Raw genomic sequence first — 57671 nt, 5'->3', positions numbered from 1 at the left:
GATCGCCGCCATGCGGCAGGCGATGACGATGGCCGGGGTCTCCCCGACCGACGTCGGCCACGTCAACGCGCACGCGACCTCGACGGTCGTCGGCGACGTCGGCGAGGCCGCGGCGATCCGCAACGCCATCGGCGAGCACGTCGTGGTGACCGCTCCCAAGGGCGCGCTCGGCCACCTGGTCGGCGGCGCGGGCGCGGTCGAGGGCATCGCCACGATCCTGGCGATCTACCACGGGCTCATCCCGGCGACGCTGAACCTGGAGAACCTGGACCCGAAGGTGCAGCTCGACGTCGTCTCCGGTGAGGCTCGCAAGGTGGAGCTGAGCGCGGCGATCAGCAACTCGTTCGGCTTCGGCGGGCACAACACGGCGCTGTTGTTCACCCCGGCGGCCTGATTTCAGTACGTGAAGGCCCCCTTCACCGCGTCTAGCGCGGTGAAGGGGGCCTTCACGTATTTCGGGGCGCTGCGGTGCCGGATGTCATGAAAGGGTCGTTCAGGACGAAAGATGTCCTGAACGACCCTTTCATGACACTTGCGGGAGCGGCGGTCAGGCGTCCTGGCGCTTGACCAGATACCGCCCGGCCCACCAGGCGATCTCCACCAGCACGATCCCCACCCCGGCGCAGGCGAAGGCCGACAGCGTGTACGCGCTCACGCTCGGGTCCAGCGCGAAGAACTTCTGCGTGAACGGGATCAGGAACAGCGCGAGGGTCAGCACGACCATCCCGCCGATCAGCAGGATCTTCCACCACCGGTACGGCCGCGCGACGATCCCGAGCACCCACAGCGCGATCGTGATCAGCGTGATCAGCGCGGTCGTCCCCGCCTGGATCTTGTCCAGTTCGGACTGACCGGATCCCTTGTACACCAGCAGATAGCTCACGAAGGTCGCGGTGGCGATGACCAGCCCGGCCGGCACGGCCATCCGCATCACCCGGCCGACGAAACCGGTGCGGGCGCGTTCGTTGTTCGGCGCCAGCGAGAGCACGAAGGCGGGCAGGCCGATCGTGAACCACGCGGTGATCGTGATGTGCCTCGGCAGGAACGGGAACGGCACCTGCGCGATGCCGACCATCAGCGCCAGCAGTACCGAGTAGACCGTCTTGGTGAGGAACAGGTTCGAGACGCGCTCGATGTTGCCGATCACCCGCCGCCCCTCGGCGACGACATGCGGCAGGGTGGCGAACTTGTCGTCCAGCAGCACGATCTGCGCGACCGCGCGGGTGGCCGGGCTGCCGGCGCCCATCGCGACGCCGATGTCCGCGTCCTTCAGCGCGAGGACGTCGTTCACGCCGTCACCGGTCATCGCGACGGTGTGCCCCTTCGACTGCAGCGCACCGACCATCGCGCGTTTCTGCAGCGGCGTCACGCGGCCGAAGACGGCACGATCCTCCACGGTGTCGGCCAGCTTCTCGGCGTCCTCCGGCAGCTTTCGCGCGTCGACGGGCTTGTCCGCGCCCGGCAGGTCAAGGGTGCCCGCGACGGCGCCCACCGAGATGGCGTTGTCGCCGGAGATGACCTTGACCGCGACGTCCTGGTGCGCGAAGAAGTCCAAAGTGTCCTTCGCGTCGGGGCGGACCTTCTGTTCCAGCACCACGAGCGCGACCGGTTCGATGTCGCCGGGGCCCTCGGCCGCGTCGACGGCCCGTTCGGCACGGCCCAGCAACAGGACACGCAGGCCGCGCGAGCCGATCTTCTCGGCCTCCGCCCGGTGTTCCCCCTCGGGCAGCAGGACGTCGGCCGCGCCGAGCACCCAGTCGCCGTCGCCGCCGAACGACGCACCGCTCCACTTACGCGCCGAGGAGAACGGCATCGTCGTGGAAACGCGCCAGCCCGGATCGGTCCGGTACGCCTCGGCGATCGCCTGCAGGCTCGCGTTCGGGCGAGGATCCGCGGCGGCGAGCGCGGCCAGCGCGTCGTCTACCGGGTGGCCGGGGGTGATCTCGCGGACCTCGGAAAGCCGCATCGCGTTCTCGGTGAGCGTGCCGGTCTTGTCCGCGCACACCACGTCGACCCGGGCGAGACCTTCGATGGCCGGGAGTTCCTGCACCAGGCACTGGCGCTTGCCCAGCCGGATGACGCCGACCGCCAGCGCGACACTGGTCATCAGCACCAGCCCCTCGGGCACCATCGGCACGAGCGCCGCGACCATGCCGCGCAGCGCGTCCGGCCACGCCTGGTCGCCCGCGAGCTGGTTGTAGATGGTCAGCGCGCCCGCCGGGATCAGCAGGTACGTGATGAACTTGAGGATCTTGTCGATGCCTTGGCGCAGCTCCGACTTCACCAGGGTGAACTTGCTGGCCTCCGCGGCCAGTTTCGCCGCGTAGGACTCGTCGCCGATGATGTCCGCGCGGTAGGTGCCGCTGCCCGCGACGACGAAGCTGCCGGAGAGCACCTTGTCGCCGGGCTGCTTGACCACTGGATCGGATTCACCGGTCAGCAGCGACTCGTCGACCTCCAGCGCGTCGGCCGTGAGCGCGGGACCGTCGACGACGATCTTGTCGCCGGGCCCCAGTTCGACGAGGTCCCCGAGCACGACGTCCTCCGGGGCGATCTCGGCGCTCTGGCCGTCACGGCGGACGGTCGGCTTCGCCTGTCCGACGATCGCGAGCCGTTCCAGGGTCCGTTTCGCCCGGAGCTCCTGGATGATGCCGACCGCGCTGTTGACGATGATCAGTCCACCGAACAGCCCGTCGATGAAATACCCCGTCGACAGGATGAGCACGAAGAGCACACCGTAGATCCCGTTGATCCGGGTGAAGACGTTCGCACGGATGATCTCGCCGGTGGTCCGGCTGGTCTTCGTCGAGACCGTGTTGGTCTGGCCCGCGGCCACCCGCTGGGCGACCTCTTCGCTGGTGAGCCCCCTCGAGGCGTCGGTCAGCAGGGCCGGCTGATCTATTGCCATGCCCGCGACTCTATTCCGCCCGGCCCACTCCCGCGTCAGCCTCGGGGACCATGTCGTCCCTTACTTCAGCATCTTTCGTGTTCGGGGTTGGTGCCGCCGTCGGTCGTGTCGACGCGCCACGACCCGCTCTCCAGCCGCAGCGGCAGGACCAGCCGCCATCGGATGCATCCCTCGGGCAGGTACACCGGCGCGTCTTCGACGTCCTGCGTACTGGTGAAGGCGACGAGCACCCGCAGCGTGGTCGGCGCGCCCGGCTCGATGCGATAGACGAGGATGCTGCCATCCTTAGTGGACTGGAAGTCCTTCTTCCACTCCGCCGGCGTCTTGCTCTTGGCCCGGTCACGGCTGACCACCGAAGTCCACTTCGGATAGTCACGCTCGTTGATGGAATCGAAATACCCCTGCAGCACCTGGCGGACGCTCTGGTACTGCGGATGCGCGAAGACGTCGGGCGTCACCTCGACGACAGGTGAACCGGGCTGTTGCTCCGGGGCGACCGATGTCGGCGACTCGCTGACGACCGGCTGGGTGGGCTCGGCCTCCGGGCGTTTGTAGAGATCGCGTGCCAGCAATCCGACGCCGACGGTCAAGGAGATCACGACCACGAGGACGGGGATCAGCCACCGCTGGCGAGAGAGGGGGCGAGGCTGGGCGGTCACCCTGAAAGGTTAGCCGCCCGCCTCTTCCGTCTTCACCGGCGTCTACCCGACTTGATGCAGCCAGGTGACCGGCGCACCGTCACCGGCGTGCCGGTACGGTTCGAGCGCTTCGTCCCAATTGGCGGCGAGGAGCTCGTCCAGTTTGTGCGCCAGCGATTCGCCGGAGCGGACCTTGCTCACCAAGGCGCGCAACTGGTCCTCGCCCACGACGATGTCGCCGTTGGCACTGGTCCTGCCGTGCCACAGGCCGAGGCCCGGAGCGAAACAGAACCTCTCCCCGTCGACCCCCGCACTGGGCTCTTCGGTGACTTCGAACCGGATCATCGGCCACGCCTTGAGCGCGGACGCCAGCTTTCCGCCGGTGCCCGAAGGCGCACGCCAACCACATTCGGCGCGGAGCTGTCCTGGACTGGCGGGCTGCGCCGTCCACTTCAACTCGACTCGGGCACCCAGGGTGCCCGAAATGGCCCACTCGACGTGCGGACACACCGCAGACGGCGACGAGTGGACGTACACCACGCCACGGGTGTTGCCACGGGTGCTCACTGCTGACCTCCGCTACTCGACGAGGGGCGTCTTCCCCTACGACCTCGCGAGCTGCGCTGGTCAGGTGGCTCGTGCCGCCTCCCGGTACGCGTGAGCACATTGTGCACCCCAACTGTGCTGTTTGGCCACATGAACACCACAAGTCGCACCTGATTGGGACGCGGGACTCCTGCGAAGGCCCCCTTCTTTCGGCTGAGCCGAAGAAAAGATCCCTTCACGCGGGTTAACCCGGGGACGGCAATTGTGCCCCCATGCCGTGAAGGCCTCCTTCCCTACGTTGAGGGTAGGGAAGGAGGCCTTCACGGACTTGGCTCAGCCCTGGGCGCCGAGGGACTTCGCCGCGGCGAAGGTGTCCACGAGACCCGTGCCCTTGTCGAAGCTCGACGTGTACGGCCCGGCCGCGACGTACGGCGAACCATCGGCGAACTTGTACGCGGTGCCCTTGATCGCGGCCTCGATGTCGGCGGGGCTCGCGTTCGGCGCGACCTGGAACAGCTGCGCGACGATCCCGGTGATCTGCGGCGCCGCCATCGAGGTCCCGCTGATCACGTTGTAGGTGGCGAGATCCAGGAGCCCCGGGCCGTTCTTGGGCTGCAGGCCTTGCGTGCAGATCGGCTGCGTCGGCCGGCACGACGAGAGGATGTTCTCCCCCGGCGCGGAAACATCGGGCCAGCTCGCCTGGCTGCTCTTGAGACCACGCGAGGAGAAGTCGGAGACCGTGCCGTCACGGGTTTCGGTCCCCTGGTCGTTGAACGACGCCACCGAAAGCACACCCGGCGTCTGGTCCTGCCCCGGCGGGTTGGAGAGGTTCGCCGAACCGTCGCCACCGTCGTTCCCGTTCGCCCACACCGTGACGACGCCTTCCGCGGCGAGCGCGCGCTGCAGCTTCACCGTCGCCGAGTTCGGGTCGAAGGCGCCGCCGCCGCTGGGACCGTAGGAGTTGTTGGTCACCTTGATCGGCGGGCACACCGACGCCGCGACGCCCGCACCGCACGGAGCCTTGTGGTTCTCCAGCACCCAGTTCAGCGCGGCGTCCGTGCCCAGGACGAGCAGCGCGGCCCCCGTCGAGACCGAGACGATCTTCGAGCCCGGCGCCGAGCCGCCGACCTTGGTGCCGTCGGTCAGCGTCAGCCGGTTGCCCGCGGCGATGCCGGTGACGTGCGTGCCGTGGCCGCCCAGGGAAAGGGTGTCGGTGTCGACGGAGGTGGGGACGTCGACGATGCAGTTCGTCGCCGTGCCGTCGAGGCAGAGGCTCTTGAGGCTGCGCACCACCCGCGTCTTGCCGTCGGCGCCTTTGAACGCCGGATGCGTCGGGTCGACCCCGGTGTCGATGATCGCGACGGAGACGCCCTTGCCGTCCACGGGAGCGCCACCGGCGTCCTTGAGCTGTGTCTGCGTCTGCAGGCTCCGCGTCGCCGTGGTGCCGGCGCTGCCGTGCGCCTTGAGCTTCTCGTTGCCTTCGACGTAGGTGACCCCGGCGGCCTTGCGCACCGCGCGCACCTGGTCGGCGGTGCCCCGGACGGCGACGACGCCGATCTTCGAGAACGAGGTGATCTTCGTGAGCCCGGCCGAGCGGGCGGCGCGTTCGGCGGTGGCCACGTCGTCGGCGTGCACGAGCGCGGTCACCCCCGCGGTACCGGTGGCGGCCGAGAGCAGGCGGGCGAGTCCGGGGGCGACGGGTGCCGACGGTCCGGCGGCCTGCGCGGGGACCATCCCCGCGGCCGGGACGGCGAGCAGGGCGACGACGAGCGCGGCGCGTCGACGCCAGGGTCGAGATACGGCCATTGCGTTTCTCCTGGTGACAGGGGGCAAGGAACTGTCACCTACCAACGAGTACCACCCGGACGGGTGACGGTGCTCACGTGCATTACAACTTTTCGGAGCAACGTCACGGCGCCTACCTGGGACGTGTCGCTCCTCGAATCGGCACAGCGGCGCGAAGCGCCACCTTTGAGGGAGGTGGCGGGGGCATGGATGGACGGATGGAGGCGCTAGTTTGTGCAGCGAGACCGACGAGATGGGGAGGGGTTCGGTGCGACTCGTTCGCCTCGCTCAACAGCCGTCCCGGGTGGCCGAGGACGTCCGCGCCGCGCTGGCTTCACTCGGCCGGGGCAGCAACGTCGTCGGCGGGGTCGCCCTGATCGGCGCCAGCCCGGTCGAGGGACGGCCCGTCGAAGCCGTCGTGGTCATGCCGAAGGGTGTCCTCATCGTCATCGGTGTCGACCTGCCGGACCCGGCACTGAAACTCGAAGCCCCGCTCGGCGGACCATGGAAGGCCGACGGCTGGCCGCTGGTCCACGGCGACACCTCGATCAACCCGGCCACGGACGCGCTCTCGCTGTCCGCCGCGTGCACGCACAAGATCGCGGACGTCGCCCCCGGCGCCGGGCCGATCGGCACGATCATCGCCGTCGGCCCCTACGTGGAGACGGTCGACCAGCCTGCCGCGGATCTCGCCGGTTCGGTCCGCGTCCTTTATCCGACCGCGACGACGATGCTCGCCGCGACGGTCTCGCTGGCCACCGCGCCCCGCCCCCGCTCGGTGCAGCAGGCACGGGACCTGATCGCCGCGCTCGCCCCGGACGCGCCGCCGATGCCCGAGGAGATGCTGCTCGGGGAGGGGTTCAGCGCCTACTCCGACGACGAGCCCACGGTGATCCGCGAGAACCCGCTCGTCGCCATCGCGCCGACGGTTCCGGTCCAGCATCCGGGGAAGGGGAAGAGACCGGCGAAACCGGCCGTGCCGCCCGTTCCTCCCGCCAAACCCGTACCGCCGGTCAAGGCCGCTCCTCCCGTTCAGCAGGCCACACCCGCGAAGCCCGTTCCCCCGGTTCGGCAGACCCCGCCGCCGGCGGCCGCCGCTCCCGCACCCGCCGAGTCCGCCCCGAAGTCGCCGCGGCAGTCCAAGACCGTGAAATGGCTCCCGGTCGCCGCGATCGGTCTGCTCATCGTGTTGCTGGTCGCGGCCATCAGCGTGGCTTCCGGCGGCGACGACACCGCGTCCACCCAGACTCCCCCACCGCCGACCGCGGCGACCAGTCCCCCGCCGCCGAGCAGCAGCGCGGTGGAGAACATCCAGTTCACCTCGCGCGCGTCGGCCGCGGACCAGAAATGCGCGTCCCACGCCTACGGCGACGTCCAGTCGAGTCTTCAGCAGACGAGTTGCTCGACGGTGAAAAGGGCCAGCTTCGCCAGTTCCATCGACGGCCGTGCCGCGGCGGTGACGATCGCCGTCGTGGAATTCCCGAACACGGAGCAGGCGAACGCGTTCAAGGCCATCGCCGACAACCCGGGCGGTGGCGGCATCCTCGATCTCGCCACCGAGACCAACCAGTGGCAGGGCGAAGTGCCGGTGTTCGAAGGTGCCGCCTACCAGAGCAGCCTGGACGGGAAATCGGTCCGGTTGATCCAGGTGGTGTGGCTGCCGGGACCGTCCACTCCGGACGATCCCGGCCTCGTGCGCGGTGCGAAGGCCGCGCTCGAACTGCCCGTCAACGGCTAGAGGCCGTACGCCTCCAGCAGGCGCAACCACACTTCGCTGATCGTGGGGAACGACGGGACCGCGTGCCACAGCCTCGGCAGCGGGACCTCCCCGACGATCGCGATCGTCGCCGAATGCAGGAGTTCGGCGACGTCCTGCCCGACGAAGGTCGCGCCGACCAGGACGTCGCGTTCGGTGTCGACGACGAGGCGCGCCTTGCCCGCGTAACCGTCCGCGTGCAGTGACGAACCCGCCACCGCGATGTCGATGTCGACGACGCGATGCGGTTTGCCCTCCTCGGGTCCGGCGAGCCCGACCGAAGCGACCTCCGGGTCGGTGAAGACGACCTGCGGGATGGCGTGGTGATCGGCCGTGGCGCTGTGCGCGCTCCACGGGGTGGAGTCGACCGGCTTGCCCGCCGCCTGCGCGGCCACCGAGTCGCCCGCGGCCCTGGCCGCGTACTTGCCCTGATGGGTCAGCGGCGCGCGGCCGGTGACGTCCCCGACGGCGAACAGCCAGTCACCGTCCACAGCGGACACACGGCCGTTGTCGTCGGTCGTGAGCGGCGCGCCCGCTTCGAGCCCGAGCGTCTCCACGCCGAGCCCGTCGGTCGCCGGACGGCGGCCGGTGGCGACGAGCAGCTCGTCGACGACCAACCGGTCGCCGCCCTTCAACGCCAGTTCCTTACCACCGTCCACAGCGGACACGGAGTCGAGACCAGAGCCGGTGTGCACGGTGACGCCGGCTTCGCGGAGCCCCGCGATCACGGCGTCGCCCGCGAATTCCGGCAGCCGCGGCAAGGGACGCGCCCCCGAGATGATCAAGTGGACTTCGGCGCCGAGCGTGGCGAAGGCCTGCGCCATTTCGACTCCGACGACACCGCCGCCCAGTACGCCGAGGCGGCGCGGGACAGCTTCCGCCGAGGTCGCCTCACGCGAACCCCACGGCGAAATCGTGTCCAGCCCGGGGATCGACGGTGTCCGCGGGACACTGCCCGTGGCGACGATCACGGCGTGCCGCGCGGTCAGCTCGTCACCTCCGTCGACCGTGACCTTCCGCTCACCGGTGATCCGGCCGTGCCCGCGGATCGGGACGATCCCCACGCCTTCGGCCCACTTGACCTGTCCGGTGTCGTCTCCCTTGCCGGTGAACCAGTCCCGCCGCGCGAACACCGCCGCCGGGTCGACCGCGTCGCCAACCGGGACACCGGGGACCCGTTTGGCGGCGGCGAGGAGGTTCCCCGGCCGCAGCAGCGCCTTGCTCGGAATGCAGGCCCAGTAAGAACATTCGCCGCCGAAGCGTTCGTGTTCGACGAGCGCGACCTGAAGGCCGCCTCGTGCCGCCCGTTCGGCGGCGACCTCGCCGACCGGGCCGCCTCCGATCACGATCACGTCAAAAGTCTGTGCTGACATGCATTCAGCGCACACCACCGCGCAGCTTCGCGCAACCTGCCGCTATCCTCGTGTCGCTGCGTGAGTCATCAGCCGCGGGTTCAGGTTTCACCGTGCCGGTTACGCAGTAGAACGATCGAGCGCGGGAGGTTTTTCATGGCCAGGAACACTGCTGTGCATTTGCTGGATGATCTGACCGGCGAGGCGGCCGAGGAAACGGTCGCTTTCGGTTTGGACGGAATCGCTTACGACATCGACCTTTCGGCCGACAACGCCACCGCACTCCGGGAAATCCTGCGTGCCTATGTGGAGAACGGCCGCCGGATCGGCGGACGCAAACTGCGGCCGCGGGTCGTGCAGCGCCCCAAGGGCGCGCGGGTGTCGAAGTCGACCCCGAAGACCGCGGCCACCGCGGCGAAGGCCGAGGCGAAGACGGCCGCGAAGCCGGGCCGCAAGCCCGCCGCCAAGGGTGTCGCCGGCCGCAAGCCCGCCGCCGCCAAGAAGGCCGCCGCCCCCAAGGCGGAGGCGAAGGCTTCCGCCAAGACCACGGCGAAAGCCACCGCGGCCAAGGCGAAGACGACTCGCGGCGCGGCGGCGAAGACCACGGCGGCCAAGGCTCCGGCCGGCCGCGCGAAGGCAGCGGCCGCGGCGAAGACTCCGGCCAAGACGGCAGCGAAGACAACCGCCAAGACGACGGCCGCGAAGGCCGCTCCGAAGGCCGCCGCCGCGAAGACGACCGCCACCAAGGCGGCGCCGAAGGCCGCGGCCAAGGCTCCGGCGAAGAAGGCCGCCGAGCCGAAGAAGACCACGCGCGCCGCCCGCAAGGTGCCCGCCGTCACTTTCTCGGCCACCGAAAAGTAATTCATCGAAAAGGCCCTTTCGCGATATTCGCGAAAGGGCCTTTTTCGTTTTCAGTTCAGTTTCGCTGAGCGCCCTCGGCATGCCATTCCGGGTAGTGGTACCGCGTGTGCTGGAGCGAGCGGTGCCACTGCAGCTCCTCGTCCGAGGGCTTCCGGGTGGCGAGTTCACCCAGTTGCGCGGCCGCCGCCACGCGGACGGCGGCCGTGACGTCGGCAACACCTTTACGCAGGCCATGTTCGGCGAGCGACGCGACCCGGCTCCGGTGGGAGTCGAGCGGACGGGGATCCGCGGGTGCCGAAGTGAGGTACCGGCCGACCCGTTCGGCGGCGGTCGAAACGAGCAGGGTGGAGTGCGCGAGCAAGCCCGTTCTCGTCCGGAAGACGGCGAAACCGCACAGCTTCGCGTCACCGACGAACAGACCTCGATCACCGAGCCGCGACGGCAGCCCGAGTTCGGCCACCGTCGCGGTCATCAGTTCCCCGAGTGCTTCGAGCGGTCTGTGCGACGGCCCCGGCAGGACCAACGTGATGTTGAGGTTGCCGGGATCGTGGAACACAGTGCCGCCACCGCTGGCCCGGCGCAGCACCGGGACGCCGTCGCTCGCGCAGACGTCGGCCTTGACCTCGCGTTCGATCTTCTGCCCCCGCCCCACGACCACACAGTCGGTGTTGCGCCAGATCCACAGGACCGGCGCCTCCGGTGCGGCGCGCAGGAGGGCTTCGTCGAACGCGAGGTTGTCGGCCGGGTCGTCGAACGAGGCGACGACTTCCGAAGGACCGATCACAGTGCTTTGAGTTCCTCCACGATCTCGCCCACCGACGATTTGGCGTCGCCGAAGAGCATGCTTGTCTTCGCATCGTAGAAGAGCTCGTTGTCGATGCCGGCGAAGCCCGAGCTCATCCCGCGTTTGAGCACGATCACCGACCGGCTGTGGTTCACCTTGAGGATCGGCATCCCGTAGATGGGCGAGCCCGGATCGGTCTCCGCGGCCGGGTTCGTGACGTCGTTCGCGCCGATCACCAGCGCGACGTCGGTCTGGGCGAACTCGGAGTTGATCTCGTCCATTTCCTTGAGCTGCTCGTACGGGACGTCGGCCTCGGCGAGGAGCACGTTCATATGCCCTGGCATCCGGCCCGCCACCGGATGGATGGCGTACGCGACCGTGATCCCCTTGGCCTCCAGCAATTTCGCCATCTCGCGGACGACGTGCTGCGCCTGCGCGACGGCCATGCCGTATCCGGGCACGACCACGACCTTGTTGGCGTACGCCATCTGGATCGCGGTGTCGGACGCGCTGGTGCTGCGGACCGGCCGGACCTCGCCGGAGCCACCGCTCGCGACCGCCGTGCCGCCGCCGAACCCGCCGGCGACGATGGCCGGGATCGACCGGTTCATCGCCTTCGCCATCAGGTTCGTCAGGATGGAACCCGAGGCGCCGACGATCATGCCCGCCACGATCAGCGCGGTGTTGTCGAGCGCGAGCCCCATGGCCGCCGCCGACAAACCGGTGAGCGCGTTGAGCAACGAGATGACGACCGGCATGTCCGCGCCGCCGATCGGCAGCACGACCACCACACCGAGAATGCCGGCTGCGACCAGCAGGCCGATCATCAGCAGTTCGGCGTCGCCGCCGCTCGCGATGACGACCGCGAGCACGATCGCGGCGATCAGCACCAGCGCGTTCACCGGCTGCTGCAGTTTGCCCAGGGTGATCGGGCGGCCGGAGATGAGCTCCTGCAGTTTCCCGAACGCGATGTTCGAACCCCAGAAGGACACCGACCCGACGATCGCGGCGAACAACGACGCGATCGCGACGTACGCCGGCTCGTGCGCGTAGCCCTCGGTGGTGCGGAACTCGACCCACGCGATGAGCGCGACCGCTCCGCCGCCGACGCCGTTGAACAGCGCCACCATCTGCGGCATCGCGGTCATCTTCACCTTGCGCGCGGACGGGACGCCGACGACGACACCGATCGCCACACCGAGCGCGATGAGCAGCCAGTTGCTCATGCCCGGCGTCAGCAGCGTCGCGATCACCGCGATGCCCATGCCGACGGCGGCGATCCAGTTGCCGCGTACCGCGGTGCGCGGACCGGTCAGGCCCATGAGGCCGTAGATGAACAGTGCGAAGGAAATGATGTAGAGGACGGCGATGAAGGTCGTCACTTGTCACCACCGTCTTCCGGCTTCTTCGCCTTGAACATCGAAAGCATCCGGTCGGTGACGAGGAAGCCGCCGACCACGTTGATCGTGCCGAAGGCGATCGCGATCACCAGCAGGACCTTGTTCAGCACGCCGTCCACCCCGAGGCCGAGCACGATCAGCCCGCCGAGCAGGACGATGCCGTGGATGGCGTTGGTCCCCGACATGAGCGGGGTGTGCAGCGTGTTGGGCACCTTGGAAATGACCGTGAAGCCCACGAATCCGGCGAGTACGAGGATCGCCAAACTGCCGACGAGCATCACTCGCCTCCTTCTTCTTTTCCGGCGACACAGGCCCCGGCGACGATCTCGTCGGAGAAGTCGAGCGCGAGCTTGCCTTCGGAGTCGACGAGCAGTTCCAGCAACTCGGTGACGTTGCGCGCGTAGAGCTCGCTGGAATGCGCGGGCATCTCCGCGGCGAGGTTGAGCGGCGAGCAGATGGTGACGTCGTGCTCGACGACCTCCTCACCCGGTTTCGTCAGCTCGCAGTTGCCGCCGGATTCGCCCGCGAGGTCGACCACGACACCACCGGCGGGCATCCCCTTCACCGCGTCGGCGGTGACGAGGACCGGTGCCTTGCGGCCGGGGACGAGCGCGGTGGTGATCACGACGTCGAATTTCGTGATCGCCTCGGTGAGCCTGCGTTGCTGCTCGGCTTTTTCCTCGTCGGTCAGCTCGCGGGCGTACCCGCCTTCGCCGACCGCCTCGATGCCGAGGTCGAGGAATTTCGCGCCGAGCGACTTCACCTGCTCGCCGACCTCGGGCCGGACGTCGTACCCGGTGGTCTGCGCGCCAAGCCGTTTCGCCGTCGCCAAGGCCTGCAACCCCGCGACACCGGCGCCGAGAACGAGCACCTTGGCCGGCGGCACCGTTCCGGCGGCGGTGGTGAGCATCGGGAAGAAGCGGGTGAGCTTCTCCGCGGCGAGGAGGACGGCGCGATAGCCCGCGACACTGCTCTGCGACGACAACGCGTCCATCGCCTGCGCGCGGGAGATCCGCGGGATCGCCTCGACGGCGAAGGCACGGACGCCCGCCGCTTCGAGCGCCGCTATCCCGTCGGGATCACCCCTCGGATTCAGGAAGCCGATGAGGATGGTGCCCTGTTTGAGCTTCGCGACTTCGGCCGCGCTCGGAGGCGCCACCTTCACCACGATGTCGGCATCCCACGGATCGCCGATCACCGCGCCCGCCTGCTCGAAGGTCTCGTCGGCGAGCAGCGCGCCGGCGCCCGCGCCGGGCTCGACCACCACCCGCAGTCCGCGTCCTGAGACGCGCTCGATGAGTTTCGGTACCAGCGCGATGCGGCGTTCACCTTGTCCGGTTTCCCGGACCACGCCGACCGTGAGCTGCTCGTTCTCTGCCGCCACAGGCGACCTCCTCGCTGGAGAGGACCACACGAACCCGCACTTCTTACCACGCCCGGCCGACAACTTTCCTGGCTGAACGTATCCGGACGGCATCTTTCCGTGACATCACTCATCACGATCGATCCAGCCATCGATCCAGGTGCGCGACGTCATATGCGCGCTACGGCAACGATTTCCGCATCACGGAACGCTGCGCCAGTTCGGCACGCCCAGGAAGATCAGCCGCAGCCGCCGTTCGGCCGTGCGGACGATCTCGTCGTCACGCGAAGGTGTTTCGAGCAGCTCCAGCACCGTCGTGAGCATGGTCGTCACGATCAGGTCGGCGAGCAGGTGCAGATCTTCGGTGCTCCAGTCGCGGAGGAAATCGAAACGCGCGAGGTCGACGGCGAGTTCGCTGACGAAGAGCTTGAGCTCGAAGCCGATCGCCTGCCGGACCGGGCCGGTGCCGCCGTAGCGCTCCCTGGTCAGGAAGTGGAAATGGTCCTCGTGCGCCCGTACGTGCTCACGCAGGATGCGCACCGATGAGCGGATCATGTCGTTGTACGCCGACGGTCTCGTGCGCGCGGAGCGGATCATCGTGCGCAAGGTGCGCATCGACTCCTCGACCAGCGCCACGCCGAGTTCGTCCATCGACGCGAAATGGCGGTAGAACGCCGTCGGCACGATGCCTGCCTGTTTCGCGACCTCCCGCAGGCTGAGCCCGGAGAACCCGCGTTCCGCCACCAGGTCCAGGGCGGCGTCCAGTAGCGCCTGCCGTGTGCGCTGCTTGCGCTCCTGCCGGGAAACGGGCTCGGTTGTCACGACGGACAGCGTAATCGCCTCCGCGCTATCACCCACGTCACATCGCCGTCCTCTCGCGTTGACAAGCGGGATCTTCACCACTTCACTATTCAGTGTACAAGCGTTCACTGAATTTGGGAGAAGTGATGACGGCACTGGTACCGCGCAGGGCCAGGCGGCTGGCCTCGCTGGCCGAGGCCCTGCTCACGCCCCACGGCATGGACCGCTACCTCGAACTCGTCGACCCGATGCTGGTCCGCCGCGAGATCCGCGGCCAGGTCACCGGCGTCCGGCGGCAGACGCCCGACACGGTCACGCTGACCATCCGGCCGAGCCGGGCCTGGCGCGGCCACCTCGCCGGCCAGTACGTGCGCGTGACCGTCGAGATCGACGGCGTCCGCCGCACCCGCTGCTACTCGCCCGCCGGTTCGGAGCACGACGGGACACTGGAACTGACCATCAAGGCCGACCCCCAAGGCCTGGTCTCGCGGCACCTGAACCGCACGGTCACCGTCGGTTCGGTGCTCGGACTGTCCACTGCGGACGGTGAGTTCACCCTGCCTTCGCCGCGACCGCGGCGGATCCTGCTGCTGAGCGGCGGAAGCGGGATCACGCCCGTCCTGTCGATGCTGCGCACGCTGGCCGACGAGAAGTACGAGGGCGATCTCGTCTTCCTGCACTACTCCAACGGCGCCGAAGACGCCCTCTACCGCACCGAACTCGCCGACCTCGTCCGCCGTCTTCCCGGCCTGCGGGTGGTACACGCGTTCACTCACGCCAAGACCGGCGGCGACCTGCACGGCTTTTTCTCGAAGGAGCACCTCGCGGAGGCCGCTCCGTGGTACCCCGACGCCGAAACGTTCCTGTGCGGTCCGAAGCCGCTGATGGACTCGGTTCGCGAGGTCTTCGAGGCCGACGGCCTGGGTGCACATCTGCACACCGAGGAGTTCACCCCGCCCGCGCTCACCTTCGACACCGAGAACGCCGAAGGTCAGGTGCGCTTCGCGCGCAGCGGCCGCGAGTTCGCCAACTCCGGGAAACCGTTGCTGGAGCAGGCGGAAGAAGCCGGACTGAGCCCGGAACACGGCTGCCGCATGGGCATCTGCTTCTCGTGCACGCAGATCAAGACCTCCGGTTGCGTGCGCAACGCCAAGACCGGCGAGACCTCCAGCGAAGAGAACGAAGAGATCCAGCTCTGCATCTCCGTCCCGGTCGGGGACGTCGAGATCAACGCTTAGAAAGGAGCGGGCCATGACCGGCTTGCAGGACAAGCTGACCCCTCAGCAGGTCGAGGACTTCGGCCGCGAACTGGACGAGATCCGGCAGCGGATCGTCGCCGACCTCGGCCAGGTGGACGTCGACTACATCCACAACGTCATCAAGACCCAGCGCGCGCTCGAGGTCGCCGGCCGCGGGCTGCTGTTCGCCGGCTTCTTCCCGCCCGCCTGGGTCGCCGGCGTCGCCGCGCTTTCGGTGGCGAAGATCCTCGACAACATGGAGATCGGCCACAACGTCATGCACGGCCAGTACGACTGGACGCGCGACCCGGCGCTGAGCTCCCAGAAGTTCGAGTGGGACACCGTCGCGCCTTCGGAGAACTGGCGCCATTCCCACAACTACATCCACCACACCTACACCAACATCCTCGACAAGGACCGCGACATCGGTTACGGCATCCTGCGGATGGACCCGGCACAGAAGTGGAACCCGTACTACCTGGGCAACCCGGTGTACGCGACGCTGCTCGCGCTGTTCTTCCAGTGGGGTGTCATGCTGCACGACCTCGAGGTCGACCGGGTCGCCAAGGGCGAACGCACCTGGGCCGAGAACAAGCCGGTGCTGCGGAAGATCGTGCGTAAGGCGGGACGTCAGGTCGGCAAGGACTACGTGCTCTTCCCACTGCTGACCGGTCCGCTCGCGCCGCTGACCTTCCTCGGCAACGCCACCGCGAACCTGACGCGCAACCTGTGGGCGTTCTCGATCATCTTCTGCGGGCACTTCCCCGCCGACGTCGAGAGCTTCACCGAGGAGGAGACCGAGAACGAGTCGCGCGGCCAGTGGTACCTGCGGCAGATCCTCGGCTCGGCGAACATCACCGGCGGCAAGCTGTTCCACGTCATGACCGGGAACCTCTCGCACCAGATCGAGCACCACCTGTTCCCGGACATCCCGGCGCGCCGCTACCCGGAGATCGCGGGCGAGGTGCGGGCGATCTGCGAGAAGTACGGCCTGCCGTACAACACCGGTCCCCTGCACAAGCAGCTGTTCTCGGTGGCCAAGAAGATCGTGAAATTGGCCCTTCCGTGGAACGGTGAGCCCCGCACCCCGGCTACCGTGGAGAGCGACAAGACCCTCCGAGCGGCTTAAGGTGTCTGACATGGTCGGTCAGTTCGAAAGCACCAAGGACGTGGTCCAAGAGGTCACCGAGTCCGCGGCCACCCATATCGGCAACATCGCGACGATCATCACCGGCGCGATCCGGGACATCGCCCGCGAGACCGGCGACTGGCTGACGGACGTCATCGAGATGCGCGAGGCGTCCCAGCGGGCGCAGGCGGACGAGAGCCGCGAGTGAGTTAACAGCAGGGGTGCCCGAGGCACCCGCCTTCCCGAGTACATGAAGGCCCCCTTCCTTGCGCCTGGCGCAAGGAAGGGGGCCTTCATGTACTCGGGTGGCAAGGGGTATCGGGCCACGAAGACTAGGGAAACCTGGATGGCCACGAGGCGGATGGCCACGGCAAGCTGAAGCCGTGATCACCCGCCTCGCCCTGCCTGGACGCGTCCTCGGCGCACAGCTGAGCCGCGCGTACTGGGGCGAGCTGGCCTGGGTGATCATCGGCGCGCCGCTGACCCTGGCGTTCGTGGTGCTCGTGGTCCTCGGGCTGATCCTCGGGGCGGGTCTGAGCCTGCTGACCATCGGGGTTCCGGTGCTCATCGGCGTCCTGGCGGGCGCGAGGCTGATCGGCATCGCCCACATCGGCCTGGCACGCGCCCTGCTCGGGACGACGGTGACCCCGCCCGCCCGGCCCGAACTGCGGCCAGGTCTCTGGAACGCCGTCAAAGGCAGGCTCGGGGATCCGCTCGGCTGGCGGTCGATCGCCTATCTGGTGATCCGGCTGCCGTTGTCGTTGATCGAGTTCTTCCTGGTCGCGACCCTGTTCGTGTACGCGGTGAGCACGCTGAGCTATCCGCTGTTCTGGTTCACCCTGCACGGCGACGCGATGCCGACGTTCGACCTGCGCGTCGACACGTGGCCCCTCACCCTGCCGCTCGCCGCCACCGGGCTGGCCGTCCTGCTGGCGATGCCGTGGGTGGTGCGCGGTCTCACCGAATTCGACCGGCTGCTGGTGCGCGGCGTCCTCGGTGCCGAAGACCTTTCGAAGCGGGTGCGCGACCTCGAACGCAGCCGCGCGACCGCGGTCGACGACGCGACCCGGCGGCTGCGCCGGATCGAACGCGACCTGCACGACGGCGCGCAGGCGCAACTGGTCGCGCTGGCGATGAAGCTCGGCATCGCGAAGGACGAGCTCGCGGGCGACGGCGACATCGAGCAGGTCACCGCCCTGGTCACCGCCGCGCACGCCAACGCGAAACAAGCACTCGTCGAACTTCGCGACCTCGCCCGCGGCATCCATCCCGCCGCGCTCGACGCCGGACTCGACGTCGCGCTGTCCACTTTGGCCGCGGGCTCGGGCATCGACGCGCGGATCACCGTGGACCTGCCGAGCAGGCCGTCCCCGTCGATCGAGACGATCGCCTACTTCACCGTCGCGGAACTGCTGACGAATGCCGCCAAACACACTTCCTCCGCGATCGAGGTCGACGTGGGTATCGTCGGCGAAGACCTGCGGCTCGTGGTGCGCGACGGTGGTGAAGGCGGGGCCCGGCCGGTACGCGGCGGAGGGCTCGCCGGGATCGCCGAACGGCTCGCGACGGTGGACGGCGGGCTCGACATCGACAGCCCTCCTGGAGGGCCTACGGTGATCAGCGCGGAAATACCATTACGGAAATAGGGGGCGGCGTGCGCGTCGTGATCGCGGAGGATTCGGCCATCCTCCGGGCGGGGCTCGTCGAACTGCTGAACCTTCGGGGGCACGAGGTCGTCGCGGCCGTCGCCGACGGCGACAGCCTGTGCGCGGCGGTACGCGAACACCGGCCGGACGTGTCCATTGTGGATATCCGGATGCCGCCGACGCACACGGACGAAGGACTGCGCGCGTCCATCGCGTTGCGCGCGGAACTGCCGGGGTGCGCGATCCTGCTGTTCTCGCAGTACGTCGAGACGCAGTACGCGACGGAGCTCCTCGCCGACCGCGCGGGCGGCGTCGGCTATCTGCTGAAGGACCGCGTCGCGGAGGTGTCGGACTTCCTGGACGCGCTTCGCCGGGTGGCCGAGGGCGAGACGGTGCTCGACCCGGAAGTGGTCAGCCAGCTGTTCACCGCCACCCGGAAGACGGACGCGCTCGCGGGGCTGACGCCGCGGGAGCGTGAGGTGCTGGGCCTGATGGCCGAAGGCCGGTCGAACTCGGCCATCGCGGCGGCATTGTTCCTCTCGGCGGGCTCGGTCGAGAAGTACGTGTCGAGCATCTTCGGGAAGCTGGCGCTGCCTCAGTCCGAAGGGGACAACCGGCGGGTCCTCGCCGTGCTGCGGTATCTGGAGTCCTAGGACGGCTCCACCGGTACGCCGTCCAGCTCAGGCAGGCAAAGCTGCACCCAGGCGACATCCCGCCAAGCCCCGTGCTTGTACCCGATGCGCCGGTACGTCCCCACCGGCTCGAAGCCGAGCGCGCGGTGCAGCCCGGCGCTCGCGTCGTTCGGCAGCACCATCCCCGCGCAGAAGTTCCGGAAACCGCGTGACGCCAGCTCGTCCAGCAGCGCCTGATAGAGCGCGCGCCCGCCGCCGGTCCTCCGGCGGCCGAGCTCCAGATAGATACTGACCTCGCAAGACCAGCGATACGACGGCCGGCCGCTGAAGGGGCCTCCGTAGGCGTAGCCGACGACGCGGCCTTCGTCGTCTTCGAGCACGAGCCAGGCATGTGATCGCTGCGCCTTGGCGATGCGTCCGGCCATCTCGTCCGGCTTGGGCGGCTCGGTTTCGAACGAGATCACCGTGTCGATGACATACGGCGCGTAGATCTCCGCGCACGCCGTCGCGTCGGCTTCCGTCGCTTCCCTGATCACCATGTCGACCATAGTAACCGAGGCTGCCACTATAGTGAGCAGCATGTCGGATCCCTTGTCCGCGTCGCTCGCCGCGACGCTCCAGGCCGCGAGGCTCGATCAGAACCTTTCGGCCAACGCCCTCGCCGAATCCTCGGGCGTGTCCAGGGCGATGATCGGCAAGATCGAGCGGGGCGAGGCGCAGCCGACGGCGGTCCTGCTCAGCAGGCTTTCCGCCGCGCTCGGCATGACGTTGTCCGAGCTGATCGCGCGCGCCGAACACGGCGACCGGCGGCTGGTGCGCGCCGCCGATCAGCCGACCTGGACCGACCCCGACACCGGATACGTGCGCCGCGCGGTCTCGCCTTCACTCGGCGGGCCGCTGGAGCTGGTCGAGGTCGTGCTCCCCGCGGGCGCCGAGGTCGCCTTCCCCGCCCACACCTACGTGCTGACCCATCACCAGATCTGGGTGCTCGACGGGCATCTGCGGTTCCGCGAGGGCGACGTCGAGCACGAACTCGACGCAGGCGATTGCCTGCAGCTCGGCACTCCGCAGCCCTGCGCCTACGTCAACCCGACCGGGGAACCGGTGCGATATCTGGTCGCGCTCGCCCGGCGGCACGCCTGATACTCGGCTGGTGGCGAGCACGAGACCGGATTGCCGGTGGCGCCGCACTTCCGCCCCGATAGATCTACAGTGGACGGACGTCCGCTGCTCGAAGCGATGGCCGAAGACGGGTACTACCGCAACCGCTTCGGCGGCACCGACGACAACGCGCCCGCGGCCGAACGGGCGAAGTGCGGGCGTTGAACCTCCGCATGGCCGCGCACACCCTCGGCAGGACGACATTCTGCTATCCCGACAGCGTGCTGAATCCGGCGGATTTCGGCTGCGGCACCAGGGTTTCCGCACTGATCGAGCTGGCGGCCCGTGACGACGCCGACCTTCTCGACGACTACATCGAGGCGCACGTCCACGGTCCCGTCGACCTCGCGAAGGACGTCGAGGCCCTGGTTCTCGACCCGAGGTCACTTCGACCCGCGCATCCTCGGCGAAGCCCGGCACCTCGACCCGCAAGCCCTCAAACGCGTCTGGCACTACATCGCGCGCTTCGGGGCACTACCGTGAACAGCATGTACTCCACGGAGATCGAGGTGCGCACCGGCAGCGTGGCCGTGGTGCACGACCTGACCAAGGACGCCGAGGCCTTCCTGCGCGACGCGGACGCCGAGGACGGGATCCTGCACGTCTTCGTCCCGCACGCGACGTCCGGGCTGGCGATCCTCGAGACCGGCGCCGGCAGCGACGAAGACCTGCTCACGGCGCTCGACGAGCTGCTCCCCCGCGACGGCCGCTGGCGGCACCAGCACGGCAGTCCCGGTCACGGCCGTGACCACGTCCTGCCCGCGCTGGTGCCGCCGTTCGCGACGATCCCCGTGATCGGCGGGGTGATGACGCTGGGCACCTGGCAGTCGGTCTGCCTAGTGGACACCAACCTCGACAACCCGGTCCGGCGCGTCCGCTTCAGCCTGCTGGAGGGCTGACCGGCCCGGCCACAGCGCGAGCACCAGTCCCACCACGAGCAGTCCGGAGAGCACCCACACCCCGGTCGCGACGTCCGGCGCGCCGGGAACGCCCTGCAACAGGCTCCGGAGCCCTTCCGCCGAGAACCGGAACGGCGTCCAGGACCACAGCACGGCGCGGTACGCGGGGTTCAGCAGTTCCGGCACCTGACCCGCGACGGCGGGCGCGACCAGGTACAACGGGCCGAGGATCGCCATCGCCCGCACGCCCAGCAGCCTCAGCAGCCCGGTCTGCAGGGCGGCGAATCCGGTGGCGGCCAGGAAAAGGAAGCCGAGGACGTCCCAGCCGAGCGGGAGCGCGGAGTCCCACAGTTTCAGGAACCCGGTCAGCACGGCGGTGACCAGCACACCCGCCGAAACGATCTGGGTGAGACGCGCGACGGCTCCCGCGTCCCGGCCGATCCGCCGTCCGGCCAGGACCAGCACGGCGCCCGCGATCAGGCAGCCGACCCATGCCAGCGCGCTCAGCGCGAGCGGGGCGACCCGGCCCGCCGCGCTCGCCGGATGCAGTGTTTCGATCTTCGGCGTACCGCCGAGCGCCTGCGCGGCGCCGGTCAGCGCCTGCTGCGCGATCTGCGTCCCGGACGGGTTCACCGCCCCGGAGAGCACGACCGTCGACGGAAGTTCGAGAACGCCGTAGACCTCCTTGTCCTCCAGCAGTTTCCGGCCCTCCCCGGGGGTGGTCACCCGCCACGAGACCTGACCTTCGCCATGGGAGGCGATCCCGTTCGCGGCCACTTGAAGCGGCCCCGGAGGCGCTGCCACGGCGAGAGGGAGACCGTCGGGCGCGACGGTGGCCTGCGCGCCGAAGGTGAGAAAGCCGAGTACGGCGGCGACCAGCGCACCGGCCACAGCGGCTAGCAAGGCGAAGGCCCCGGCGGGGCGACGGTTCGACATGACCGTCCTCCATTTATTCGTCACTTGTTGAATTAGCTGCCAAGGTAGGCCTCGGCCGCAAAGAAGTCAACAGACGTTGAATAAGCTCACCGGTACCGTCGATCGCGTGACTACTCCGCATCGGCTCGTGCTGTGGGACATCGACCAGACCCTCGTGGACCTGCGCGGCGTGGGCGCCGCCTGGTACACGACCGCGCTCGCCGAGGTCGCCGGCGTCGAACTGCGGGCCTTGCCGAATTTCGGCGGCCGCACCGAACGCGCCATCAGCGCGGACATCCTGACCTCGCACGGCGTCGAGCCCACCGAGGAGAACGTGCGCAAGCTGTGGCTCGCGCTGATCGCGGTCTCCGAAAGCCACGCCCCGACCCTGTCTTCGAGCGGCAGGGCGCTCCCCGGCGCCAAAGACGCGCTGAACGCCTTCGCCACGCACGGCGGCATCGTCCAGACACTGGTCACCGGGAATCTGCCGGAGATCTCGGTGCACAAGCTGACCGCGTTCGATCTGCACGAGCACGTCGACTTCGAGATCGGCGGCTACGGCTCGCTCTCGGCGCACCGGCCCGATCTGGTGCCCGCCGCCGTCGGCCACGCTTCGGCGAAACACGGCACCGAGTTCGCGCCCGAGTCGGTCGTCGTCATCGGCGACACCCCGGACGACGTCCGTGCCGCGCTCGACAACGGCGCCGTCGCGGTGGCCGTGGCGACCGGGCAGTTCAGCGCGGAGGAACTGGCCGACGCGGGCGCGCACACCGTGCTCGGCGACCTGTCCGACCTGGTAGCGGTACGTGCGGCCGTGCTCGGGGGCGCCAACTAAGCTCGGTCCATGGCATACCCAGGCGGCGGCAACGGCTGGCCGGAGCAGCAACCGCAGCAGCCCTATCCGCAGTACCCCCCGCAGCCGGGATATCCGCAGGATCCCCAGCAGCAGTACCAGGGTTACCAGCAGCAGGGCTTCCCGCAGTTCCCGCAGCAGTCGTACCAGGGTTTCGCGCCCGAGCCGCCGAAGGGCGGCAAGAAGGCCTTGTGGATCGGCCTCGGCGCGCTCGTGCTGGTCGTCGCCGTCGGTGCCACGCTCTTCTTCGTCCTGCGCGACGGCGACGAGCCGCAGCCCCAGGCGGCACCGCCGTCGTCTTCCGCGCCCGCGCCGCCGTCGTCCTCGGCGACGAAACCGCCGTCTTCGAGCAGCGGCGCACCGAAGGACAACAAAGTGCCCTCGACGACGCCCGGCTGGCAGGGGATCCTGTCGGTCAAGGACAAAACCGCCTACGACCTGCCCGCGTCGGGCTGGGAGACCGAGCCGGGCCAGATCGTCGGCTACAACGAGGGCGAATTCAAGATGGTCATCCACGAGGCGTCGACGTACAAACTCGGCGCCTGCCCGGAGGTCCGCGGTTCGAACCGCGGTGTCGTCGGCTTCGCCACCGCGGACCAGATCCCGGTCGAGAACGCCGCCCGTGGTGCCGTCCGGCTCTGGACCCAGGCCGCCACCGGCAAACCCGACGTCCCCCTGCCCGACATCACGCAGGTGGCTATCGCGGGCGGCTCGATCCAGGCGGTCAGCTCGACCGGCACCTTCACCCCGGCCGAAACCGAGGAATGCCGCGCCCCAAGCGTGAAGGTCACCTCGGCCGCGTTCAAATCCGGCGACCAGACCATCTGCTTCGTCATGGCCATGGACCAGGGCACCCCGGACGCGCTGACCGAGGCGGACGCCCAGAAGATCCTCGCGAGTCTGAGGCCTCAGCAATGACCGGCCCCGGTGGGCGCATCGACGAACCTCGGCAGTGGTTCGTCGATCCGCTCACCGGGCAACCGCTCGAAACCGAGGCCGAACGGACGAGTCCGCTCCCGGTCATCCGGGACACCGTTCCCTCGCGCCGTCGCCCGCGCCTCAGGCCGACACTGGGGATCCTCGGGCTGATCCTCGTCCTCGCCGTCGGCACGACGGCCACCTATCAGGCCAAGACCGCGCCCCCGCCGCCGTCCGCCCACGATCTCGTCCTGCCCGATCCGGTGCCCGCCACCCGCGTCGAGCCCGTGATCGCGGGCTGGCAGCCGGTGCTGTCCGACGATCACCCGCTCGTCTACGACGTCCCGCCGGACTGGAAACTCGAAGAGCCCGACGTCGCCATCGGCTACGAGACGCCGTCCGGTGACCTCGTCACCCTGCAGGGTGTCGCGCGCTACCGGCGCGCCTTCTGCCCCGGCTCCGATCTCTCGGCCCGCGCGATGGCGGGGTTCACCACCATCGACGAGGGCGAGGTCGGCGGACTCGCCCAGGCCGCCGAGGAAACGACGATCCGCTGGGCCGAAGCGGCGTACGGACACGGCCCGAAGACGGAGATCGGCAAGGCCGGATCGGTGCCCGTGCTGGACGGCGGGACGACCGCGACCGCCGTGACCACCACCGTCGTCCCCGCCCCGGACGGACCGTGCCCGGCGCCTTCCGTCGCGATCACCGCGATCGCCCTCCCGCTGCGCGCACTGCCCGGATCCGGCCGCTACCACGTCCTCCTGGTACTGGCGGACCAGGGGATCCCCGGTGCGATAGCCAGCGGCGTCGTCCTCAAGATGGGTGAGAGCATCCGTCGCGAGTAGCACTCCCCTAAGGGAAATATGGGTCCCGTGCCGGATGTGTCCGGGCACCTCCCGCCCCTAATTTGAGTTCCATGCCAAAAGGGGGAAGCGGGACGGCCGCGCCGGGCCGGACGCACAAGATCGCCACGGTGCTGAGGCACCGGCTGCCTTTCACCAGCCTCGTCACGCTGACCATGCTCGCGCTCGCCTTGGCCACGGGCGCGCTCTGGTCGGCCGCCGAGGACCGCGCGGTGTACCCGTACATCGCGTATGGGCTGCCGTCGCTCGAATCAGGCCGGTGGTGGACCTTGTTCACCGGACCGCTGTTCGCGGTCGTCCCGCTGTACTACCTGCCGATGGTGCTCAGCTTCGCGTTGTTCGCCGGATTCGCGGAATGGCGGCTCGGCACGCGCCGGGCGATGGCCGTCGCCATCGGCGGCCAGTTCGTCAGCGTGCTGGTCGCGGTCCAGTTCCTGGCATTGAGCCGCAATTCCGGCTGGGAATGGGCGGAACGCGTCGCGGGCAGCCTCGACGTCGGATTCTCCGGCGGCGCGCTCGCCGCGGTCGCGGTCGCCAGCGCCACCCTGCGCCCGCCGTGGCGTTTGCGCCTGCGCGCCGGGCTCTGCGTCTACGCCGGGGTCGCCATCATCTTCGTCGGCACACTCGCCGATCTCGTGCACTTCTTCGCCCTCGTCCTCGCGCTGCCGTTCGGGCGGAAGTTCGTCGGTGCCAAGGAATCCTCGCGCGAACGGCGGCCGAGCCTGCGCGAGTGGCGGTTCTACGTGATGGCCGGCCTGCTGGTGCTGACGGTCGCCGAACTGGTGATGTCCTTCGTGCCGGGCAACGGTCCCTTCGGCTCCTCCGAAGAGCTTTCGCTGTCCACCTGGGAAGTCGTCGTCCTGTGCCTGATCGTGGTGCCGATCATGAACGGCCTGCGCAAGGGCAGCCAGGTCGCCTGGTGGTGCGCGATGATCCTGACCTCGTTCGTCATCCTGCAGGTGATGGTCTACGGCGGGGTGCTCACGCTCGCGGAGATCTTCGGCGAGGACGCCGACCTGATGGATCCGCCGCTGTTCTTCGTGGACAACCTGCTGTGGACGGTCGAATTCGCGCTGCTGGTCTCCTCGCGCGGCGCTTTCCGCGTGCCGTCGCGGCGGAAGCGCCGCCGTCTCGGCCGGATGGGCAACCCCGCGCTGGCGCGCACCCTGCTCAGCCGTCACGGCGGAAGCACGCTTTCGTGGATGACGACCTGGCCGCAGAACTCGTACTTCGTCGCCGCGGACGGCAAGTCCTACCTCGCCTACCGGCGCCACGCCGGGGTGGCCATCGCCCTCGGCGACCCGATCGCCCCGGACGGCGCCGCCGACCGGACGATCGCCGAGTTCATCACGATGTGCGAGAACACCGGCCTCGTCCCGTGCCTGTTCTCCGCCACCGGCGACACCATCGCCAAAACCGGGGAACTCGGCTGGAAGCAGGTCCAGGTCGCCGAGGACACCCTGATCGAACTGGACACGCTGGAATTCCGCGGCAAGCGCTGGCAGGACGTGCGGACCGCGCTCAACCGCGCCAAGAAGGACGGCATCGAGTTCCGGCTCGTCCGGCTCGCCGACCAGCCGCGCGCGGTGATCTCGCAGGTCCGCGCGATCTCCGAGGAGTGGATCGGCGACAAGGGCATGCCGGAAATGGGCTTCACCCTCGGCGGGGTCGACGAAGCGATGGATCCCGAGACCCGCGTGGGGCTCGCGGTCGACGCCGACGGCGTGGTGCACGGCGTGACGTCGTGGCTGCCGGTGTACACCGGCGCGGGCGCGATCGGCGGCTGGACGCTCGACGTCATGCGCAAACGCGCCGACGGGTTCCGTCCGTCGATGGAGTTCTTGATCGCGTCGTCTTGCCTGGCCTTCCGCGAAGAAGGCGCGAAGTTCGTTTCGCTGTCCGGCGCTCCCCTGGCGAGCTCCGGCGAACCCGCGCACGCCGTCGAGCGGGTGCTCGACGCGCTCGGCACGATGATGGAGCCGTTCTACGGTTTCCGTTCGCTGCACGCGTTCAAGGCGAAGTTCCAGCCGCGTCACGTGCCGCTGTACCTCGCGTTCCGCGACGAGGCGGATCTGCCGCGAATCGGGATCGCGCTCGGCCGGGCCTACCTGCCGAACACCGGGCTGCTGCGGCTGGCGAAGCTCGCGCGGTCGGGCAAGAAGCCTCAGCGCAGGGTCGAAGGCGGCGGCGTGATGGTCTTGCGGTCGGCCTCCGGGACACCGCGGTAGGTCTTGAGGATCTTCAGGATCAGCTCGCGATCCGCTCCGCCCGGCGCGTCCTGGCCCGAATAGACGGCCAGGGCCGCCGAGGCTTCGCCCAGCTGGGGCGCGATCACGCCGACCAAGGCACGGTGCGCGCCGCACGCTCCCGGCGGGGTGACGACCTCCGCGAGGACGATGCTCGCGGGGACCTTCTTGCCGGTACCGAGCGTGAACTCGGTGGTCTGGGGCGGTTCCGCGGTGATCTTGGCCGTCAGCGGGCCGTCTTCGGGGTTGTAGGCGCTGACGGCGAGGTCGTCGACCGCCTTCTTCGCCGCGGCGGCGGGGTCGGCGAGCTTGATGTTCGCCACCCCGCTGCCGCCGAGCCTGCTTCGCTTCTCCTGCGGGCAATAGCCTTCCCCGACGAAAGCGCTGGCGACCATGGTGATGCCCGGGACCTGGGTGCCCTTCTCCCAGCCGTGGATCGTGCCGGGTTTCGGCGTCCAGTTCGGCGGGACGTCGTAGGCGTACACGCCGTCCTTGCCGGCCACCGACTGCCAGCCTTCGGTCACCGGCGGCGCGACGACCTGAGGCGAAGGCGTATAGACGATCGGAGCCCTGGGCGTGGGCGCGCTGCTCTCCGACGACCTGTCACCGTTGTTCGCGAGCGCGGCGACCGCGATGACGCCAAGCGTCGCGAAGAAGCCGTACATGGCCCTTCGCCCGCTCCGCGACATCGGCTGCTTCGAGGGCTTCTCCGGCTCTGGCTCAGGGGCCGGGGTCTCGGAGGCGGGCGTGTAGCCGGACGAGTCCGAGGGCTGATAGCCCCCGAACCCGTCCAGCGCCGCGTTGTCCTCGTAGCCCGGGGACTCCCCGCGCTTCTTGCCGAACATTACGAACGAACGAGCTTGACCAAGTGCTCGACGACCGCGTCGACGGCGATCTCTTCGCGGTCGCCGGTGCGGCGGTCCTTGACCTCGACGACACCGTTCGCCAGGCCGCGCCCGACGACGAGGATCGTCGGCACACCGACGAGTTCGGCGTCCGCGAACTTCACGCCAGGGGTGGCCTTGCGGTCGTCGAGGACGACCTCGATCCCGGCGGCGTCCAGTTCGGCGGCGAGCTTCTCGGCGCCCGCGGCGACCGTCTCGTCCTTGCCCGCGATGACGACGTGCACGTCGAACGGCGAGACCTCGCGCGGCCAGACGATGCCGAGGTCGTCGTGGTTCTGCTCGGCGAGCACGCCGACCAGCCGCGAGACGCCGACACCGTACGAACCCATGGTGATGCGGATGGGCTTGGAGTCCGGGCCCAGCGCGTCGAGTTCGAACGCGTCCGCGTATTTGCGGCCCAGCTGGAAGATGTGCCCGATCTCGATACCGCGCGCGGCGACCAGGGTGCCCTTGCCGTCGGGCGACGCGTCACCCTCGCGGACCTCGGCGGCCTCGATCGTGCCGTCACCGGTGAAGTCGCGGCCCGCGACCAGGTCGACCACGTGGTGGTCGCGCTCGTCGGCGCCGGTGACCCAGGCGGTGCCGTCGACGACGCGCGGGTCGAGCAGGTAGCGGACGCCGTTGTCCTTCAGCGCCTTCGGGCCGATGTAGCCCTTGACGAGGAAGGGGTTCTTCGCGAAGTCGGCCTCTTCGAGCAGCTCGAACTCGGCGGGCTCGAGCGACGCTTCGAGGCGCTTCGGGTCGACCTCGCGGTCGCCGGGGAGGCCGATGGCCAGCAGCTCCCACTCCTTCGCGCCCGGCTGGCGGGTCTTCACCAGGACGTTCTTGAGCGTGTCCGCGGCGGTGAAGGTGCGGCCGAGATCGGCGTTGTTCAGGAAGTTCACCAGCGACTCGATGGTCGGAGTGTCCGGCGTGTGGTGGACCTTCGCCTCGGGAAGGCCCTCGATCGGCTTCGCCTCGGGAGCGGGCGTGGTGACCGCTTCGACGTTGGCCGCGTAACCCGATTCGGTGCTGCGGACGTAGGTGTCCTCACCCGTCTCGGCGACGGCGAGGAACTCCTCGGAGGCCGAACCGCCCATCGCGCCGGAGGTCGCCTTCACGACGACGTACTCGATGCCGAGGCGGTCGAACAGCTTGGTGTAGGCCTGGCGGTGCAGCTCGTACGACTTGCTCAGGCCCTCGTCGTCGAGGTCGAAGGAGTAGGAGTCCTTCATGACGAACTCGCGGCCGCGCAGGATTCCGGCGCGGGGACGCGCCTCGTCGCGGTACTTCGTCTGGATTTGGTACAGGACGACCGGGTAGTCCTTGTACGAGCTGTATTCACCCTTCACGGTGAGCGCGAAGAGCTCTTCGTGCGTCGGGCCGAGGAGGTAATCGGCGCCCTTGCGGTCCTTGAGGCGGAACAGGGCGTCGCCGTACTCGGTCCAACGGCCGGTGGCCTCGTAAGGCTCCTTCGGCAGCAGCGCGGGGAACTGGATCTCCTGCGCGCCGATCGCGTTCATCTCTTCGCGGACGACGTTCTCGATCCGGCGCAGCACCCGCAGGCCCAGCGGCAGCCAGGAATAGCCACCCGGGGCCACCCGGCGGACGTAGCCGGCGCGTACCAGGAGCCGGTGGCTCGGTACCTCGGCGTCCGCCGGATCCTCACGCAGGGTGCGAAGGAACAACGACGACATCCTGGTGATCACTTCTGGGCTCCTCGCTGGAATTACGTGCTTAGACGTTCTGCGCAGCGTAGTCACCCCGCCCCGGGCCGGTTCAACCGGTTATCGCGGGCGCCCGGTTTTGTCGGTGGGCGCCGCTAGCGTGCCGCCATGGGTATCGAACTGGGCATGATCACGATCGACTGCGCGGATCCGCGCGCGCTCGCGGCGTTCTGGACGAAGGCGCTGGAGGTCGAGGTGGATCAGGACCACGGCGGCGAGTTCCTGATCCTGCACGCCAAGAAGGAGAACGGGCCGGTGTTCGCGTTCCAGCGCGTGCCGGAGGAGCGGGTGGGCAAGAACCGGGTCCACGTGGACTTCGGGGCCGAAGACATGGAGAAGGAGGTGGAGCGTTTGATCGGACTGGGCGCGAAGAAGCTGGACGAGCACGAGATGCCGGGTTTCGCCTGGACGGTGCTGGCCGATCCCGTCGGCAACGAATTCTGCGTCGCGACCCACGAGGGCTGACGCCGGTCACGATGGCCAGAATGGCGGCATGACGGAGCGAGCCATCCTGCCCTGGTCCGACATCGAGCTGCCCGAAGGGCTGAGCGCGCGGCTCTACGACGGCTTGGGCCCGCTGCCCGACACCGGCCTCGATGACGTCGAGGTCTACGTGCTGCCGTACGACACCGGCACCGAGCCGATGAAGCTGATCGACCGGCTTCCTTCCCTGAAGCTCGTGCAGTCGTTGTCCGCCGGAGTGGAGAAGCTGATCCCGCTGGTGCCCGCGGGAGTGAAGCTGGCCAACGGCCGCGGCCTGCACGACCTCAGCGTGGCCGAGCACGCGCTGGCGCTGATCCACGCCTCGCAGCGGGATCTGCCGCGCTGGTTCGCGCAGCAGGCGACGGCGTCGTGGGAGCGCGAGCACACGCGCTCCCTGGCCGACAGCCGGGTGCTGCTGGTCGGCCACGGCTCGATCGGCCAGGCCATCGAGCGGCAACTGGTCGCGGCCGAGGCGATCGTGACCAGGGTGGCGAGCACGGCCCGGCCCGCGGAGCGGGTGCACGGCGTCGGCGAGCTGGCCGAGCTGCTGCCGTCCGCCGACATCGTGGTGCTGATCCTGCCCGAAACGCCCGCGACCATGGGCCTGTTCGGCGCCGCGGAGCTCGCCGCGCTGCCGGACGGCGCCCTGGTGGTGAACGTCGGGCGCGGCTCGGCGATCGACACCGGCGCGCTCACGGCCGAGACCGTCTCCGGGCGGTTGCGCGCCGCGCTGGACGTCGTCGATCCGGAACCGCTGCCCGCCGGGCATCCGCTGTGGAGTTCGCCGGGCGTGATCATCACGCCGCATATCGCGGGCGGGTCGGCGTCGTTCTACCCGCGCGCGAAACGGCTGGTCGCCGAGCAGCTGCGGCGGTACGTCGCCGGGGACGAGCCACTGAACCTCGTGAGTGGCTAGTTCCGCCCCGCGGTGCCGCCGCCGCGACCGAGGCGTTGCGAAAGCCACTTTCGCAACGTTGAAGGTTGCGAAAGTGGCTTTCGCAACGTGATCGGGCCCCGATGCCTCGCCAAATCTGGGGCGGTAAGGCGAACAGAGCGCCACCAACAAGACGCGAAGGTGCCCTTCGCCGCATCGGACGCAGCGAAAGCTCCCTTCAGCCCAGCTGACGACCACGCCACCTCTCGTGAGTGGTGAGGACGGTTAGAGCCGTCCTGGCCACTCAGGAGCCGAGCGGCTACTGCCAGTGGGTCCGGTAAGCGAGCCACTCCCGCATCGCCCCGGCAAGACGACGTTGCGCCGCGCGCACCCCCGTCGTCGCGGGCGGTTCCGGCAACCGGCAAGCGCGTTCGGCGTGCCCGGCCAGTGCGACGCCGAACGCGGTGACCGCCCAGACCGGCACACCGGCCAGCACGGGGCGGCGCCGGAGCAGCCGGTCGACGTCGGCGGGCTCGTGCCCCGCGTCGAGCAAGTACGGCACGAGCGCGACCAGATCGAGCCAGCCCGCACCCCTCGCCGGGTAGCGCCAGTTGGTGACGAGCACCCGGCCCGGCCCGGTCCGCACCAGGTATTCGGGCTGGATGTCGTTGTGCAGCAACGTGTCCCCGGCCGACCAGGGATGCCACGACGTCTCCAGCTGGACGAGCCGGTCGAGGTTGCGGACGGCCCACGCGTCGAGGTCGTCGGGGCGTTCCTTCGCGAGTTCGTGCCAGCCGCGCAGGAGCGGGCCGAGATCGTCGAGCGCGTCCGGCACGTCGGGCAGCGGGCATGGCGTGAGTGTGCGCCCGAGCGCGCCGAAGGTGGCCAGCACCGCCGAGAGGTCCGGCGATCCCGGGCGCAGATTCGGCCTGGTGCCGTCGAAGTCGGCGAACACGAGCACCAGCCATTCACCGTCCACAAAGGACAGCAGCTTCGGTGTGGGTGCCTCCGGGGGAAGCCGTCGCGCGATGTCGGCCTCCGTCCGGTAGCCGCCCGCGCGCGGGCTGCCCGCCGGGATCGCCTTGAGGAAGACCCAGCGATGACCGCGTTCGAGTTCGAGACGCGCCGAGACACCGCCGTCGAATTCCGGGGTCTGCCACAACGAACGACGGACCATCGACCCGAGCTCACGCTCGACGGCGTCACGCGTCGCCGAAGGGAGGTCGTGCCAGCCGAGGCGTGCGGAAACCGGCAACGCCCTACCACCCCCAGCGATCTCTCCGAGAAGATCGACTGTACCGAAATCCACCCTTTCAGGTGACAACCGGTCAGGTCGGAACAGGTTTCACGTACCCGGCCCAGCGCTGGAACTCGCTGAACCCGACCCGCTCGTAAACCCCGAGAGCACGGTGACTGTTGTCCTGGTCGACGTTGAGCGAAGCCCGCTGGAAACCCTTGGCCTCGGCCTGGACGAGCGTGTGCCCGAGCAGCGCGCCCGCGATCCCGCGCCCGCGAAGGCTCGCGTCGGTCGCGACGTGGCTGACGTACAGCTCCTTCACGCCCGTGGCCGCCTCGTCGGAGGCGAAGTACGCGCTCAGCACCATCGCGACCACCCTGTCCCGCTCCGGGCTCAGCAGCAGGAACGACAGGTCCGGCTGGAAGTCCTTCCCGCCGACCACCAGATGCCGCCACGCTTCCGGCGACTGCTCGGTGCTCCCCCAGTGATCCGCGAAGGTCTCGTTGCGGGATCGCAGCGTGAGTGCCTCGTACTTCTCCTCGTACGCGACGAGCGGGAACTCTTCCGGCAGCGGTTTCGCCGGCGGGATCGAGCCGAGGTCGGCTCGCATGTCGACGAACCAGCGGGCGTGCTCGTACCCGGCGTCCACGAGTACCTCGGAGAGCCAGCGCTGCTTGGTGTTGGCCGCCGCGTGCAGCTCCAGCGGCACGTCCGGATGGGACTTCGCGTGGAGCTTCTTGCCCGCCTCCTCGAACCAGCCGGTGAGATGCGCGGCGATCGCTTCGTCGCGATAAGCGGGATGGACGAGCGTCTCCACCCGCATCATGTGCACCGGATCCGCCGCGTCGCGTTTGCGGAGCAGACCGTAGGCGACCAGCGTGTCGCCGTCCCAAGCGCTGGTCGACGCGGTCGGCAGGTCGACGGTCGGCGTACCGATCTCTTCGGCGAGATCCTCCGCGCTGTAGTGCTCCTCGATCGGCTCGGCACGCTCCGCCTCGGCGAAGGTCTCGGCCAGTCGCGGCATGTCGTCCATGGTCAGCGGGCGCCAGGTCAGGCTCATGCGGACGAGGCTAAGCCCGCGCCTCGGGGTGACGCACTCCATTTAGTTACGCTTCCGTGGTGCTCGTGCTGCTCCCCCCTTCCGAAACCAAGGCCGCCGGCGGCACCGGCGCGCCACTGGACCTCGGCGCGCTGTCGTTCCCGGAACTGAACCCGGCCCGCGCGAAGCTGGCCGACGCGCTGGTCGAACTCGCGGGTGACGTCCCGGCCAGTGTCGCCGCGCTCGGCATCACGCCGCGGCAGGCCGACGAGGTCGTCCGCAACGCCGAACTGTGGACCTCGCCCACGATGCCCGCGCTGCGCCGCTACACCGGGGTCCTCTACGACGCGCTCGACGTGAAGTCCTTCACCAAGGCGACGCTCGCGAAGGCCGAGAAGCGCCTCGCCGTGGCTTCGGCGCTGTTCGGAGTGGTCGCGGCGACCGACCCGATCCCCGCGTATCGGCTGTCCGGCGGCAACGCGCTCCCGTCGCTGGGGACCGTCCGCAGCGTGTGGAAGCCGGTCCTCGAACCGGTGCTCCAGGGCATCGACGGTCTCGTCGTCGATCTGCGTTCCGGAACCTATTCGGCACTGGCGAAGCTCCGCCCGGACGCGGTGACCGTCCGCGTCGTGACCGAGGACGCGAAGGGCAACCGGACCACGGTGAGTCACTTCAACAAGGCGTACAAGGGACGGCTGGCCGCGGAGCTGGTCAAGTCCCGCAGCGAACCGTCCACTGTGGAGCAGCTGATGCGCGTGCTGTCCAAGGCGGGCCTCGACGTCGAACGGACCGGTGACCACAGTATCGAGCTCTTGACCGGCGACGGAGCGCATTAGTTCCGTACCCCTACGGGCTTCTTCCTCGGTTGTTCCACCAGGCGCGGATGCGGAAAGTGATTTCCAGCCACCTGGAAAGGAACCACCGTGAACAGAAGAAAACGGCTACTGGGGATCGCCACCGCCACCCTCGGTTGCCTCTCGGTCCTCCTGCCCGCGCCGGCGGCCGCCGCGGACCTGACCGCGGTCACCCCGACAGACCAAGCGGTCGTCCCCTCCGGACCGCATACGAACTCCATCGGCGGCACGCCCGCCTCGGTCACGGACTATCCGTTCATCATCGCGGGCCTGCGCGAAGGCGGGACGCGACCGCAGGGGCAGACCTGCACCGGGTCGGTCGTCGCGCCGCGCAAGATCCTGATCGCCGCGCACTGCAAGGACGCGGCCGGGGAGAAGTCGTTCCTCTACGGGCTCGACGACCTGAACGCCGGTGGCGGAACGCGGATCGGCGTCGTCAGCTATGAAAAGCACCCGAAGTACGTCAACTTCGACCAGGGCTACGACGTCGCGGTGGTCACCACGGACGCCGACATCCCGGTGCCCGGCGGCCAGTACGCGAAGGTCGCGACGTCGGCCGACACGGACTTGAACAAGCCGGGCAAGTCCGGGCTGGGGCTCGGCTACGGCAAGAAGGACTTCAACGACGACACCCGCAACGTCGAACTGCACAAGTTCACCCTGCCGATCGTGCAGGGCAGCAACTGCAACGGTGTCGGTGCCGGCTTCAAGGAAGCCACGATGATCTGCAGCGGCTACAGCGACGGCCACGTCACCATCCTGCCGGGCGACAGCGGTGGGCCGCTCGTGGTGGACGGCAAGATCGTCGGCGTCGCGTCGTGGAGCCGCAGCGACTTCAAGTGGTACAGCGTCTACGGCAGGCTCAACAACGACATGGGCGACTGGGTCAAGCAGCAGATCGGCGAGCCGCAGAACCCGGAGACGTTCTCGCTCGCGGTGACGCCGTCCTCGCTCAAGGTCGAGCCGGGCAAGTACGTTTCGGCCACGGTGACCAGCAAACCGGGCAAGAACGGCGCGGAGAAGGTCGATCTCAGCGCTTCGGGGCTGCCGCAAGGCGCGACGGCGACGTTCCAGCCCGCGTCGATCACCTCGGGTGAGTCCGCGAAGGTGAGCATCGAGGTTCCCGCCGGGACGGCCGAAAAGGATTACGCGGTCACGATCTCGGGCAAGGGCACCACCGACACCGCGACCACGAACCTGACACTGACCGTCGGCGCGGGCGGGCCGCAGCCCGGCGACCTCAAGGTGGGCCTGAGCCCGGCCAGCGGGACAGCGCAACCCGGTTTCTTCAGCAACGTCACGGTTTCCGCCACCGGGGGCGCGGGCACGATCACGCTGTCGGCGTCCGGGCAAGGGCTGCCGTTCGCCCCGTTCTTCAACCCGCAGACGATCTCGAGCGGCGGCAGTTCGACCATGCAGGTGGTCGCGCCCTTCCAGCGGGGCACGTATCCGGTGACCGTCACCGCGAAGGACTCGGCCGGCAAGACCGCCACCGCCACCTACACCCTCACCGTCCAGTAGCGAGTGTCATGAAAGGGCCGTTCAGGACATATTTCGTCCTGAACGGCCCTTTCATGACGTTTCAGGATCGGGCCAGCACCGCCATGGCCGCGTTGTGCCCGGGGATACCGGAGACGCCACCACCCCGCACGGCACCGGCGCCACACACCAACACCCGCTCGTGCGCCGTCTCGACGCCCCAAAGCCCGACCTGATCGACATCCGCGGCATAAGGCCACGAAAGATCCCGATGGAAGATGTGTCCCGCGGGCAACCCCAGCTCGGCTTCGAGATCCAGCGGCGTCTTCGCCTCGACGCACAACCGGCCGTCCGGCGCACGCAGCACACAGTCCTCGATCGGCTCGGCCAGCACACTGTCCAAAGAGGACAACGTCGCGCGCAGCGCCTCGTCACGCGCGGCATCATTGCGGCCCTCGAACAGCCGGGCGGGCATGTGCAGCCCGAACAACGTCAGCGTCTGCACCCCGGCGGCCTGTTCGGCCGGGCCGAGAATCGACGGGTCGGTCAGCGAGTGGCAGTAGATCTCGCACGGCGGCAACGACGGGATCCGGCCCGCGGCGGCCTCGGCATAGGCCTTCGCCAACTGCTCGTAGCCTTCGTTGACATGGAACGTCCCGCCGAACGCCTCTCGCGGATCGACACTCGAATCACGGAGCCGCGGCAACCGCGAGAGCACCATGTTCACCTTGAGCTGCGCGCCTTCCGGCGACTCTGGCGGCTCCTCCCCCAGCAGCCGCGCGAGCGCCCGCGGCGCGACATTCGCCAGCACGTGGCCGCCACGCACCACGAACTCGTCGTCACCGAGCCGATAGCGCACTGAGCCGCCCGGGTCGATCGACAGCACCTCGGCGCCGGTCACCAGCCGGGCCCCGGCGGAAGACGCGGCCGACGCGAGCGCCCCGGTCACCGCGCCCATCCCGCCCACCGGCACGTCCCAGTCGCCGGTCTCGTTGCCGATCACGTGGTAGAGCAGGCAAAGGTTCTGCCGGAAATCACCCGCCCCGGCGAAAGTGCCGATCAGCGCGTCGGTCAGGACGACGCCGCGGACGGTGTCGTCGTCGAACATCCCGGTGAGCGTTTCCGAGATCGGCCGTTCGAACAACGCGTCCCATGCTTCCGGCTCAATCCTCGAGCGCAGTTCCTCCCTGGAGACCAGAGGCTCGGTCAGGGTGGGGAAAGTCCGTTTCGCGACCTGGGACGTCATCGCGTAGAACCGTTGCCACGCCTCGAAGTCCTTTGTGGACCCGGTGAGCGCGGAGAACGACGCCGAAGTCCGGCCGTCGTCGCCCGTGTCGACAAGGAGACCGCCGTCGCCGACCGGCGTGTACGACGACATCCGCCGCCTGCGGAGATCGAGTCCGAGCCCGAGCTCCGTGATGATCTTGCGGGGCAGCAGGCTCACCAGATACGAGTACCGCGACAGCCGGACGTCGACGCCGGGGAACGCCCGGAAGGAGACCGCCGCCCCGCCGACCTCGTCGCGCCGTTCCAGCACCAGCACCGAGCGGCCGGCCCTGGCCAGATAGGCCGCCGCCACCAGGCCGTTGTGCCCGCCGCCGGCGATCACGGCATCGTAGGACTCCATCCAAGACCTCCCAGCGAAAACGACAGTGCGCCGCGGCCATCGTGACCGCGGCGCACCGCCGTTCGCAAGGACTCAGAAGGTGATGGAGAAGCCTTCGATCGTCCCGCTGTCGAACCGGTAGACGTCACGGACCCGCAGTTTCCAGGTCCCGTTCGCCGGTTCGGACGAGGCGTTCACCGTGTACGACGTGTGCACGCCGCTCGCCTCGCCGATCCCTCCCGCCTGCTTGAGGCCGAACACCGCACCGCTCGGCCCGATCAGGTCAATCGCCAGGTCACCGGTGTAGGTGTGCGCGATGTCGACCTTGACCGGCAGCGTCGCCGACGCCTTGCCGTCGCAGCCTTCCTGCGTCACCGAACTGGTCACCGCGTCACCCGCGTCCGGAATGGACACCGGTGTCGTGTTGGATTTGGCCCCGCACGCCGGGGTGGGGCCACCGCCGCCGATGAACGACACGTTCAGCAGCTTGTTGACCGTGCCGGACGGCAGTCCCTTGAGCACGCCGTCGGAGGCGTTGTTCACCAGCGCGTCCCGCGTCTGCTGCGCGGTGGCACCGGAATTCGCGGCGAGGTACAGCGCCGCCGCCCCGGCCACGTGCGGTGTGGCCATCGACGTCCCGCTCATGTTCGCCGAACCACCGTTGGACGTGGACAGCGACGTGATGTTGCTGCCAGGGGCGAAGATGTCCACGCACGAACTGTGGTTGGAGAACGAGGACTTGTTGTCGCTGCTGTCCGAGGCGCCGACCGTGATCGCCTCGGGGATGCGGGCGGGGCTGACGTTGCAGGCGTTCTGGTTCTCGTTGCCCGCCGCCACCACGTAGACGAAGCCCGCCGCGATGGACTTCTTGATGACGTCGTCGCCGAGCCCGACCTGGTCCATCCGCAGGCTCAGGTTCGCCACCGCCGGTTTGGTGCCGTTCGAGGTCAGCCATTCGGCCGCGTCGACGATGGCGGAGTCCGGGCCGTTGCCCGAGCAGTCGTTGCCCAGCACCTTCAGCCCGACCAGCTTGACCTTCTTGGCCACGCCGTAGGTCTTGCTGCCGATGGTGCCCGCGGTGTGACTGCCGTGCCCGTTGCAGTCCTTCCCGTTGCCGCCCACGAAATCCTTGCCGATGGACGCGCGCCCCTCGTACTCCGGGTTCTCCGGGTTGATCCCGGTGTCGAGGTCGTACGCGGTGACGCCCTCGCCCGTGTTCGGGTAGGTGAAACTCTTGTCCAGCGGCAGGTTCTTCTGGTCGACGCGGTCGAGGCCCCAGGTCGGGTTGGCCTGCGTGCCGACGGCACGCGCGGTGCCGTCCTGGTAGACCGCCTTGACCGCGGGATCGGCCGCGAGCCGCCGGGCCTGCTGTTCGGACATGCCCTTGACGGAGAACCCGCGGAGCACGTTCTTGTACGCCGACCGGACCTCGCCGCCGTAGCGGCCGGTCAGCGCGGCCGAGGACTGCTCGACCGCCATGGTGCCGACGTCGTGGAGCACGACGATGTACTGGTCGCCGTAGTGCTGATTCGCCTGCACGACAACGCCTTCCGCCGGAGCGGCGAGGGCGTTGCCCGCGGCGAGCGCGGCCAGCGCGGTGGCCGCGAAGGCCACCACACCGGCGCGCACGCCGCGGCGCATCAGAGACCCGCCACGTTCAGCAGCTTGTTGGTCGAACCGGAGCCCGGGCTCGTCACGACGCCGTTGGTGGCGGCGTTCGCGAGACCGGAGGCCACGGCGGCGGGGGTCGCCGACGGGTTCGACGTCAGGTAGATCGCGGCCGCGCCGGCGACGTGCGGCGTCGCCATCGAGGTACCGCTCATCTGCTGCGTGCCGCCACCGTTGCGCAGGGAGGTGATGCTGGTGCCCGGCGCGAAGATGTCGGTGCAGCTGCCGTAGTTCGAGAACGAGGACCGGCGGTCGTCGCTCTGGGTGGCGTTGACGGTGATGGCCTCACGCACCCGGGCCGGGCTGGTGGAGCAGGCGTCGGTGTTGGAATTGCCGGAGGCCACGGTGTTCGTGATGCCCGCCGCGACCGCGCGGCGCACGGCGGAGTCCACCCCGGAGTCGGCCGGGCCACCGAGGCTCATCGTGAGCACCGACGGGCCCTTCGCGTTCTTCACCACCCAGTCGATCCCGGAGATGATCTGCGAGTACTGGCCGCTGCCCTGGCAGTTCAGCACGCGGACCGAGACGATCTTGGCGCCCTTGGCCACGCCGTAGGTGGCGCTGCCGACCGTGCCGGCGACGTGCGTGCCGTGTCCCTGGCAGTCGCGGGCGTCGCTGTCGTTGTCGATGAAGTCGTACCCGCTGGTCGCGCGGCCGCCGAATTCGGTCTGGCGGTAGTCGACCCCGGTGTCGAGGACGTAGACCGTCGCCCCGGAACCGGTGTTCGGGTAGGTGTACTTCTTGTCCAGCGGCAGGTTCTTCTGGTCGATCCGGTCCAGGCCCCAGGTCGGGTTGGTCTGGGTGCCGAGCAGATGCGCGACCGCGTCCTGCTGGACGAAGTCGACGTTCGGGTCGGCGGCGAGGCGTTTGGCCTGCGCCTCGGTCATCTTCGCCGAGAAGCCGTTCAGCGCGGCGGTGTAGGTCGCCTTCACCTGGCCGCCGTACTTGGCCGCGAGGCCCGCGTCGCCGCTCTTGAGCGAGACGATGTACCCGTCCGTGACGGCTCCCGGCACACCGGCACCGCGGATCTGTCCCTCGGCGGCCGTGGCCGGTCCGGCGAAGGCCACCGTGGCCGCCGCACAGGCCCCGGCCAGCACCGCACCCGCGATCCGGTGACGTCGAAGTTCTCCACGCATTTCCTGAGCTCCGTTCACTCGAACAGGTGATTCGCGCCGGCGGAGGTCCAGACCGGCGCCGTGACGTGCAGTCACGCTGGAATCACTTTCGGGTGGCGGGACCTGCGCGAACAAGCGAGGCAATGGTCCGTAGGACTACGTATCTAATGGCGAAACCCCCCGTCCCTACGAAAGTCGGATGACCGCCCGAGCGGGTTCCGTGATCATCGAAACCGCGCTTAAGCTGCGTTCACTCGAACGGTGTGGTTCGTGAAGCGGGGGTGACCCGGCATGGTGATCGGTGGCTGCCGACGCAGGACGAGTTCGCCGGTACTCGTCGGCCGTGAGGCGGAATTACGCGAGCTCCTCGACGGCGCGTTGCGCTCGCCGTCGGTGATCATGCTCGAAGGCGAAGCGGGGGTGGGCAAGACCCGGCTCGCCACCGAGCTGCTGGCCTGCGCCGAACTGGCCGGACGGCCGGTCCTCACCGCCACCTGCCAGCCGTTGCGGGAGCCTTTCCCGTACGGCGTGGTCTTCGACGCACTGAAGGACGTCCGGCCGGCGCGTGAGCTCAGCCCGGTGACCGGTGTCCTCGCGCCGTACCTGCCCGAGCTCGCGGCGTTCCTGCCTCAGCCGCCGCCGCGGCCGTCCGATCCGAGGACCGAACGTCACCAGCTCTTCCGCGCAGTCCGGGAACTGCTCGGCTCGCTGGGCCCGCACATCCTGCTCGTCGAAGACCTCCACTGGGCGGACGACGGTTCCCGCCGCCTGCTGCGGTTCCTGATGACCGAACCGCCCGCGGGCCTGACGCTCCTGCTCACGTACCGGCGCGAGGAGACTCCCGGCGGCATCCCGCTCGGCAGCGCCTACCGGCCCGCCCCCGGCACCGCCCACGCGCTCGTCACCCTCCGGCCGTTGGACCGCGATGGCGTCCAGTCCTTGGTTTCGGCGCTGCTCGGCGAAGCGAACGTCTCCGCCGAGTTCGCCGCACGGCTGCACGAGCGGACCGCTGGGATCCCGTTCGTGGTCGAGGAGATCGTGCACGCGATCGGCGGCGTCGAAGGCGCGGTGCACGCCGACGGCGCGACCGCGCGACGTCTGCTCGACACCGTCGAAGTCCCGGCGCTGCTGCGGGAAGCGACGGTCGAACGCCTCATGGCGCTGCCACCGGCCGCCCGGCGGATCACCGAGGCCGCCGCCGTCCTCGGCACACCGTCCACTTCGGACCTGCTGGCCGCCGCGGCCGCGCTCACCCCCGAACGGGCCCGCCGCGCGCTCGTCCTCGCGCTCGAACGCAACGTCCTCGTCGAGTCCGGCGAAGGCAGATACGGCTTCCGGCACGCGTTCGCCCGCCAGGCTGCGTACCTCACCATCCCCGGTCCCGACCGCCAGGAACTGCACCGGCGGGCCGCGCGCCTGCTGCGCGACCGCCTCCCGCAGTCCTTGGTGCGACTGGCAGAACACTGCCGGAAGGCGGGCGACCGGGCCGGTGCCCTGAAGTACGGCGAAGCCGCCGCGGATCAGGCGTCGACGGTCGGCGATCTCGCCACCGCGACCGATCTGCTCCGCACCCTGCTCGACGAACCGGGCCTTCAACCGTCCGATGTGGACAGACTCGCGGTCAAGTTCAGCTCGGTGGCGTGCAACGGACTCGCGCAGACCGAAGTCGTCCCGGCGCTGGAGCGGCTGCTCACCGACGGCAGGCTGTCCGGACGGCTGAGCGGCGAGGTCCGGCTGGGGCTCGGGCTCCTGCTGGTGCGCCAGGCGGGCGGGCTGGAGGCGGCGCGGACCGAGATCGAGATCGCCGTCAACGACCTCTCCGACCGGCCCGATCTGGCCGGCCGCGGGATGGGTGTCCTCGCCCAGCCGTGGGTCGGCGCGACGCCGCTGCGGGAGCACCGGCGCTGGATGGACCGGGTGGACGAGCTCATCGACCGGGCCACCGACCGGCGGCTGAAGATCATCCTGCTGGCCAACAACGCGGCGTCACGGCTGCACATCGGGGACACGCGCGGCTGGGACATGCTGGACCGGGCGCCCACCACCGTCGGTTCCGCCGACGAACAGCGGCATCTGGCGCGGCTGCACTGCAACAGCGCCGACGCCTGCGCCTGGACCGGCCACCACCGGCGGGCCAGGAGCCTGCTGCGCAGCGGGATGCAGCTCGCCGCCGACTGCGGTGCGCCGTACGTCGTCAGCACCGCCCGCGCGACGGCCGTCCACACCGACTGGCTCACCGGCAACTGGGACGGCCTCGCCGAACGGGCGGGCGCGCTGATCGACGAGTACCGCGACCTCCTGCCGGTGACCAGCGAACTGTGCCTGGTGCTGGGCCTGCTCGCCGCCGCCCGCGGCGAATGGGACGAGGCCGCCGCCCGGTTCGCCGGTACCGCGGCGGATCAGCCCGAGAACGCGTTCACCCCGGTCGCGATCGCCGCGCACGCCGGGATGTCGGGCATGCTGCTCGCGCAGGACCTCGGCGAGGCCGCCGTGACGCAGGCCGAGAAGGGGCTGGAACTCTTGCGCGCCAAGGGTGTCTGGGCCTGGGGCGCCGATCTGGCCATGGCCGCCGTCGACGCGTATTGCGCCACGGGGCGGGACGCCGAGGCGCAGGCGCTGACGGACGAATTCGAACGCGAGGTCGGCGACCTCGACGCACCGTCGACCCGGGCCGCGCTCGCCGCGAACCGCGGGCTCGTCGCGGCGTCCCGGGGCGACCACGCGGAGGCGATCGAGGCCTTCGAGCAGGCGCGGACCCGCTTCGAGGCGCTCCCCGCGCCCTATCACGCCGCGCTGGTCGCCGAACGGGCCGCGCGCTGCCGTCTGGCCCGCAACGAGGACGTCGCAGAGACGTTCGCGTCGCTAGCGGAGACTTTCGACCACCTCGGCGCGACGCGTGACGCCGCGCGTTGCCGCCACGCCTTCCGGTCCACCGGCGCCGTCGCCCCCTCGCGACGCGGCCGCCGTGGTTACGGCGACGAGCTGTCGCCACGGGAGCGCGACGTCGCCCGCCTGCTGGCCGCGGGGCACACCAACCGGGAGATCGCCGAGGTGCTGTTCCTGTCCCGGCGCACGGTGGAACAGCACGTCGCGAGCGTGCTGCGGAAGCTGAAGGTGCGGTCGCGGAGTGAGCTGGCGGGGCTGCGATCGGCCTAGCGCGTACCGAGGTCCGTGAAGGCCCCCTTCACTACCTTCAGGGTAGGTAAGGAGGCCTTCACGGACCTCGGAATCGCCACGCGTACCCCGGGCGCACCACCGGTCACAACGGCCGCGCGTGAAGGCCCCCTTCCCGCGGCTCAGCCGAAGAAACTCGCCCTTCACACCTTGCCAAGTACATGAAGGCCCCCTTCCTTGCGTCTAGCGCAAGGAAGGGGGCCTTCATGTACTTCACCGCACCGGGAATTAAATCGGTTGCGCACGGCCGTGGGGGTCGGGGATGATCGTCCGCGATCCGGCAGGGAGCCGGTGGATGCGACAGGGAGGTGCCTCGTGCTGATGACTGTCCGGGGCCTTGGCCGCCCCCATCCACTCGCCCCTCGCGGCTGAGCGCGGAGCCACGACGCTCGCCCGGTGGGGCATCCCTGATCTAGGAGAACCCACCAGTGCGCAAGCACGATCTCGAAGAGTCTTACGAACAACGTCCTCGCCGCACCCGTCGTGCCCGTTTCGACGACGAACCCGAACCCACCCGAGGCGGACGGCTCACCGAAGCCGAACGCGTCCGCCTCGCCCGGTTGCGGGAGGACGCCTACACCGAGACCGCCATCCCCGACGGCGCCGACCGCTGGAGCACCTGGGGAGAAGCGGAGCAAGGACCGCTGCCGCGCCCGGACTGGGTGATCACCGAACTGGCGGCGGTCGACACCGAGCTCGGCATCCTCAAAACCGGCAAGGAAGCGGACGTCCATCTCGTCCGGCGCAACCTGCCCGGCACCGACGGCACCGTGCTCGCCGCCAAGCGGTACCGCAGCGGCGAGCACCGGCTGTTCCATCGTGACGCCGGCTACCTCGAAGGCAGGCGGATGCGGCGTTCGCGGGAGATGCGGGCGATGGAGTCGCGCAGCAGCTTCGGCCGCAACCTCATCGCCGAACAGTGGGCCGTGGCCGAGTTCGGCGCGCTGAGCAGGCTCTGGTCGGTCGGCGCGCCCGTGCCGTACCCGGTGCAGCGCGACGGCACCGAACTGCTGCTGGAATTCCTCGGCGAGGGCGAGACGGCCGCGCCGCGGCTGGCGCAGGTCCGGCCGGAGCCCGACCAGTTGCGGGAACTGTGGTTCCAGACCTCGGCGATGCTGGAACTGCTGGCGTCGCAGGGGCTCGCGCACGGTGACCTCTCGGCGTACAACCTGCTCGTGCACCGCGAACGGATCATGGTGATCGACCTCCCCCAGGTGGTCGACATCGTGGCCAATCCCGGCGGGCTGGAGTTCCTCGCGCGGGACGTGCGGAACATCGCGACGTGGTTCCACTCGCGGGGATTGCCGGAGCGGCTCACGGCGGTGCCGGAGCTGATCGAGGAGCTGCAGGAGATCGCGGGCCTCCGCTGACCGTCCACAGTGTCTCGAAGGGGTCTTTCCCGGCACGATCACGCCGGGAAAGACCCCGCTGTGGAGACCCTGCCCACAATCCCTCCCTCCAGTTGGGAGGCCGGATAACGGTCCGGTACAGTAGTGACAGACCGCAACCGGCGGCGTGGATGAGTTGGTGTCCGTCGCCTCCAAAGCCAACCGAATGGCTCGCGGTATCCGTATCAATCCATTGGCGCGCGGTGTCACGCAGACGCGGTGTGCCGGGTTCGTCCCTGTGAACGCCCATCTGTGCACACCATCTTGCCCTGCCTGCGTGCGGGCAGCCCGGGCCTCCTTGCGACGTGCCACGTCCGAGAGGCATTTGTGACAGTCACGTTCAACTCCGGCCACGTCTCACCGTCGGCGCGTCAGCACCGCAAGCCGCGCACCCGCCCCGCGGGTGACGCGATGCTGCGCGAAGACGCCGTCGAGACGGTCAAGGCGAAGACCTGGGCGGAACTCGGCCTTCCCGACCCGCTGCTGCGGGCGCTGGCCGACGCCGGTATCACCTCCCCGTTCCCGATCCAGTCGGCGACCATCCCCGACGCGCTCGCCGGTCGCGACGTGCTCGGCCGCGCCCAGACCGGTTCCGGCAAGACCCTGGCCTTCGGCCTCGCGATGCTGACCCGGCTCAACGGCGGCCGCGCCCGGCCGAAGCACCCCCGCGCGCTGATCCTGGTCCCGACCCGCGAGCTGGCCATGCAGGTCGCCGACTCGCTGACCCCGCTGGCCAAGGCCCTCGGCCTGTGGTGCCGCACCGCCGTCGGCGGCATGGCCTTCACCCGCCAGGCCGACGCGCTTTCCCGCGGCGTCGACCTGCTGATCGCCACCCCCGGCCGGCTGTCGGACCACGTCCGCCAGGGCACCGCGTCGCTGTCCGACGTCAACTTCGTCGCGCTCGACGAGGCCGACCAGATGGCCGACATGGGCTTCATGCCGCAGGTCCGCGAGATCCTCGACCTGACCCCGGCCCGCGGCCAGCGCCTGCTGTTCTCGGCCACCCTCGACGGCGACGTCGACCGGCTGGTCCGCGCGTACCTGACCGACCCGGTCACGCACTCGGTCGCCCCGTCGACCGCGAGCGTCACCACCATGGACCACCACGTGTTCCAGGTGTCGCACCAGGACAAGCAGGACATCATCACCGAGATCGGCGCCCGTGAGGGCCGCACGATCATGTTCGTCCGCACCAAGCACCACGTGGACCGCCTGACCGAGCGCCTGCGCGAGAAGGGCGTCCACGCGGCCGCCCTGCACGGCGGCAAGACCCAGGGCCAGCGCAACCGCGTCCTCGCGGACTTCAAGGAGGGCTACGCGCCCGTCCTCGTCGCCACGGACGTCGCCGCGCGCGGTATCCACGTCGACGACATCTCGCTGGTGCTGCACGTCGACCCGGCCGCCGACCACAAGGACTACCTGCACCGCGCCGGCCGCACCGCGCGCGCCGGGGCGTCCGGTGTCGTGGTCACGCTGGTCACCCACGACCAGCGCCGCATGGTGCGCCGGATGACCGACCGCGCCGGCGTCCGCGCCGAGCAGACCACGATCCGCCCGGGTGACGCCGAGCTCGCCCGTATCACCGGTGCGCGGCAGCCCAGCGGCGAGCCGGTCGTCGAGCGCCGTCGTGAGTCCCCGCGTCGCGGCGGTGGCCGCGGCTACGGTGGCGGCGACCGCGGCTACCAGGGTTCGCGCGAGGGTCACGGTCACCGCGAAGGCGGCCGTCCCGGTGGCTTCCGCGGCCGTCCGCGTCGTGGCGAGGGCGGTGGCGGCAACGGCCGTCCGCAGCGTCCGGGCGGACGCCCGCGTCGCAGCTACGACAGCTGAAGTGACTGAAGCCGGTTCCTCCGGCGGCTAGTGCCATGAAAGGTCCTTTCCTTGCAAAATTTGCGAGGAAAGGACCTTTCCTTGCGTTCGGAGTGGGGACCACCACGTCCATCGGGAAACGGCGGATGGGAGACTGCGGGACGTGACTTCTCCCGGCCCCGCCTCCCAGAACCTCCCGCCCGACCAGGTCTTCGACTGGCTCGACGTGGAGGCGGAGAAGCGGGCCGAGGCCGGGCTGGTGCGCAAGCTGCGCATCCGGCAGGCGCAGGAGCCGGAGCTGGACCTCGCCGGAAACGACTACCTCGGGCTCGCCAGGGACAAGCGTGTCGCCGGCGCGGCGGCCGCGGCCGCGTTGCGCTGGGGCGCCGGGGCCACCGGCTCCCGTCTCGTCTCCGGCACCACCGAGGTCCACGCCGAACTCGAGCACGAACTCGCCCGCTTCTGCGGCACGCAGGCCGCGCTGGTCTTCTCGTCCGGGTTCACCGCGAACCTCGGCGCCGTCACGGCCCTGTCCGGCGCGGATTCCGCGATCGTCACGGACAAGTACATCCACGCCTCGCTGATCGAGGGCTGCCGCCTGTCCCGGTCGGACATCGCCGCCGTCGCGCACAGCGACCCGAACGCCTTCAAGCACGCGCTGGCGACCCGCCGCAAACCGCGCGCGCTCGTCGTCACCGATTCCGTGTTCTCCGTCGACGGTGACATCGCCCCCTTGGAGCAACTCGCCGGTGTCTGCCGGGAGCACGGCGCGTCGCTGCTCGTCGACGACGCGCACGGCTTCGGCGTCCTCGGCGAGGGCGGCCGCGGCGCCGTCCACGCGGCCGGGCTCTCCGGCGCGCCGGACGTCGTCACCACGATCACGCTGTCGAAATCCCTTGGGGCGCAAGGCGGAGCGGTGCTCGGGCCGCGTCGCGTGATCAAACATCTCGTGGACACCGCGCGCAGTTTCATCTTCGACACCGGGCTCGCGCCCGCCAGTGCCGCCGCCGCGCTGGCCGCCCTCACCGCGCTGAAGGCCGAGCCGGAGCTGGCCACCAAGGTGACCGAAGCCGCGGGAAACCTTGCGATGCAACTGAAATCGGCGGGTTTCCGGGTCGGTCTCCCGGACGCCGCGGTGATCTCGGTGCAGGCACCGTCGCCGGAGGCGGCCGTCGCGTGGGCGGCCGCCTGCGCGGATCAGGGCGTGCGCGTCGGCTGCTTCCGGCCGCCGTCCGTGCCCGACGGCATCTCCCGCCTGCGCCTGACCGCGCGGGCCGACCTCACCGAGGCCGACGTGGACCGCGCGGTCGGGGTGATCACGGCCGCGGCGCCTCCCGGCGCCACATCGTGAGGTGCGGGATCCCGTCCTCCATGAACTCCTCGCCCTCCACCACGAAGCCGTACTTGGCGTAGAACTTCGTCGCGTACGTCTGCGCGTCGAGGACGCACGGCGCGTCCCCGATCCCCGCGAGGGCGGTCTCCATCAGCCGTCCCGCGAGCCCCTTGCCGCGTGAGCGGACGGCCGTGCACACCCGGCCGATGCGGAAGGTGCCGCCGGCGTCCTGCAGCACCCGCAGGTACGAGTCGACGGCGACGGAACCGCCGATCCAGAGGTGCCGCGTGCCGGGCAGGAGGTCGCGTCCGTCGATCTCGTGATAGGCGCAGTCCTGCTCGACGACGAACACGTCCACGCGCAGGCGGAGGATGCCGTGCAGCTGCGCGGCGGTGATCTCGTCACCGGCGACGGACAGCGGGAACGACGAGGTCTCGATGATCGGGGTGTCGGTGCTCACGCCCACTTGTTAGCACATCGGGCGTGAAGAAGGCACCGATCAGCCGATCAGGCCCCGGTTCTTCTGCTGGGAGATCTCGTTCGCGAAGTGGGAGACGCGGGTGTACACGCCGGGTTTGCCCGCCTTCGCGCAGCCTTCGCCGAACGACACGATGCCGATCAGCGTGTCGCCCACCATGAGCGGTCCGCCCGAATCGCCCTGGCAGGCGTCGACGCCGCCCTCGTCGTAGCCGGCGCACACCATGTCGCTCGGGTCGTAGCCCGAGTACGCGGTGCGGCAGGTCTTGTCGCTGACCACGGGGACGACCGCGCTGCGCAGGTAGTCCGACCGCGCGCCGCCGTCGGCGACCCGGCCCCAGCCGAGGACCGTCGCCTTCGTGCCTTCCTGGTACAGGTCGGCGTTGCCGTTGTCCGCGACCTTCGCGGGCCGGTACGGCAGCTGGCCGCTGACCGTCATCACCGCGATGTCGTCGCCCTTGCCGGGATCGCCGCTGTAGTCGGGGCTGACCCAGATCTTCGAGACCCGCAGCTCGACGCCGTCGCGCGAACGTTTGTCCTCGCGCCCCGCGACCACGCGGACGTCGGCGCGTTTGACCGCGACCGCGCAGTGCGCCGCCGTCGCGACCGTCGTGGAGCTGACGATCACCGCTCCGCAGTACTGGTTGCCGCCGCGATCGGCCAAGTAGACCGCGTACGGGTATTGCGAAACCGAAGCCTTGCCACCGCCCACGATCCGCGGCTGGGCGGCCTGATCGGGGCCACTCACCGCGCTGTCGTCCGCGGACGCGCTGTTGACCGCGACCGGCACCATCACCGCCGTCGCGAGGACCGCTCCGACCGCGAGCAGCAGCGTGCGACGTGACTTCTTGGGCATGTTCTGTCCCTTCACCGGGGCGTACGTACGGTCAAACCCTGGGAAGTCATTCGACTCCAGCGCGTACACGAGCGATCGCGAATACCCTAATCGGAGAAAGCCCGATGCGGTGTCACTGAAACGGGTGGAACTGTGCTCACCGAACGCATCTGTCACCCTGGACGTCGTGCGGGCTACGGCGACGGTTCTGGCGGCAACGGCCCTTCTGCTCTCCTCGTGTGCGAGCCCCGCGCCGCCCAGCCCAGTTCCCGGCCCTCCCCCGGAAACCTCTTCAGCGGCAACGACTCCGGCCACATCGGCCCCACCGCCCGCGCCGGTCTGGCAGGTCGGCGCGAAGCCGCTTCCCTTGCGCCGTGACGGTTTCGGGCAGATCCTCCCGACTCCTCCGGTACTGGCGAACCGTTCCCTGCCGACCGCCGATCTGTTGCCTCCGCCTGCCGGGAACCGGTTCGCGGGCACGGTGAATCCCGTTCCCGCAGGGGTTCTCGCGCGCAGCACCTGGCAGCCCGCCTGCCCGGTCAAGGCAGGCGAACTTCGCTATCTCACGTTGTCGTTCTGGGGTTTCGACGGCCGCGCGCACACCGGGGAAATGCTCGTGAACGCGTCGGTGGCGAACGCCGTCGTCACCGTGTTCGGGCGGTTGTTCGCCGCGAAATTCCCGATCGAGGAAATGCGCGTCACCGCCCCCGCCGAACTCACCGCTCCCCCGACGGGTGACGGGAACAACACCACCGCCTTCGTCTGCCGTCCGGCTCGCGGCCTGACGAACTGGTCGGCGCACGCCTATGGGCTCGCGATCGACGTCGACCCGTTCTGCAACCCGTACACCAAGGGCGACCTCGTCCTGCCCGAACTCGCGTCGGCGTACGTCGATCGGGGAAACCGGCGGCCGGGGATGATCACCGCCGGCGATCCGACGGTGGCCGCCTTCGCCGCGATCGGCTGGACGTGGGGCGGCTCCTGGACGACGCCGACGGACCGGATGCACTTCAGCTCCACCGGCCGCTGAACCGGGAACAACCGGCCGCCGTGACAAGTTGGCTAGAGTCGGAACCATCCCCGCTCCCGCCGCAAAGGAAGACAGCGTGCCCCACTACGACCTGGTGATCGTCGGTACCGGATCGGGCAACTCGATCCTCGACCCGCGTTTCGCGGACTGGAACACGGCGATCGTGGAGAAGGGCACGTTCGGCGGCACCTGCCTGAACGTGGGCTGCATCCCGACGAAGATGTTCGTGCACGCCGCCAACGTCGCGGCCACCCCCGCCACGTCGTCGAAGTTCGGCGTCGACGAGGAGCTGACCGGTGTCCGCTGGCGCGACGTGCGCGACCGGATCTTCGGCCGGATCGACCCGATCGCCGAGGGCGGCCGGGAGTACCGCGTTCAGCACGAGGACAACAAGAACGTCACCGTGTACGAGGGCGAAGGCCGCTTCACCGGGCACAAGGAACTTCGGGTCAGCTACTCCGACGGCCGCCCCGCCGAGACGATCACCGCCGACAAGTTCGTGCTCGCCGCCGGCGGGCGGCCGGTGATCCCGGACGTCCCCGGCCTCGCCGAGACCGGCTACCACACCTCCGACACGGTGATGCGGCTCGACGAGCTGCCGTCGAGCATCGTGATCCTCGGCGGCGGGTACATCGCGGCCGAGTTCGCGCACGTCTTCGCCTCGTTCGGGGCGGACGTGACCGTGGTCAACCGCTCCGGCGCGCTGCTGCGGTCCGAGGACGACGACGTCAGCGCCCGGTTCACCGAGCTGGCCGCGCAGCGGTTCGACGTCCGGCTCGACCGCAAGACCGTCCGCGCGCGCAAGACCGCGTCGGGTGTCGCCTTGGACCTCGAAGGCCCGGAGGGCGCCGAAACCGTCGAGGCCGACGTGCTGCTGGTCGCGACCGGCCGCACGCCGAACTCCGACCTCCTGGACGTCGCCGTCACCGGCGTGACCACGGGCGAGCGCGGGCACGTCGTGGTCGACGAGTACCAGCAGACCGTGGTCGACGGGATCTACGCGCTCGGCGACATCTCGTCGGTCTTCGAGCTGAAGCACGTCGCCAACCACGAGCAGCGCGTGGTGCAGCACAACCTGCTGCACCCGGACGAGCGGATCGAAGCCGACCACCGGTTCGTCCCGCACGCGGTGTTCACCTCGCCGCAGGTCGCCTCCGTCGGGCTGACCGAACGCGAGGCGCGCGAGCGTGGCGTGTCGTACGTGACGTCGCATCAGGACTACGCCGGCATCGCGTACGGCTGGGCGATGGAGGACACGACCGGCTTCGCGAAACTGCTCGCCGACCCGGCCACCGGGCAGCTGCTGGGCGCGCACATCATCGGCCCGCAGGCGTCTTCGGTGATCCAGCCGCTGATCCAGGCGATGAGCTTCGGGCTGGACGCGAAGAGCATGGCGCGCGGGCAGTACTGGATCCACCCGGCGATGCCGGAACTGGTCGAGAACGCGCTGCTGAACCTGCCCCTGGACTGACCCCCGACCGCATTTGGTCCTCTGAATGCGCCTTACCCCGGGCGCGTTCAGAGGACTAAATGCGCCGGTCAGACGACGCGGTCGCAGGCGCGGGCCCCGTTCCGCGCCGCCAGCTCGCCGACGGCGTTGCCCGTGGTGTCCGAGACGGCCATCAGGGCGGGCGAGCGGGCCCCCTCCCCCGAGAACCGCTCACCCGCCTCGACGTACCGGCGGATCGCCGCCAAGAACTCCTCCCGCGCCGATGCCGCCCCTCCTGGCACCGTGCGGACCCTCGTCGCCCCCTTGAGGACGTCCTTGGCGTCGTCCACCTTCACCGCGACGTAGTGCTGCCACTTGCGCAGCTCCGTCGCGGCCTCCCCCTCCGGATCCGGCCAGTAGCGCTGGATCTCGGCGCCACTGTCCTTCCACACCTGCACGCACACCCGGTCGACGGCGCGGTAGAACTCGTGCGGCGAGAGCACCGCGGGCGCCTGCTCCGGCACCACGGCGACGCACACCGCGGCGAAACACGCCAGAGCCGAGCCGTACGCCAGTCCCTCCACCACGCCGACCCCCAGGACCGAGTTTTTTGAACAGGTTCAACTCGCTCAGGCTATGGCTCCGCCCCGGGACGGGTCAAGAAGTTTTTTGAACGCGTTCAGACGAAGCGGCGACGACCGGCGAAGGCACCGAAGGTCATCTGGGCGGCGAAGACCGCGAGCATCATGATCCAGGGGACGGTCCAGCCGTGGGTGAGGTCGTGAAGCAGCCCGAAGAGGAACGGCCCGACGGCCGCCATCAGGTAGCCGATGCCCTGCGCCATCCCCGACAGCCGCGCGGTGTCCTCGCCGGTGCGCGCCCGCAGCGCGATCACCGTCAGTGCGAGCGAGAAGACGCTCATCCCGAGCCCGATGAGGAGGCACCAGAGCAGCGGCGAGGCGGCGGGCGCGACCATCATGCCGACCATGCCGACGAAGCCGGGAACGCCCAGTCCGACGATCCACGGGCTCTGGCTCTTGTGCCGGGCGGCCATCGGCGCCACCACGAGACTGATCGGGACGGCGATGAGCGAGATCAACCCGAGCAGCAGCCCGGAATCACCCTTGCTCACCCCCGCGTCGATCATCACTTCCGGCAGCCAGCCCATCACGACGTAGGCCAAAAAGGCCTGAGTGCCGAAGAAAAGCGTGACCATCCACGCAAGGGGGCTACGCAGGAGCGATCGCCCGCTACCCTGCTTGCCTGCCTCGGCAACGGGCGCACGTCCCGCACCGCGGGCTGCGAGAATCCAGACGAGGAGTGCGAGCACCGCCAGTACCGACCAGGCGCCGAGACCTTGGCGCCAGCCGCCGAACGCGTTCTCCAAGGGAGGGGTGAGCGCGGACCCCAGGGCGCCCCCGCCCTGCAGAGCGGCGGTGTACACGCCGGTCATCATGCCGACACGTGCCGGGAAGGAGTCCTTGATGACGACCGGGATCAGTACGTTCGCCAAGGCGATTCCCGCCGTGGCGACCAGGGTTCCCCCGAGCACGACGTACGGTCCGTCGATCACGCGCAGCACCAGGCCGACGGCCAGCACCGAAAGCGCGGACGCGATGGCCGCGCCGATGCCGAACCGGCGGGCCAGTAGCGGCGCGGCGAGTCCGGCGGCGGCGAAACAGAGGCCAGGAAGCGTGGTGAGCACGCCGGCCCAGGTCGCCGTGGCGCCGAGGTCGTCGCGCATTTCGCCGAGCATGGGGCCGATACTGGTGATCGCGGGCCGCAGATTGAGGGCCACCAGGATCACCGCGACACCGAGCAGAACGCCGCCGGTGATCACTCCCGGCCGCCACTCCGTTTCGATCGAGCCTTCGAGTTCAAGGCTTTCGTCGAACGGGGCCACGGATTCTCGAGAGTCGACACGCACGTCGGCTAGTATCACATACATAGGATGATTGGATGAAGGGACAACGCTGTGCCATTGGCCACCACGCGCCGTGCCGGCCTGGTCGATCAGGTCATCGAGCAGCTGCGTGACGCCGTCACGCAGGGAGAATGGCCCATCGGTCAGCGGATTCCGACGGAACCCGAGCTGGCCGGGCAACTCGGCGTCGGGCGCAACACCGTCCGCGAGGCCGTTCGCGCGCTCGCGCACACGGGGCTGCTCGAGGTCCGCCAGGGCGACGGAACCTACGTGCGGGCGACGAGCGAGGTCTCGGGCGCCATCCGGCGGCTCTGCGGTTCCGAACTGCGCGAGGTGCTGCAGGTGCGGCGCATCCTCGAGGTCGAGGGGGCCCGGCTCGCGGCCGTGTCGCGGACCGAGGAGGAGGTCGTCGAGCTGCGGTCCCTGCTCGAACGCCGCAACGCCGAGCTGCGCGACGGCCATTGGGAGGACTTCGCCCGCCTCGACGCGGAATTCCACTTCGCCGTCGTCCAAAGTGGACATAACACCCTGTTGACCGAGATGTACCGCGGGCTCACCGAGGTGATCACGGCCAGCGTGGCCGCCACGTCGAACGTGACGCCGGGGCGCGAGTATCTGCCGGAGATAGGGCATGAAGGCCTCGCCGAGGCCATCGCCGACCGCGACGCCGACCGGGCCGCCACCGAGGCGTGCGGTTTCCTGGACGAACTCCTGGCCAGGGTGGAGCAGGACGACGCCTGACCCTGAAGTACATGAAGGCCCCCTTCCTTGCGCCTGGCGCAAGGAAGGGGGCCTTCATGTACTTACGGCAGCGTGAGGATCTCCGCGCCGTCCTCGGTCACCACAAGGGTGTGCTCGAACTGGGCCGTCCACTTCTTGTCCTTGGTGGTGACGGTCCAGTCGTCGGCCCAGATGTCGTAGTCGATTGTGCCGAGGGTGATCATCGGCTCGATCGTGAAGGTCATGCCCTGCTCGATCACCGTCTCGACGGACGGCTCCTCGTAGTGCAGGACGGTCGGCGCGGTGTGGAACGCCGGCCCGACCCCGTGGCCGGTGAAGTCCCGCACGACCCCGTAGCCGAACCGCTTCGCGTAGGACTCGATGACGCGGCCGATGACGTTGAGCTGCCTGCCGGGGCGGACGGCCTTGATGGCGCGCATGGTCGCCTCGCGTGTGCGCTCGACCAGCAGCCGTGCCTCCTCCGAGACGTCGCCCGCCAGGAAGGTCGCGTTGGTGTCGCCGTGGACGCCGCCGATGAACGCGGTGACGTCGATGTTGCAGATGTCGCCGTCCTCGATCACCGTCGAATCCGGGATGCCGTGGCAGATCACCTCGTTGAGCGAGGTGCAGCACGACTTCGGGAACGCGCGGTAGCCGAGCGTCGACGGGTACGCGTGGTTGTCCAGCAGGAACTCGTGGATCACCTTGTCGATGTCGTCGGTGGTCGCACCGGGCTTGACGGCCTTGCCGCCCTCCTCCAGCGCCTGCGCCGCGATCCGGCCCGCGACCCGCATCGCCTCGATCACCTCGGGCGTGCGGACCCCGTTGCCCGTGTCGCGTTTCGGCGCCGGCCGGTCGACGTACTCGGGACGGGCGATGCCGGCGGGGACGACTCGCCTCGGCGTCTGGACGCCGGGCTTCAAGGGGGAGCGAACGGACATGGGCCCAGCCTACGACCTGGCGGCTAGCCGAGCCCCGTCAGGAAGCGCTGCGCGGCCTCGACCGCGGGCCTGGACGTCCCCGCGTCGGTCGTCAACACCGCGAAGGCCAGGTCCCCGGTGTAGCCGACGAACCAGCCGTGCGCATGCGTTCCGTCGCCGAACTGCGCCGTCCCGGTCTTGCCCCGGACGTCCGGCAAGGGCTTGAGCAGTGTCGCCGTGCCGTCGGTGACTACCTCGCGCATCATCCCGCGCAGCGCGTCGAGCACCTCCGGCTTGATCGGTTTGCCGAGCCCGGACGACGTGGTGGTCATCCCCCGCACCAGCGTCGGCACCGGGACCTTCCCCGACTGGACCGTCGCGGTGGCGACCGCCAGCCCGAACGGGCTCGCCACGACGGTCCCCTGGCCGAACCCGTTCTCCGCCCGCTGCGCGACGGTGTTCGCCGGCGGCGACGAACCGGTGATCGTCGTCAGGCCGGGGATCACGAAGTCGGCGCCGACGCCGAGGTCGCGCGCGGCGTCGGTCAGCGCGGCGGGGGGCAGATCGGTCGAGAGCTTCGCGAACGTCGTGTTGCAGGACTTGGCGAACGCCGTGGAGAGCGGGACGACGCCGAGGGCGAACTTGCCCTCGTTCGGCACCGTCCGGTTCTCGAAGGTGGCCGTGCCGGGGCAGTCCACCGGGCTGTCCGCCCGCACCGAGCCCGCGGACAGCGCCGCGACGGCGGTGGCCATCTTGAACGTGGAGCCCGGCGGGAAGCGGCCGGTGAGCGCGATCGCGCCCTGCGGATCGGCCGGGGCGTTCTGCGCCACCGCCAGCAGTTCGCCGGTCGACGGCTGGATCGCCACCAGCGCGGCCGCCGTCGGGACCGGGGCGAGCGCCCGCTCCGCCGAACCCTGCGCCTTCACGCTGAGCGTGCTGACGACCGCGGGGGCCGGTTTGGGGTGTTCGGAGTGCAGGTCGACGATCTCGCCGCCGCCCGTGTCGAGGGTGACGACGCGCCAGCCCGCCGAGCCCTCCACCTGATCCTCGACGAGCGTCCTGACCGCGGGCAGCACCTGCTTGCCGAAGTTCTTGTCGTCCGGGAGCAGCCTTTCCTGCTGGCTGAACCGGACCCCGGGCAGGTCGTAGATCTCGGGTTTCACCTCTTGGTAGCTGTTCGCCCGCAGGCTCACCACCGGATAGCCGGAGCCGGGTTTGAGCGTCTTCACACCGTCGCGGATCGACTGACCGGTCACCGACGGCTCGAACCGGTTGAGCGCCGCGCCGAGTTTGTCGGTGACGGCCACCAGGTCGCCCGCCTTCGCCGGGTCGAGCACGACGCTGACGACGGTCTGCGGGCGCAGCAACGGTGTCCCGTCGCGGTCCAGCACCGGCGCGAGAGCAGGCGGATCCGCCTTCAGCGCGATGCTCTGCTGCGCGGCCAGCTGCGGATGAAGGACGGTCGGCAGCCAGCGCACCTTCCAGCCGTCCTGGGTGGAATGGAGCTGCGCGTCGGCCTTGTACGTCCAGACCCGGCCGCGCGGGAGGTTCCAGGTGAGCCGGTAGGTCGCCGTCGCGTTGTCCGCGCCGGACGAGTGCCGGACCTCGTCGGCCGCGACCTTGATCGACTCGGGGGAAAGCGCCTTCCGCGTCATCTCCACCGAAGACCGCGCGGCGTCCGGCGAATCGGTGAAGAAGGCCGCGGCGGCGACGTCACCGGAGGCGAGCCCGTCGAGGAAACCCGTGATCGCGTCCTCCGGCCCGGAATCGGCGAAGAGCCCGCACCCGGCGGCCGAGAGGCCCACCACCCCCGCGAGCACGACGACGGCGACACGACGACCTGCTTGCATGCCCCGGATCCTGCCAGTCCGGGCACTGTCCACCCTGGCGCAACGCCGATCTAGAACAGAACCGTCGCGTACTGCCCGACCTGCTGGAAGCCGATCTTGCGGTAGGCGGCGAGCGCGGGGCTGTTGTAGGCGTTGACGTACAGGCTGGCCGTGCGGCCCATCCCGCGGACGAGCCTGGTCACCACGGACGCCGTCCCGGCGGTGCCGAGACCGCCGCCGCGGCGTTCCGGATGCACCCAGACCCCCTGGATCTGGCCGACCGTGGAGGACATCGCGCCGATCTCGGCCTTGAAGACGACCTCGCCGTCTTCGAAGCGCGCGAACGCGCGGCCGCCGGCGATCAGCTCCGCGACGCGGGCGCGATACCCGGCGCCACCGTCACCGGTGCGGGGGTCGACACCGACCTCCTCGACGAACATGGCGATCGCGGCCGGGAGATAGCGGTCGAGTTCCTCCGGGCGCACCGCGCGGACCAGCGGATCGGCGGCGACGGACGGAATCCCGTCGAGCGCCATCAGCGGCTGATCGTGCCGGACTTCCCTGGCGGGGCCCCATTCCGGCTCGAGTTCGTCCCACAGCCCCAGTACCTGCTCGGCCGGGCCGACGAGCGACGAGCAGCTCCGCTGACGGCGCAGGGCGCGATCGGCGAAGGAACGCAGAGCGGAGGCGTTGCCGCGCAACGGGATCAGATTCGGCCCGGAGAAGCACAGGCCTTGGAGCCTGCCCGCGCGCACCGGACGGGAATCCGCGGCCCAGAGCTCACCACCGAGCCGCCAGGGGTCGAGACCCGCGGTCTCCACCCTGGCACTGACCATGCAGCTGCCGACCGGGTCTGTGGCGAGCGCGGCACGGACCGCGGGATAGTCCCGATCATCGAGCAGCCGTGCTCCTGCAAGCCGCAACACCACTCCAGGGTGCCAGATGAGCGGCGTAAACGGAACGCGAGCTTCACGACACGCTGAGAGAACTTCGGCAGGTCGGGGCCGCCAAGTGCCAGGAACGGTCCTTTCCTCGCAAATTTTGCGAGGAAAGGACCGTTCCTGGCGTGGTCTCGACCAGTCAGCCGACGGTGACGGTGGGCTCTCCCTCACCGATCGTCTGGCCCGACTCCTCGGCGATCCG

Annotated in this window: 51 protein-coding genes and 1 pseudogene (1 of these 52 running past the window's edge); 26 read left to right on the top strand and 26 right to left on the bottom strand. The window is 69.5% G+C overall.

Annotation, left to right across the window (positions count from 1 at the left end; genetic code table 11):
- On the top strand, positions 1 to 394 hold the final stretch of the coding sequence (locus DMC64_RS41320; RefSeq protein ID WP_037342398.1) for a beta-ketoacyl synthase. It extends 857 nt beyond the left edge of the window; 394 of the gene's 1251 nt are visible here — the last part of the coding sequence; the start codon falls outside the window, past its left edge; it ends in the stop codon at positions 392 to 394.
- A gap of 153 nt (positions 395 to 547) precedes the next feature.
- On the opposite strand, the gene DMC64_RS41315 is transcribed toward DMC64_RS41320, so the two are convergent.
- The 4 genes from DMC64_RS41315 to DMC64_RS41300 all read right to left on the bottom strand — a co-directional run bounded on the left by DMC64_RS41315 (position 548) and on the right by DMC64_RS41300 (position 5898).
- Positions 548 to 2908, bottom strand: coding sequence for a cation-translocating P-type ATPase (locus DMC64_RS41315; RefSeq protein ID WP_199755265.1), 2361 nt, complete (start codon positions 2906 to 2908; stop codon positions 548 to 550).
- Between the two features lie 65 nt (positions 2909 to 2973).
- The gene (locus tag DMC64_RS41310) at positions 2974 to 3567 is read right to left on the bottom strand and encodes a hypothetical protein (protein WP_037342397.1); all 594 of its coding nucleotides are present in this window, start codon (positions 3565 to 3567) and stop codon (positions 2974 to 2976) included.
- 42 nt (positions 3568 to 3609) lie between these two features.
- Positions 3610 to 4113, bottom strand: coding sequence for a DUF3145 domain-containing protein (locus DMC64_RS41305; protein WP_016336127.1), 504 nt, complete (start codon positions 4111 to 4113; stop codon positions 3610 to 3612).
- A 312-nt stretch (positions 4114 to 4425) separates the two neighbouring features.
- The gene (locus tag DMC64_RS41300; RefSeq protein WP_125737945.1) at positions 4426 to 5898 is read right to left on the bottom strand and encodes a S8 family peptidase; all 1473 of its coding nucleotides are present in this window, start codon (positions 5896 to 5898) and stop codon (positions 4426 to 4428) included.
- Between the two features lie 247 nt (positions 5899 to 6145).
- Here DMC64_RS41300 and DMC64_RS41295 point away from each other — a divergent pair, with 247 nt between their 5' ends.
- Positions 6146 to 7615, top strand: coding sequence for a hypothetical protein (locus DMC64_RS41295; protein ID WP_199755264.1), 1470 nt, complete (start codon positions 6146 to 6148; stop codon positions 7613 to 7615).
- Here DMC64_RS41295 and DMC64_RS41290 read toward each other — a convergent pair.
- Complete coding sequence (locus DMC64_RS41290; protein WP_199755263.1) at positions 7612 to 8985, bottom strand: NAD(P)/FAD-dependent oxidoreductase; 1374 nt, start codon at positions 8983 to 8985, stop codon at positions 7612 to 7614. The genes DMC64_RS41295 and DMC64_RS41290 overlap by 4 nt on opposite strands.
- A gap of 156 nt (positions 8986 to 9141) precedes the next feature.
- Here DMC64_RS41290 and DMC64_RS41285 point away from each other — a divergent pair, with 156 nt between their 5' ends.
- On the top strand, positions 9142 to 9846 hold the full coding sequence (locus DMC64_RS41285) for a histone-like nucleoid-structuring protein Lsr2 (RefSeq protein WP_125737944.1): 705 nt from the start codon (positions 9142 to 9144) through the stop codon (positions 9844 to 9846).
- Between the two features lie 55 nt (positions 9847 to 9901).
- Here the strand turns inward: DMC64_RS41285 and DMC64_RS41280 are convergent, their stop codons facing one another.
- From DMC64_RS41280 to DMC64_RS41260, 5 genes are all read right to left on the bottom strand, one after another.
- On the bottom strand, positions 9902 to 10630 hold the full coding sequence (locus DMC64_RS41280) for a lipoate--protein ligase family protein (protein ID WP_125737943.1): 729 nt from the start codon (positions 10628 to 10630) through the stop codon (positions 9902 to 9904).
- A complete protein-coding gene (locus DMC64_RS41275; RefSeq protein WP_125737942.1) occupies positions 10627 to 12012 on the bottom strand; it encodes an NAD(P)(+) transhydrogenase (Re/Si-specific) subunit beta in 1386 nt (461 codons plus the stop codon). Before DMC64_RS41275 ends, DMC64_RS41280 begins: the two co-directional genes overlap by 4 nt.
- Entirely contained in the window at positions 12009 to 12308 is a 300-nt protein-coding gene (locus tag DMC64_RS41270) for an NAD(P) transhydrogenase subunit alpha (protein ID WP_016336134.1), read from the bottom strand. Before DMC64_RS41270 ends, DMC64_RS41275 begins: the two co-directional genes overlap by 4 nt.
- On the bottom strand, positions 12308 to 13414 hold the full coding sequence (locus DMC64_RS41265; protein ID WP_125737941.1) for a Re/Si-specific NAD(P)(+) transhydrogenase subunit alpha: 1107 nt from the start codon (positions 13412 to 13414) through the stop codon (positions 12308 to 12310). Before DMC64_RS41265 ends, DMC64_RS41270 begins: the two co-directional genes overlap by 1 nt.
- A gap of 180 nt (positions 13415 to 13594) precedes the next feature.
- Positions 13595 to 14251, bottom strand: coding sequence for a TetR family transcriptional regulator (locus DMC64_RS41260; RefSeq protein ID WP_016336136.1), 657 nt, complete (start codon positions 14249 to 14251; stop codon positions 13595 to 13597).
- Between the two features lie 89 nt (positions 14252 to 14340).
- Between DMC64_RS41260 and DMC64_RS41255 the strand changes: the two genes are divergently transcribed.
- From DMC64_RS41255 to DMC64_RS41235, 5 genes are all read left to right on the top strand, one after another.
- Positions 14341 to 15432, top strand: a complete 1092-nt coding sequence (locus tag DMC64_RS41255) for a ferredoxin reductase (protein ID WP_125737940.1) — start codon at positions 14341 to 14343, stop codon at positions 15430 to 15432.
- Between the two features lie 13 nt (positions 15433 to 15445).
- Positions 15446 to 16561, top strand: coding sequence for an acyl-CoA desaturase (locus DMC64_RS41250; protein WP_037342389.1), 1116 nt, complete (start codon positions 15446 to 15448; stop codon positions 16559 to 16561).
- A gap of 10 nt (positions 16562 to 16571) precedes the next feature.
- On the top strand, positions 16572 to 16769 hold the full coding sequence (locus tag DMC64_RS41245) for a hypothetical protein (protein WP_125737939.1): 198 nt from the start codon (positions 16572 to 16574) through the stop codon (positions 16767 to 16769).
- A 175-nt stretch (positions 16770 to 16944) separates the two neighbouring features.
- A complete protein-coding gene (locus DMC64_RS41240; RefSeq protein WP_125737938.1) occupies positions 16945 to 18207 on the top strand; it encodes a sensor domain-containing protein in 1263 nt (420 codons plus the stop codon).
- Between the two features lie 8 nt (positions 18208 to 18215).
- Positions 18216 to 18860 (top strand): response regulator transcription factor, encoded by a 645-nt coding sequence (locus DMC64_RS41235; RefSeq protein ID WP_037342386.1) that lies wholly within the window; start codon positions 18216 to 18218, stop codon positions 18858 to 18860.
- On the opposite strand, the gene DMC64_RS41230 is transcribed toward DMC64_RS41235, so the two are convergent.
- On the bottom strand, positions 18857 to 19387 hold the full coding sequence (locus tag DMC64_RS41230) for a GNAT family N-acetyltransferase (protein WP_125737937.1): 531 nt from the start codon (positions 19385 to 19387) through the stop codon (positions 18857 to 18859). The two genes, DMC64_RS41235 and DMC64_RS41230, sit on opposite strands and share 4 nt — an antisense overlap.
- 31 nt (positions 19388 to 19418) lie before the next feature.
- Here DMC64_RS41230 and DMC64_RS41225 point away from each other — a divergent pair, with 31 nt between their 5' ends.
- From DMC64_RS41225 to DMC64_RS41215, 3 genes and pseudogenes are all read left to right on the top strand, one after another.
- Positions 19419 to 19982, top strand: a complete 564-nt coding sequence (locus DMC64_RS41225; protein ID WP_125737936.1) for an XRE family transcriptional regulator — start codon at positions 19419 to 19421, stop codon at positions 19980 to 19982.
- Positions 19983 to 20173: 191 nt separating this feature from the next.
- Positions 20174 to 20326 (top strand): annotated as a pseudogene (locus tag DMC64_RS43740) (DUF3626 domain-containing protein); the annotation flags it as partial.
- 162 nt (positions 20327 to 20488) lie between these two features.
- Positions 20489 to 20899 (top strand): secondary thiamine-phosphate synthase enzyme YjbQ, encoded by a 411-nt coding sequence (locus tag DMC64_RS41215; protein WP_125737935.1) that lies wholly within the window; start codon positions 20489 to 20491, stop codon positions 20897 to 20899.
- On the opposite strand, the gene DMC64_RS41210 is transcribed toward DMC64_RS41215, so the two are convergent.
- On the bottom strand, positions 20837 to 21835 hold the full coding sequence (locus DMC64_RS41210) for an ABC transporter permease (RefSeq protein ID WP_125737934.1): 999 nt from the start codon (positions 21833 to 21835) through the stop codon (positions 20837 to 20839). The two genes, DMC64_RS41215 and DMC64_RS41210, sit on opposite strands and share 63 nt — an antisense overlap.
- Positions 21836 to 21962: 127 nt before the next feature.
- Here DMC64_RS41210 and DMC64_RS41205 point away from each other — a divergent pair, with 127 nt between their 5' ends.
- From DMC64_RS41205 to DMC64_RS41190, 4 genes are all read left to right on the top strand, one after another.
- The gene (locus DMC64_RS41205; RefSeq protein WP_016336147.1) at positions 21963 to 22649 is read left to right on the top strand and encodes an HAD hydrolase-like protein; all 687 of its coding nucleotides are present in this window, start codon (positions 21963 to 21965) and stop codon (positions 22647 to 22649) included.
- Positions 22650 to 22658: 9 nt separating this feature from the next.
- Positions 22659 to 23585, top strand: a complete 927-nt coding sequence (locus tag DMC64_RS41200; RefSeq protein WP_125737933.1) for a hypothetical protein — start codon at positions 22659 to 22661, stop codon at positions 23583 to 23585.
- Entirely contained in the window at positions 23582 to 24433 is an 852-nt protein-coding gene (locus DMC64_RS41195) for a hypothetical protein (protein ID WP_125737932.1), read from the top strand. Before DMC64_RS41200 ends, DMC64_RS41195 begins: the two co-directional genes overlap by 4 nt.
- Positions 24434 to 24504: 71 nt before the next feature.
- On the top strand, positions 24505 to 26679 hold the full coding sequence (locus tag DMC64_RS41190) for a bifunctional lysylphosphatidylglycerol flippase/synthetase MprF (RefSeq protein WP_125737931.1): 2175 nt from the start codon (positions 24505 to 24507) through the stop codon (positions 26677 to 26679).
- On the opposite strand, the gene DMC64_RS41185 is transcribed toward DMC64_RS41190, so the two are convergent.
- Positions 26616 to 27542: a hypothetical protein gene (locus tag DMC64_RS41185; RefSeq protein ID WP_125737930.1), complete on the bottom strand. Its 927-nt coding sequence runs from the start codon at positions 27540 to 27542 to the stop codon at positions 26616 to 26618. The genes DMC64_RS41190 and DMC64_RS41185 overlap by 64 nt on opposite strands.
- Positions 27542 to 29290, bottom strand: a complete 1749-nt coding sequence (locus DMC64_RS41180) for a proline--tRNA ligase (protein ID WP_037342377.1) — start codon at positions 29288 to 29290, stop codon at positions 27542 to 27544. Before DMC64_RS41180 ends, DMC64_RS41185 begins: the two co-directional genes overlap by 1 nt.
- 126 nt (positions 29291 to 29416) lie before the next feature.
- Between DMC64_RS41180 and DMC64_RS41175 the strand changes: the two genes are divergently transcribed.
- Both DMC64_RS41175 and DMC64_RS41170 read left to right on the top strand, forming a co-directional pair.
- Positions 29417 to 29773: a VOC family protein gene (locus DMC64_RS41175; RefSeq protein WP_125737929.1), complete on the top strand. Its 357-nt coding sequence runs from the start codon at positions 29417 to 29419 to the stop codon at positions 29771 to 29773.
- Between the two features lie 28 nt (positions 29774 to 29801).
- Positions 29802 to 30707, top strand: coding sequence for a 2-hydroxyacid dehydrogenase (locus tag DMC64_RS41170; RefSeq protein ID WP_125737928.1), 906 nt, complete (start codon positions 29802 to 29804; stop codon positions 30705 to 30707).
- A 277-nt stretch (positions 30708 to 30984) separates the two neighbouring features.
- On the opposite strand, the gene DMC64_RS41165 is transcribed toward DMC64_RS41170, so the two are convergent.
- Positions 30985 to 31920: an aminoglycoside phosphotransferase gene (locus DMC64_RS41165; RefSeq protein WP_125737927.1), complete on the bottom strand. Its 936-nt coding sequence runs from the start codon at positions 31918 to 31920 to the stop codon at positions 30985 to 30987.
- 73 nt (positions 31921 to 31993) lie between these two features.
- Positions 31994 to 32962 (bottom strand): GNAT family N-acetyltransferase, encoded by a 969-nt coding sequence (locus DMC64_RS41160; RefSeq protein ID WP_125737926.1) that lies wholly within the window; start codon positions 32960 to 32962, stop codon positions 31994 to 31996.
- Positions 32963 to 33021: 59 nt separating this feature from the next.
- Between DMC64_RS41160 and yaaA the strand changes: the two genes are divergently transcribed.
- Together yaaA and DMC64_RS41150 are read left to right on the top strand one after the other, a co-directional pair.
- Positions 33022 to 33777 carry a peroxide stress protein YaaA gene (gene yaaA / locus DMC64_RS41155; protein WP_125737925.1) on the top strand — a complete coding sequence of 252 codons (756 nt, stop codon included), beginning with the start codon at positions 33022 to 33024 and terminating at the stop codon, positions 33775 to 33777.
- A gap of 87 nt (positions 33778 to 33864) precedes the next feature.
- Complete coding sequence (locus DMC64_RS41150) at positions 33865 to 35316, top strand: trypsin-like serine protease (RefSeq protein ID WP_125737924.1); 1452 nt, start codon at positions 33865 to 33867, stop codon at positions 35314 to 35316.
- Between the two features lie 61 nt (positions 35317 to 35377).
- On the opposite strand, the gene DMC64_RS41145 is transcribed toward DMC64_RS41150, so the two are convergent.
- From DMC64_RS41145 to DMC64_RS41135, 3 genes are all read right to left on the bottom strand, one after another.
- A complete protein-coding gene (locus DMC64_RS41145; RefSeq protein ID WP_125737923.1) occupies positions 35378 to 36901 on the bottom strand; it encodes an NAD(P)/FAD-dependent oxidoreductase in 1524 nt (507 codons plus the stop codon).
- A 72-nt stretch (positions 36902 to 36973) separates the two neighbouring features.
- The gene (locus DMC64_RS41140; protein ID WP_125737922.1) at positions 36974 to 38521 is read right to left on the bottom strand and encodes a S8 family serine peptidase; all 1548 of its coding nucleotides are present in this window, start codon (positions 38519 to 38521) and stop codon (positions 36974 to 36976) included.
- Complete coding sequence (locus DMC64_RS41135) at positions 38521 to 39684, bottom strand: S8 family peptidase (protein ID WP_037342369.1); 1164 nt, start codon at positions 39682 to 39684, stop codon at positions 38521 to 38523. Before DMC64_RS41135 ends, DMC64_RS41140 begins: the two co-directional genes overlap by 1 nt.
- 270 nt (positions 39685 to 39954) lie before the next feature.
- Here DMC64_RS41135 and DMC64_RS41130 point away from each other — a divergent pair, with 270 nt between their 5' ends.
- The 4 genes from DMC64_RS41130 (at position 39955) to DMC64_RS41115 (ending at position 47382) form a co-directional block, all read left to right on the top strand.
- Positions 39955 to 42819, top strand: a complete 2865-nt coding sequence (locus DMC64_RS41130) for an AAA family ATPase (RefSeq protein WP_125737921.1) — start codon at positions 39955 to 39957, stop codon at positions 42817 to 42819.
- 446 nt (positions 42820 to 43265) lie between these two features.
- Entirely contained in the window at positions 43266 to 44207 is a 942-nt protein-coding gene (locus tag DMC64_RS41125; RefSeq protein ID WP_125737920.1) for a serine protein kinase RIO, read from the top strand.
- A 345-nt stretch (positions 44208 to 44552) separates the two neighbouring features.
- A complete protein-coding gene (locus tag DMC64_RS41120) occupies positions 44553 to 46052 on the top strand; it encodes a DEAD/DEAH box helicase (protein WP_125737919.1) in 1500 nt (499 codons plus the stop codon).
- A 142-nt stretch (positions 46053 to 46194) separates the two neighbouring features.
- A complete protein-coding gene (locus tag DMC64_RS41115; RefSeq protein ID WP_038509975.1) occupies positions 46195 to 47382 on the top strand; it encodes an 8-amino-7-oxononanoate synthase in 1188 nt (395 codons plus the stop codon).
- Here the strand turns inward: DMC64_RS41115 and DMC64_RS41110 are convergent.
- Both DMC64_RS41110 and DMC64_RS41105 read right to left on the bottom strand, forming a co-directional pair.
- A complete protein-coding gene (locus tag DMC64_RS41110; RefSeq protein WP_037342365.1) occupies positions 47348 to 47830 on the bottom strand; it encodes a GNAT family N-acetyltransferase in 483 nt (160 codons plus the stop codon). The genes DMC64_RS41115 and DMC64_RS41110 overlap by 35 nt on opposite strands.
- Before the next feature lie 33 nt (positions 47831 to 47863).
- Positions 47864 to 48697, bottom strand: coding sequence for a trypsin-like serine protease (locus tag DMC64_RS41105; RefSeq protein ID WP_125737918.1), 834 nt, complete (start codon positions 48695 to 48697; stop codon positions 47864 to 47866).
- Positions 48698 to 49043: 346 nt separating this feature from the next.
- Between DMC64_RS41105 and DMC64_RS41100 the strand changes: the two genes are divergently transcribed.
- Both DMC64_RS41100 and DMC64_RS41095 read left to right on the top strand, forming a co-directional pair.
- Positions 49044 to 49706 (top strand): M15 family metallopeptidase, encoded by a 663-nt coding sequence (locus DMC64_RS41100; RefSeq protein ID WP_125737917.1) that lies wholly within the window; start codon positions 49044 to 49046, stop codon positions 49704 to 49706.
- A gap of 76 nt (positions 49707 to 49782) precedes the next feature.
- Entirely contained in the window at positions 49783 to 51177 is a 1395-nt protein-coding gene (locus DMC64_RS41095) for a mycothione reductase (RefSeq protein ID WP_125737916.1), read from the top strand.
- Between the two features lie 68 nt (positions 51178 to 51245).
- On the opposite strand, the gene DMC64_RS41090 is transcribed toward DMC64_RS41095, so the two are convergent.
- On the bottom strand, positions 51246 to 51722 hold the full coding sequence (locus DMC64_RS41090; protein ID WP_125737915.1) for a hypothetical protein: 477 nt from the start codon (positions 51720 to 51722) through the stop codon (positions 51246 to 51248).
- A gap of 92 nt (positions 51723 to 51814) precedes the next feature.
- Positions 51815 to 53062, bottom strand: a complete 1248-nt coding sequence (locus DMC64_RS41085) for an MFS transporter (protein ID WP_052120832.1) — start codon at positions 53060 to 53062, stop codon at positions 51815 to 51817.
- A 48-nt stretch (positions 53063 to 53110) separates the two neighbouring features.
- Between DMC64_RS41085 and DMC64_RS41080 the strand changes: the two genes are divergently transcribed.
- Entirely contained in the window at positions 53111 to 53800 is a 690-nt protein-coding gene (locus tag DMC64_RS41080) for a FadR/GntR family transcriptional regulator (protein ID WP_125737914.1), read from the top strand.
- Positions 53801 to 53862: 62 nt separating this feature from the next.
- Here the strand turns inward: DMC64_RS41080 and map are convergent, their stop codons facing one another.
- Genes map through DMC64_RS41065 form a run of 3 tightly spaced genes read right to left on the bottom strand, consistent with a single transcriptional unit; the run spans position 53863 to position 57454 of the window.
- The gene (gene map, locus DMC64_RS41075; protein ID WP_125737913.1) at positions 53863 to 54720 is read right to left on the bottom strand and encodes a type I methionyl aminopeptidase; all 858 of its coding nucleotides are present in this window, start codon (positions 54718 to 54720) and stop codon (positions 53863 to 53865) included.
- A 23-nt stretch (positions 54721 to 54743) separates the two neighbouring features.
- Entirely contained in the window at positions 54744 to 56549 is a 1806-nt protein-coding gene (locus tag DMC64_RS41070) for a penicillin-binding transpeptidase domain-containing protein (RefSeq protein WP_125737912.1), read from the bottom strand.
- A gap of 50 nt (positions 56550 to 56599) precedes the next feature.
- Complete coding sequence (locus DMC64_RS41065; RefSeq protein WP_037342357.1) at positions 56600 to 57454, bottom strand: GNAT family N-acetyltransferase; 855 nt, start codon at positions 57452 to 57454, stop codon at positions 56600 to 56602.
- Positions 57455 to 57671 lie beyond the last annotated feature (217 nt).

The sequence above is a fragment of the Amycolatopsis sp. WAC 04197 genome, from assembly GCF_003947475.1.
In the GTDB taxonomy this organism is placed as follows: Bacteria; Actinomycetota; Actinomycetes; order Mycobacteriales; family Pseudonocardiaceae; genus Amycolatopsis; species Amycolatopsis japonica.
This window is presented reverse-complemented; position numbering and strand designations above follow the sequence as displayed.

Coding starts and splice junctions, on each gene's coding strand:
- DMC64_RS41105 (WP_125737918.1), bottom strand. CDS start 48,697: ATGCCCAAGAAGTCACGTCGCACGCTGCTGCTCGCGGTCGGAGCGGTC.
- DMC64_RS41315 (WP_199755265.1), bottom strand. CDS start 2,908: ATGGCAATAGATCAGCCGGCCCTGCTGACCGACGCCTCGAGGGGGCTC.
- DMC64_RS41175 (WP_125737929.1), top strand. CDS start 29,417: ATGGGTATCGAACTGGGCATGATCACGATCGACTGCGCGGATCCGCGC.
- DMC64_RS41225 (WP_125737936.1), top strand. CDS start 19,419: ATGTCGGATCCCTTGTCCGCGTCGCTCGCCGCGACGCTCCAGGCCGCG.
- DMC64_RS41245 (WP_125737939.1), top strand. CDS start 16,572: ATGGTCGGTCAGTTCGAAAGCACCAAGGACGTGGTCCAAGAGGTCACC.
- DMC64_RS41200 (WP_125737933.1), top strand. CDS start 22,659: ATGGCATACCCAGGCGGCGGCAACGGCTGGCCGGAGCAGCAACCGCAG.
- DMC64_RS41195 (WP_125737932.1), top strand. CDS start 23,582: ATGACCGGCCCCGGTGGGCGCATCGACGAACCTCGGCAGTGGTTCGTC.
- DMC64_RS41135 (WP_037342369.1), bottom strand. CDS start 39,684: ATGCGTGGAGAACTTCGACGTCACCGGATCGCGGGTGCGGTGCTGGCC.
- DMC64_RS41190 (WP_125737931.1), top strand. CDS start 24,505: ATGCCAAAAGGGGGAAGCGGGACGGCCGCGCCGGGCCGGACGCACAAG.
- DMC64_RS41140 (WP_125737922.1), bottom strand. CDS start 38,521: ATGCGCCGCGGCGTGCGCGCCGGTGTGGTGGCCTTCGCGGCCACCGCG.
- DMC64_RS41145 (WP_125737923.1), bottom strand. CDS start 36,901: ATGGAGTCCTACGATGCCGTGATCGCCGGCGGCGGGCACAACGGCCTG.
- DMC64_RS41185 (WP_125737930.1), bottom strand. CDS start 27,542: ATGTTCGGCAAGAAGCGCGGGGAGTCCCCGGGCTACGAGGACAACGCG.
- DMC64_RS41215 (WP_125737935.1), top strand. CDS start 20,489: ATGTACTCCACGGAGATCGAGGTGCGCACCGGCAGCGTGGCCGTGGTG.
- DMC64_RS41300 (WP_125737945.1), bottom strand. CDS start 5,898: ATGGCCGTATCTCGACCCTGGCGTCGACGCGCCGCGCTCGTCGTCGCC.
- DMC64_RS41270 (WP_016336134.1), bottom strand. CDS start 12,308: ATGCTCGTCGGCAGTTTGGCGATCCTCGTACTCGCCGGATTCGTGGGC.
- DMC64_RS41130 (WP_125737921.1), top strand. CDS start 39,955: ATGGTGATCGGTGGCTGCCGACGCAGGACGAGTTCGCCGGTACTCGTC.
- DMC64_RS41210 (WP_125737934.1), bottom strand. CDS start 21,835: ATGTCGAACCGTCGCCCCGCCGGGGCCTTCGCCTTGCTAGCCGCTGTG.
- DMC64_RS41070 (WP_125737912.1), bottom strand. CDS start 56,549: ATGCAAGCAGGTCGTCGTGTCGCCGTCGTCGTGCTCGCGGGGGTGGTG.
- DMC64_RS41160 (WP_125737926.1), bottom strand. CDS start 32,962: ATGAGCCTGACCTGGCGCCCGCTGACCATGGACGACATGCCGCGACTG.
- map (WP_125737913.1), bottom strand. CDS start 54,720: ATGTCCGTTCGCTCCCCCTTGAAGCCCGGCGTCCAGACGCCGAGGCGA.
- DMC64_RS41285 (WP_125737944.1), top strand. CDS start 9,142: ATGGCCAGGAACACTGCTGTGCATTTGCTGGATGATCTGACCGGCGAG.
- DMC64_RS41230 (WP_125737937.1), bottom strand. CDS start 19,387: ATGGTCGACATGGTGATCAGGGAAGCGACGGAAGCCGACGCGACGGCG.
- DMC64_RS41255 (WP_125737940.1), top strand. CDS start 14,341: ATGACGGCACTGGTACCGCGCAGGGCCAGGCGGCTGGCCTCGCTGGCC.
- DMC64_RS41170 (WP_125737928.1), top strand. CDS start 29,802: ATGACGGAGCGAGCCATCCTGCCCTGGTCCGACATCGAGCTGCCCGAA.
- DMC64_RS41250 (WP_037342389.1), top strand. CDS start 15,446: ATGACCGGCTTGCAGGACAAGCTGACCCCTCAGCAGGTCGAGGACTTC.